Raw genomic sequence first — 46,443 nt, forward strand, 5'->3', positions numbered from 1 at the left:
GCTGTCTTCACACCCAGCTCGCGGATCCGCTCCGCACCACTTGTCCTCTTGAGAGCCATCAGGGCTTCGGCTGGGATATCAATCTGCTTGAGCAGTTCTCCCGCTGTAGCCCAATCACCTCTCCCCTGCGCCATGATCAGATCGTGCATAAGGCGGCTTGTCGCGTCGGCGTTTTCGTAGTCCTCTTTTGTCATGTAGGAATCCGGCGTCCAGGCCATGTCGTCTCTCCTATTCCAGAGGCGGCGTTTCACGTTGCAGATATGTGGAGTCTGACACCGTTGCGAACCCCGGGCAAGGGCCGGACGGGCTTCCGGGGGCGTTTCGACCTGTCTTGCCATGCGTTGACATGCGTGGACCAATAGCTTTGTTGTGGCTTGTATCGCGAGTCCACGCGGCGAACACATGTTTTTCAAACAATGTGGCAGAACGCAGATAATCCGCCTTGTTTTGGTGTGTCTTCAGTGCCCATGGCTTCAAGAGCTCAGTGGAAAGAGACGGATCGTGAGCTTCTCCAGTAGGCTGTGGCCCCAATCTCGGACATCGCTGTGAAGTTGGCTACGGCTTCTGTGTCCACAATGGCGGCGCAGTGGCAAGTGGGCGCCTCTGTCCTCGGCTATTGGGTGTGCTCGCGCCGCAGCATTCGAAGTCTCATTGGGAGCTCTTTCTATCCACATTTCGCCGGCCCTACGAAGGCTTCGGGGTCAAGGCGCGAGCGCTGCGCAACAGTTTTGCGATCGCGCGCGCATTCTCAGCTGACCCGTCCCAAACATCATCAATTGCTTTCTCGATTGCTAATTTCCCATCGGGGTCCTCGAATCGTTCGGCATAAACTGGAATATTTGCATAGCCTAGTATCTCTAAAACCTGAGGTGTTGTCCGCTTGAAGTGCCCATTGCAGATGCGGTTAATCCAACTCTGACTCACCAGTTTTCTATCTTTTTTTTCGTTATTTATAGCATCGGCTAGCTCCTGTTGCGTCATGCCGCGATCAGTAAGCCATTGCCGCAGGTCTTTGCCAATATCGAATGAAGTGCGCCTTGCCATATGCGAAGAATATCCGCATAATCGAATAAATGGCAATACCATAAAAGATGGGAGCACGAACGTGGAAATGTTGCGCGAGAAGCTGGAGGCCGATGTCGGCACGTTAACCGGAAGGCTCTGTTCCAGTCATACGTTGCTGGCTAAGAACTGGTTCGCTCGCCATGAATTCCTTGGCCCGTCATCGACAAACCAGGACACTCACAATTTGCCATTCCAGCGGTGGTATCGCTTCAAGGAAGCGTTTTCTCCCCGCGCAGTTGTCGATGCCATCAGCAAGCTTGAAATCCCGCCCACGACCTGCATCGACCCTTTTGGCGGCAGTGGAACGACCGCGCTGACCGCGCAGTTTCTGGGCATTCGCCCTACTACCGTAGAGGTGAATCCGTTCCTTGCTGATCTGATTGAGGCCAAACTGGCTTCCTATGAGATAGAGCCCCTGCTCGTTTCTTTTCGACAGGTTGTCGACCACGCGACCGCCAATAAAACAGACCCCGCGCGGGAACTGTCCGAGGGCCCCAAAACGCTTGTGGCGCCAGGGGTTGGTGGGCGATGGATCTACTCTCTGGAGGTTGCAGAGCGTATTTTGGCCTACCGAAAAGCGATCGAGGCGCTCGACAATCCGGCTCACGCACGATTGTTGCGTGTTTTGCTTGGCTCCGCACTGATACCCTTGAGCAACGTTATTATCAGTGGCAAAGGGCGGCGTTACAGATCCGGCTGGCAGAGCAGAACCGTCCGATCAACTGCCGTTCATCAGATGTTTGAGGTCGCTTTCCTGAATGCCATTGAAGACATTGTCCGTTTCGGACGACGTCCCTGCCCGGAATACACGCTGCTTCGCGGCGACTCTCGTATCGCACTGACTCAAGCACCGCCAGCGGACTTCTCGCTTTTCTCTCCGCCATATCCGAATTCATTTGATTACACTGATGTCTATAACATCGAGCTCTGGATGTTGGGCTATCTGAAGACGCCGGAAGACAATCGAAAACTGCGCGAGGCAACGTTGCGTTCTCATGTTCAGATCAAGCGTTCCTTCGAAGCGTCTTCGTCGTCGCCTACGCTTGATTTGACCATGCTGGCTCTTGATTCGCGGCGTTCCAATATGTGGAATAGAAGCATTCCGGAGATGATCCGCGCGTATTTCGATGATCTGGTGGCCATTTTGGCTGAGCTTCACCGTATCATTGTGCCGGGGGGTTCAGTGATGATGGTGGTGGGCGACAGCCAGTACGCCGGCGTTGTTGTTGATGTCGGGACTATCTTGGTGGAACTGGGGCGCGAGCTTGGGTTCGAGCTCTTCAACCTGTCCGCCATGCGTTCAATGCGATCAAGCGCCCAGCAGGGAGGCGCTTACGATCTTGGCGAGACTTTGATCCACATGGTCAGAAACTAAAAGCGTCTTATGGTCATTCGACGGCGCCGGATAACGTTCGTCCGGCCGCAGTCGCAGCGGCCTCAGCATCTCGATGGTCTTTTGTCGATGAGTACATATAATATCTTCGGAGCAGGACATCATATTGGGCGGCCAAGGCAACAACGTGGGGCTGATCTTCATCCTCATCACGCGCATCGAAGCAGCAGAGATAGGCCAGCTTTCCCCCCACATTTTTTCGGTACTGAGCTGCTTGGAGAACACCGTCACTCGCTTGCGAAATCGTCTTATTTTTAGAGACTTTTTCTAATTCGTAGCGTGATCGCAGGACCTTGCATTCCAATACGCAAGCTCCCAATCCGTTACACATCGCGTGTTTCAAAATCTTTATATCGATTCGACCGTGAGAATTATGGTCTTCAATAACGACATTATCTTCTCCAACAATGCCTTGCAAGTGTATTCCAAGCAAAGAGCTAATCCTGGGTTCTGCATTATCACACGTGATCCGGTCTTTTGGGCTTCCTTTCCACGGTTTTATTGCTCCTGATGGAGTCTGAGTGTATTTGCAGTGAAAATTCCATAAATGTTTGTCCAGTGAGCCAGAATTGAGTTTTATGGGTCTCTCAAGACTGATTTTCTCTTGTATTACGCCGCCGTAGACCCCTGATTTGCATAGACATATATCAGCACTATCGCTGAGAAACACGCAGTGCACCGAATCCTCAAACCCAAGCTTGGAAAGCGTGTCGGCTATTTCATTTTTGCTGGTGCAGTGAACTTTCGGTACCAATGCCGCGACAGAAAGATCAAAGCTAGCAATCAATATTCGGCCGTTAACTTTGACGTCGAGGTCCGGCGTGTAATGCCAAAGATATTCTGCTGACTGTCTCTCTACGTCCTGCTTGATTGCACGAGACAGAATTATGGCGCACGGAGCTGCGTCGACCGTGCATCCTCCCTTGCTGGTTAGCCAATCGCGGAAGAAAGTTCTTGATTTACTAAAGAACGTGGCTTCGAGGCCTCCGTTCGAAGCCGGGAATGATGGTCCGGTTTTCCCGTCTTTCAATGACGCGAGGGCCTGTTCATCAAGCAGACCCGATATCGAATCATGGTTCTCAGGCACCGGCTCGTTCCCGTCGAATGTCCCAAACCCTGTCAAGGTAGCGTAGATAGACATGGACCGTCTGACGTCGGCTTGCGGTTTCTTCATTGCCGACCTGTCGGGCGATTTCGTCCGCCGCAAGCACAGTCAGATTATGCGAGGCGGTGTGAAAATCGATGGGGCTCTCATCGTCCGCGCGGTCATAGCTGACGTCCATGAGGACCATGTCGTCCTGCTCTTCCTTGACGGCCTCATCCTTAATGACGCTGGCGAAGGCGCGAACCACTTCTCTAAGAAAAATGGCTTTTTTTTCCATCTCCGAAAGCTCCAACGCCCTGTCGACAGCCTTCATGCCGACCGGGGTTAGGTTATAGTCTGCTTCGAACCACCACCCAAGGCCGTCTCTTTGAGTCTTGAAGTTGGATGCTGCCGCCAGGCCTTGTGCGCAGAGGCGATCCATGTCCCATTGGACCTCGGAAAAAAAAGGTCCCCGTTTATACTTGAGGAGATATCCGTCGGGCGTAAGCAGGTCATAGACCGGCGCCATGGCGTTCGCGAGGTACACCAGCCGGTGCAGTCGCTGGGCGGACAATGGTGCAATACCGATGCGTTCAGACGCATCCAGCAGCATCAGTAACCACATTCTTGCTGCGAGAACGCCGGTACGCTGACTCATGGTCTGCGCGCCTCAACACCGGTGCCGCTGGTAGCCGGCGCAACATGCGAGCCTATCGGCCCCGATGGGCGATGGGCTGGGTCGAGATCACGATACACAGCCTCGCGCAGCTTCTCCTCGTAGTATCCCCTGTGTTTGCGCAGTGCGGCATTTGGCAGGGACAGTGCAAGCAAGTTGATTACATGTGCGTTTCGCTCCTCGACGGGCACGGGAGGTGCGTCACTTCGCTCCTCCTCCAATTCCGTTCCTAATAGAAGCTCGTCGTCAGCACTAACCGGCTGTTGCTGTGGAACAGAGTCGGCGCCAAACAAAGCGGGGATCATGTTCTCGTTATTGAGGTTGGTGCTGGCGATGAAGACATTACCAAGGTCGCCGCCGTGTGCTGCGAATCCTCGAAACAAGTCGCCGGCCTTGGTAACAAAAAGGCTGTCAAGGCTGGCTTCAGGCGTTTCCATAACCAGCATGGTGGGGCTATGGTCCTCGGATGCGGTTTCCATCAGGGCCATTCGGAACGCGAGGTCGATAAATTCCCGTTGAGATTCCGACACAGACGTTGCGTCTTCGCGTGGGCTGGTATTGCCACTGAACACCGCTGAAGTCATCGTGACTTCGAGGATCGGAAAATCGAAGGTTTCTCCTTCCTGACCTATTTTACGACTGTCCTTGCTCTCTCTAAGCAGGCATATCTCGGCAAGTAGATACTTGGCTATACGCGCAAATGACGCCTTCACTATGCCAAGTTTTTCTGAAAGTCGTTGCTGTTGCCCATCCTTAAGGGTGCGGTATTTTTCCTCTGCACTGGTGCGTAAAGCAAAAAGAGAAGAAAGTCTCGCCTGGCCTTCTTCAACATACTTGCGTTTGAGGGCGATTGTTTCGCTGTCGTCCGTAGCCAACACGTCGGCTAAATCAGGTGCGACCTGACGTTGAAGAGTCTCGAGCTTCCTTTGTAGCTTCAGCAGTTCATTGTACGATTCTTGTTGATCAGCAATTTGATTGCGCAGAGCTTGGTCTGCGGCTTCCAGTTCCTGATCGAGTTGACGTAATTTGTGCCGGATGCCATCCATTTTTTCTGACGCGCGGTCGAGGCGTTTCTGACTGAAGACCGCACGGCTAACTACATTTTCCTGCTGTGAGGGGAGGCTCTCGCAGACCGGGCATTGGTGCCTTGCCGCAAATTTCTTTAGCCTGTCATTGGCCGAAGCTGATTTGTTGCCGCAGACAAGGCAGCCATTACCTGCGGCAAGATTCAAGAATACGTGCTCAGCTGTTGAAGCAAGGTCTGGGAAGACGTCCTGATAGAAGAGTTCCTGTTCCGCTTCGAACGCGCGTCTTGCCTCTTCAAGGTCCAGTCGATACTTCTCGCGTTCGAGTTTTTTGCGTTCGTACTCAGACTGTGCGATCTCAATCGCACCTCCAGATTCCGCAGTTTTCTCCTGTGCCGCTGAAATAGCACGTCGTAAGCCTCTGATCTCGGCGGCGGCGCCGGACTGTTCGGCAGCGTCGTAAAAGGCGAGCTCATCCGCCGCCTTGCGGATCGGGCCGCGTTCGTTCCGGTACTGACTATCGAGTTTTTGCACTTCGTCATATGCCTCGGCGGCAGCTCGGGCAGCCTGGCGGTCGTAGAAGAGTAGACGAAACATGTCGAACTGCGATCGCCTGTCCCAGATCAGTTCCGGCCGGTCCTCAAGAAAGAAGATCAGAAAACGCAAGATCGCGAAGAAATCGAAGTAACTAGCTGTGCCCGACAGTTCAACTGCCAATTTCTCGTAATGTTCCTGCGTAACCTCTGCCTCAGGCACCCCATCCAATGCCAGGAACTGAACCTCTAGCGTGGCAAGTGATCGCCTCACGGTCAGAATCCGCGAGCCAAACGCAATTTCAGCAGTCACGTATGCGTTTCGCGCCCCGTCACTCACGCGGGCGCGAAAATATGCCTTGTTCCGCCAGTCGACCAGCTTGTGCTGCGTTGAGGCAAGTCCCCTGTCCTCCTTGTTCATGTCCTTCGGTCCGAGCAGGACACGATATATGATATTCAGAAGAGTAGTCTTGCCAAGGCCGTTGATGCCCGCAATGACGTGTACGCCTTTTGTAAAGACGTGATCAATGCCTTTGGAATTCTGTGGTTGATAGAGCTCATAGCCGTCGACGGTTAGATGTCGAAGGACTGGAAATACAATGGACACGTAAGTACCCCGCTCAACGTCAGCAAAGGGTTTCGCCGATAATCTTAAAAGTGAGAATGCCAACAAAAAAATGCCGTTGCAAGAAAGCTCTTCATTGGCTTGAGCCGCGCGCCATTTTAGGGGTGAGTGTTCTCTAAAACAAATATGTCGTCCCCGTCACTTGGCCAACCATGTTTCCAAAAGACGTCCGAATCGGAATCCAGAACTGATAGCTCAGACTGCGGTGAGAGGTGGGCGGTGTTCATTTCGTATGTCAGGGAGTTCAAGCTGTTACGAACAGGGCGGAGAGGTGGGCGGGCGCCTACCCGGCTCTTATGAGCTTGATGTCGTATTCCGCCTCTGAGGAAAAAAACAGCGGTGGCTGTCCTAGGTACCGCTCCAAGAGATCATCGCGGCAAGCGATGCAGCGGCCTCTTCGGAAGAGGGCTTCCCTAGCAGAGCTCATTGACGGTCCGGTTGTGACTGGGCTGGCCGCAACAGCACTCGTTCGTTCGTAAAAAGCTTCCAGAAGGACGCGCAGTTTTCTTGCGCGGATGGGGCCTGTCACGCTGACAGGGTCTTGCGTCCGGATAACCTCGTGACAGACGAAAAAGCCAGGTTCCGGTTTACCGGGCCTGCGACGTGCAGTCATCCTGATCATCCTGGCAGAGGACGGTCGCGTGCGCTCGCAAGGCCGGTGGGATGCAGACTTCTGCCCATTTGGGATCAAAGGGAGGAACGTGGAAACGCTGTTCGGCCACGCATAGGCACTGTAGAAGCGTCGCAAGTGTTACCCCGAACCTTTGTCCCGTTCGGTGATCCTCGAACTCGAATAGTGTAGCAAAATCCGGTTTAACGTGTGTCTGGTGGGGCAACACAGGCCTTGTATCCTTTCTTTGCAGCAATAACAGCTGCCCGTTGCAGCAGGTCTTCATCGCGTCGGGCCCGATCCGGGGGCGTGTTGACGAGCCGTTCAAAACGCGTCGGATCAAAAGTGATCCGCTTTTCGTAAATGATCGGAGCCTTAACGGGCTCGTCGGTTGTCGTCATGTCCCGGACTAGGAGACAAAGGCTTTCCACGAGAGTTTCGTCGCTGAGCATTTTGATTTTATGGTCCAGACACTGCATCTCGAGAAAAAACCACCCTTGACCCTTTCCCAACTGGCCCTCGGCCGAGAGCTCCGCGTTGGGGACTTTCGTTCTGATTGCATGGGCCAGATCGTCATTCTGTCCCACGTATTGTCCGAAGAGTGTCGTCGCGGGAGCGAAGTAAGCAATCATCCAGGGAAGGTTGCGAAGGTGGGAGGCGGTATAGAGCCAGGCTTTCTCGTCAAACCACTGCTCCAGCATCTTTTCGGCGATTTTTTTTGAGAATGAAAAACCGAAATCCTCCCGCAGGATGAGGATGATGCGATCAAACTCATTAATCGCCATGGTGATCAGGTTTTCAGAAACAGGCCCTGGTTTCCGCCTCGCGCTTCTTTTGGGTGAGGTGTTTTTTAGCGTCCAGGGACAGTGTTCGAGATCCGTCAGGTTAAAAGGAAATCCGTCAATCTGGCTTCCTGTGTGCCTTCCATAAGGACGGGGACTGTTCTCATTGCGATTATAGAGTGCAGCGTTTTGAATCGGATTGTCACAATAAGGGCAAACGGCAAAATGCCGGGCCTCTTCCCGCAATCGCCCTTTTTGAAGCCACGGCCAACGTCGTCCCAGGACGCGTTCCACATTATCCGGCGTAATCTCATAAACGGGGCTCGGACCGGCCTTGGTTTTAAAGTGAACAACCATCGTATTCAGACACCCTTGACCACCAGCTTGACGACAGAGGCGGTAGGATTGACCGTTCTCCGGCAAACTTCAAGGCTTCCATGAGTGTGCCGTAGGTGAGGTGTTCTATCTCTCCCTCTTCTGTTTCCAGCACAAATACCAGAGAGCAGGCCCCCGGCTCACCTTCATGTTCGATCACTCCGACCAGACGGGCGATGGACAACTCTTCCTCGTGGCGTGATGTGGTGTTTTTTTCATCGGGTTATCTCCTGTCTGGCTTCGGGGCACCAGTGGCGCTTGCGGGTCTGCCAGGCAGATCGGCCGGGCTCCCAGGGCAGGGCGAGCCCCTCCGCCAGAAGGGTCTCCGCGACGTTTTTTCCGTCGATCATCAGATCAATCAGGGGGCGGCCGTACTTGCCCTCCCGGCCGGACCAGACGATCTCGATATGCCCGGCCCGGCGCACCAGGGAGATGAGCCGCCGCTGTGCTGCCTGGCCCTGAAGGCGTTCCCGGGCGCAGCGCGCGCCTTTGATCTCGGGCGTGTCAATCGACAGGGTCCGCAGGCGCCGGCCGTCCAGGGAGATGGTGTCGCCATCGATGACCCAGATCCGGTCTCGGGAGACCTCGACGCGCACGGGCTCGGAGGCCGGAGCCGAAGCCCGCGACGGGCTTGCGGACAGGGCTCCACAAAGGATGGAGACGGCCAGCAGGCAGGCACGTGAGGCAGGGTGCTTCATGACAGGATCCTTTTCGTCCGGTGTGCCCCGTGCTGGCGGGGCGGTCGCAGGGCGCCGCCCGGGCCAGCGACCCGGACGGCGGTGGAGGGTGTCAGAGCGTCATGCCCAGTTCATTCGTGCGGCCCGGAGCGCGGTGCCGGTCCGGCGCGTTCTCCCGGGCCTTCCGAAGGGCCTTTTCCGGCTTGAGCTCACGAGTTCCCGTTGCCGTCCGGCTTTGCTCCTGGGGCGCATGGGCCTGGGCGCGGGCGTCCTCCCGGGCCTGCTCCACCAGCTGGCGGATCCAGTGCGCGGCCTTGGGGCCCATGGCGCGGGTCATGTCATGTCATTGAAATCCGTCATGCCGGCGGCCTTCTGGGCCTCATTCAGAGGCGGAACGATCACACTCCCGCCAACGGCCCGGGCGGCTTCGGTGGCCCTCTCAACGCCCACGTTGGTATCCGGCGTGTGGTCGTTGTCGGCGGCCAGCACGATGTCTGCCTCCGGCAGAACCCAGCGCACGGTCTCGGCCACGGCTTTCAGGTTGCCCGCGTCAAAGGCGCAAATGCACGGGGAGCCCGTGTTTTCGTGCAGGCTGGCGGCCGTGGCGTACCCCTCCGCGATGATGATTGAGGAAACCGGGCGTTCGCCAAGGTCTTCCAGGGAGGTGGCGCCGCCGGGGGTGTCCAGAAGGTGAAAAAGTCCGGCCTTGCGTCCGCCCGTCAGGAAGCGCTTGGATCCGGTCTCGTTAATGCGCTGAACGTTCCACAGGCGGCCGGTCTCGTCGCGCAAGGGCGTGAAGTTATTTTGAGACGGGCCCCGTCCGTCCGGGGTGGCGGGGGGCTCAGCTATGGTCAGCTTCCGCGCCCGGTTCCCGGCGATCCGAATCACCCGTGACGTTGTCAAACCGGATGTCGAGAGTGTCCGCCTCGAAACAGCCCATGTTCGGCCACGTCCGGATCCACCGGAGCAACCAGACCGGCCGAATACAGGCGGTCCGTCCGTCTGTGTCGAGTCGTCCCGGTGCGACTGTCCGGCCGGGCCTTCGGCCGCATTCCGGTCCACGGAACCAGCGAGGAAAAGGCCCCCTCCATCATGGGGTTCCCGTGGAACGGGCTTTTCAGTCTTGAAGCACTGGCCCTCACGCCCCATGTTCGGTAGTAATGGCTCGCCGGCAGAAGCCTGCATTCCCGCATCGTGTTCCGGAGACCCCTCATGTACAGACTTAGCCTGCCGTTTCAGCCCCCTTCGTCTGACGAAAGCCCGGTCTCGGGGGAGGGCGCGACGGCTCCGGCCACCGACAGTTCTGGAAAAGAGCTTTTCGAGCTGGTCTCCCTGCGTGTTTTGCAGATCAACGGCTGCCCCTGTTTCGAGGAAATGTACGCCGCCGCCTTGCGCTCGGGGGGGATCCCGGCCGCAAAGCTGGACGGTCTGTCGGGCTGGCGCACGAGCGCCCTTTTCAGTGAGCGCGAGCGCGCCGCGTTGCAGTGGGCCGAGTCCCGGATCGAGGCGGCCGGGCCCCTGTCCTCGGATCGGGAGTGCGATCCCGTCCGGGCCCTTTTCAGCGATGATGAGATTTCCGACCTGGGCTTCACCATTGCGCTGATGAGCACCTTCAATCGCCTGGCCATCGGCATGCGCAAGTAGGGGGCACGGCTTCCCCGCCCGCAGCCGGTCCCGCTGTTCGGACACCCCCTCACGGGCGGGCCTGTCCGGGGATTTGGCCGGGGATCTGGCCGACGTGGGCCACACCTTCAAAACCCTCAGGATACTGTTCAGGATACCCGGTTCGCGGTAGGCCCGGCCGGGGTCAGGCCACCGGGGCCGCTGTCTCCCGTCGGCGGGCAGAGGCATTGTCCGTCCCGTCGTCCTCCGGAAGATCCTCCCCCGCCAGACGCTCCGCCTCTTTCAGATCCACCGAGACCAGCGAGGACACGCCCCGCTCCACCATGGTGACGCCGTAAAGCCGGTCCATGCGGGCCATGGTCATGCGGTGGTGGGTGACCACAAGGAACCGGGTCCGGGTGATCTCGGTGAGTTCCTGGAGCATGGTGCACAGGCGGTCCACGTTGGCGTCGTCCAGGGGGGCGTCCACCTCGTCCAGCACGCAGATGGGCGCGGGGTTGGTCAGGAACACCGCAAACAGCAGCGCAAGGGCTGTCAGGGCCTGTTCCCCGCCGGACAGCAGGGACAGGCTCTGGAGCCGCTTGCCCGGAGGGCTGGCCATGATCTCCAGGCCGGCTTCCAGGGGGTCGCTGTCCTCCACCAGGGTCAGGTGGGCCTTGCCGCCGCCGAACAGGCGGGCAAACAGGCGCTGGAAGTGCTCGTCCACCCTGGCGAACGAGTCCAGAAGGCGGGCCCGGCCTTCCTTGTTCAGTTCGGAAATGGCCTGGCGCAGGCGGGCGATGGCCTCCACCAGGTCGGTGCGCTCGTGGTCCAGGGTGTCCACCTGGGAGGTCAGCTCCCCGGCCTCCTGGTCCGCGCAGAGGTTCACCGGGCCGAGGGCATCGCGTTCCCGCCCCAGGGACAGGAGCTCACGCTCCGCCACCTCGAGGGCCGGCAGGTCCGCATCCGGGGGCAGGTCCGTCTTGCGGACCAGCTCCTCGGGGGAGCACTGCCGTTTCTCGGCAATCTGGCGGGCCGCCTCCTGGCAGGCGCTCCGGCCCTGCTCGACAGCGGATTCCGCGCGGATCAGCGCCTCCCGGGCCCTGGCCTCGGTCTTCTGGGCCTCTTTCAGCGCCAGCCCCGCCTCCCGGAGCAGGGTTTCCGCCCGGGCAAGCTCATCGTCCAGGCTTTTGCGCTCGGCCTCCAGGGCGGCGATATCGTCCTGAAGGGTGGCTTTCCGCTCGGCCAGCACATCGGGCTGACCGTCCAGGGTCGCGAGCGTCGTGCGGGCCTGCTGCTGGCGGGTTTCAAAGTCGGTGGCCTGCCGGGTGGCCTGATCGTGACGCTCCTGCCACGAGGCCCGCTCTCCCGCCAGCCCCGACAGGCGCCGGCGGCGCCCGTGGTCCGCCTGCCGGGCGCGGTCCAGCTCGCTTTGCACCGAACGCTGGGTCTCTCGCAGCGCGTCCAGGGCGGCCTTGCGGGCGGTCTGCTCGGTCACGAGCGCGGTGTCATCCCCGCGGGCGGCCAGGGCCTGTTCCAGGCGGGCGCACTCGGCCTCGGCCGGGGCCAGGTCCGCCGCCAGGTGGGCCAGGGTGTCCTCCAGGCTGTTCAGGCGCGCCCCGGCTTCGGAGGCCCGGCGCTCCAGCGACGCGGCCCGGTCCCGGGCCTGCTGGCACTCCCGGTCCGCCTGCCGCAGGGCCTCGCGGCAGGTGCGTTCCCGGGCGGTTGCGGTCTCCAGCCGGGCGGCGGCCTCCCGGGCGCTGGCGGCAAGGGCATCGCGCTCCTGGCGGGCGCTGTCGAGCCGCGTCTCCAGGGCCTCAAGCCGGTTGCGGGTTTCCAGCCGCGCGGCGGCGGCCCGGGCGCTGTCGCGCGCTCCCGGGCGGCGGACCAGGCCGTCCCAGCGCCACAGGCCCCCCTCCGGATCCACAAGCTGCTGCCCCGGCATCAGGTGCCACTGGCGGGCGGCGGCGTCTTCCGCGCTGTCGGCGATCCCGGTGGCGCCCAGGATCCGGGACAGGGCCGCGGGGGCGTCCACCTGTCCGGCCAGGGGGCGGGTTCCCTCCGGAAGCGCCGGGAGTGCGGGCGAGCGGGTCTTTCCGTCGGCTCCGTCACCGCTACTGTCACCGCTCCCCTTACTGGCACTGTCACTCTCGTCCCCACCGTCGCTCCCGCCCGCGGGCGCGCCTGATCCGTCCAGGTCGCGCCAGCACACCGCGGCGCCGTCGGTCAGCGAGGCGTGAAGATCATCCCCCAGGGCCCCGGCCAGAGCCTTTTCCACACCGGCGACGGGGCGGAGCTGGTCCACAAGGGGCGGCGCATCGGCGGTGCCGCGGGTCTGTGCGGGGCGCAGCAGGGCCTGAAGGCCCCGGGCCTCGGCGTCCAGCTGGCCGAACGTGCTCTCGGCGTCCTGAAGGGCGCTGCGGGCCTGCGCTTCAGTGGTGCGCGCGGTCCCAAGAGCGCTTTCCGCCTCTTCAAGGGCCGAGCGGGCGGCATCGGCGGCCGCGTCGGCCTGCGCGGTCGCCTGGCGGGCGGCCTCCAGGTCGGCCGTGGGGACGGTGGCGGCCTCCAGGGTGTCGCGCTCGCGCCGGGCGTCCCCGAGCCGGGAGCGCAGGCGCTCCGCCTGGCTGCGGGCCTGGGCCAGAAGACGCTTCTCCGCGTCGTCCCGGGCCCGATGCTCGGCCAGGGCGCGGGTGGCGGCGCTCAGGTGCTCTTCCAGGGTGGCGGCGTCCCGGGTGAGCTCGCCCAGGCGCTGTTCCAGACGGGGCACCGTGTCCCGGGACTCGTCCAGGGCGGCGCGGAGCCTTTGCTCCTCTGCGTCCAGGTCGGCCAGGGCCTTGCGGGCATCCGCCAGCCGCTCCCTTTCGCGTCGGGCGTCGTTTTCGGCCTGGGCCAGGCGGGAGAGGTTCTCACGGCGGCTTTGCTGGATGGCCCGGTCCTCGGCCTCCAGCTGTTCCCGCGCGAGGGAGAGGCGCTGGATGCGCGCCGAGAGCTCGCCGTGGGCGACCCGCAGGGGCGGGAAGGTCTCGGACAGCTCGTTCTGGCGGTGCCCCGCGGCGGTGGCGGCGGCGCTGGCGGTGGCGGCCTCGCGCTCCCGCTCGGCGTAGACCCGCCGTGCGGTGTCCAGGGCCTGCAGCCCCTCCACCCAGCGCAGGCGCAGGACAATGGATTCGGTTTCGTGCAGTTTTTCCGACAGGGTCCGGTAGCGGGCCGCCTGCCGCGCCTGGCGGGCCAGGCTGTTGAGCTGGTTGCGCAGGGTGCCAACCACGTCATCCAGACGCTCCAGGTTGGCCTCGGCGGCGGCAAGGCGGGACTGGGCCTCCTGGCGCCGGGTGTGGAGACCGGCGATCCCCGCGGCTTCCTCCAGCAGGGCCCGGCGCTGGATGGGCTTCGCGCCGATGAGGGCGGCCACCCGGCCCTGTGAGACAATGGCCGCCGAGCGGGCGCCCGAGGACATGTCGGCAAACAGAAGCTGCACGTCCCGGGCGCGGACCTCCTTGCCGTTGACCCGGTAGACCGAGCCCTCGCCCCGGCGGATGCGCCGCGTGACTTCCAGTTCCTCGGCGGTGTTGAACAGGGGCGGGGCGGTGTGCTCCCGGTTGTCCAGAAGCAAGGTGACCTCGGCCAGGTTCCGGGCGGGGCGGGCGCTGGTCCCGCCGAAAATCACGTCATCCATCTCGCCGCCGCGCAGCTGGCGGGCGGAGGTCTCGCCCATGACCCAGCGCAGGGCCTCGACCACGTTGGACTTGCCGCACCCGTTCGGGCCGACAATACCCGTCAGTCCGTCGCTGATCTGGAGATCAGCTGCCTCGACGAAGGACTTGAAGCCCACAAGCCGGAGACGGACGACGTGAAGCATGGGCCCCCGCTATTTTTTCTTCAGCAGCGGGTCCAGAGCCTTCTTGAACTTGTCGAAGCTCTGGAAGCCGATGAGCGGCTTGTCGATGCCGGAGATCACGAAGCTGGGCGTGGAGTTGATGCCAAGGCGGGTGGCCTCCTGCTCTCCGGCGCGGATGGAGTCCAGGACCGCGGGGTTGCCGACGCACGCGTCCACGGCCTCGGGGCTCATGCCCGCAAGGGCCACCAGACCCTTCAGGGCGCCCAGGGGATTTGTCGCGCCGTACCAGGTGGCAGCGTTTTCCATCAGGGAGTTGCGCAGGGCGTAGTCCATGTCCGCCGGAGCGCAGCGCAGGACCATGGCGCCGACCATCGCCCAGGGGTTGCCCAGGGAGTGGTCCCGGAACACCCAGCGCACCAGGCCGGTGTCGATGTACGCCTTGCGGATTTCCGGCAGGACGTCCTTGTGGAAGGTGGCGCAGTGGTTGCACAGGATGGAGGAGTACTCGACCACCGTGACGGGCGCGTCCGCCCGTCCGATCACATGCTCGGGGAACTTCGCGCTGTCGGCGGCCGAGGGCGCCTCCGCCCGGGCGGGGCCGGACAGAAGTCCGAACCCAACCGCGGACAGGACGCACAGAATGAGAAGCGAAAGACGAATTTTCACGGTTACGTCTCCGGAACAGGTACGGTACTGGGGTACTGGATACTGGAAAATGGGGGATTCGGGAAGGGGGGACGGATCAGGAACCCGATCCGTCCGGAGTGTGGGAGGCGGCGGCTCCGGCCGGGTCGATGTCCGCAGGCCGGGTGTGGGGGCGCCCCACCGTGGCCGGAACAAACGTGCCCCCGTTCTTTTCGGACACCGCGCGCTCGAAGAACGACAGGTAGGCCTGGACGATCTTCTCCTCGGTGTACGAGGCCTGGAACGTGTTCCAGCCGCCGGTGGCGATTTTCTCCAGGAGGGCCGGGTCCGCGAGGACACGGCGGATTTCCGCGGTCAGGGCGGGGGCGTCGTCCACCGGGACAAGCAGGCCGTTTTCCCCGTGGGTGATCAGGGCCGACGGGCCCTGGGCGCGGGTGGAGATCAGCGCCTGCCCGTGGGACCAGGCCTCCAGCATCACGTTGCCCAGGGGCTCGTGGCGGGAGGGGAACACCACCAGGTTCGCTGCCGCATAAAGGGCCGCCGTGTCGTCACGCCAGCCCAGGAAGCGGATCCGGGGCTTGATGCCCAGCTCGAAGGCCAGTTGTTCCAGGGCCTGGCGCTCGGGGCCTTCCCCGGCCAGCCACAGGTAGACCTCCGGAACCCGGGCGATGGCCTTCAGCAGGACGTCAAAGCCCTTGTTCTCGTGCAGGCGCCCCAGCGAGAAGATCACGGGGACATGCTCGGGGGTGTAGAGGCTCTTGCGCGCGACCGGAGGCATGCGGGTCTGCGGGGCGAAGTTCGGAAGGTGGACCGCCCGATCCGCCGGGAACCCGCTGTTGATCATGTGGGTGCGGATGGCGTCCGTGTTGCAGATCACATAGTCACAGTTCTGGTAGTAGCGCGGGTCGTAGAATCCCCCCAGGCGCCCGCACAGGGCGTAGCTTCCGGGCGGGGTGAAGCGGGTGGCGCGGTTCATCCAGGTCAGGGCCAGATGGGGCTTGAAGCGCGCGATTTCCTTGCGCAGCCGGATGGGGGTCTGGAAGTCCAGCCGCCCGCCGAAGGGCAGGGTGACCGGGGCCAGACCGGCGTCCACGAGCCGGCGGATCCGCTCGGGTGCCGGGCGGGTCACGATGTGCTGTTGAAGCCCGGCCCGGTGCAGGGCGATGCAAAGACGCTCGAAAAACAGTTCCGCGCCACCGTGTTCGGCTCCGGCCATGACTTGAAGGACGCGCATGCTCATCGGGTGCTCCAGAGAGTTTGTAGACAAACCGGAGGGAGAGTAGCCCAATCCGGTCCAGGTTGTCGTGAAGAAAAATCAAGGTTTCCGGCACGAGGTCCGGTTGTGCCGGTCTAGGCCAGGGCCTCGAACAGCTCGGCCACCTGATCCCAGCGGGGGTACTTCCGGGAAACCCGGGTTCCCTCGTGGAGGGAGCGCCAGAAGCTGTCCTCTTTCAGGATCGCAACGCCCACGTTGCACAGGGCGTCGAAGTCGGGCACCAGCATGCCGGTCTCGCCGTTGGTCAGGCGCTCGCCCGCCGCGCCCCGGGTGAGGGCAACGCCCGGAACGCCGCAGGCCTGGGTTTCGGCCAGGCTCCAGCAGACCAGATCCCTGGGGTGCCCCGGGTACAGGTGCACCCGCGCGTCCCGGAAGGCCTCGGCCATGCGGGTGGCGGGGCGGGGCTCCTTGACCGAGACCCCCGCATCCCCCAGCTCCAGCACTTTTTCCGCGAGGGTGGCAATCTCGGCGTCCACGCTCGCGCCGTGAAGGGCGCCGTGCAGGAGGGCCGAGTAGATGTGCAGGCGGGCCTCCGGAAGCTCCCGGTGAACTTGGGTGCGCCACAGGTCCAGAAGCGGGGCCAGGCCCTGGGACGGGTGGGTGGTGGTGATGGCCACCGGCGGGGGCGCGTCCTCGGAGCTGGAGCGCGGATGAAACGCCAGGTCCACGCCCGGGGCAATCACCGTCACGTCCTCGAGGGGGCAGGCATAGCGGGCCACCTCTCCCGGAAGCACGACCCGGGGGCGGTAGCGGTCCAGGGCCTCCCGGCAGGGGGGCGCGTTCAGATAGCCGCCCGGCCCAAGGGCATACAGAACCCGGGTGCCCGCCTCCCGCACCACCCCCAGAAGCTGCGGGTTGCGAAAGGCGATGACCAGGCGGGCCTGCTCCACCAGGGGCGCGGCGCCGGTGCGCGGACCGCCCTCGGCCCAGTCCTCTGCCAGGGGCTCCCAGCGGACGCCCCGGGTCGTGACCGCAAGCGGTGTCCGCGTGAGGGCCACAACCGTGCAGCCCCTCAGCGCCATGGCCTCGGCGAGACAGACGAAGGCCCGCGCGGCCCCGTCAAGGGCCCGCGTCCGCATGGTGTTGGAATCGATTGCGAGGGTCTCGTCGACCAGAACGACCGTCATGGGCGCACCTGTTTCCAAAAGCCTCAGCGGCGGCTGTCAAGCCGGTGAAACACCGGAGGCGTGTGGGCGCTGCACGTGTCCTGGCCCTCGACCGGGTTCACAAAGGGGTAGCAGCGGAAGGTCAGGTCGGACCCGGAGACCGTGATCCGGTCGTCGGCCTCGAACCCGGCGGGGGCAAAGAGGAAGTCCCGGCACTGGAGCCCCAGAAGGGAGCGGGTGCTGCCCGACTGCCAGGACGGTGCGTTGCAGGCCAGGGCAAACAGGTTGGCAAACAGCACGCCGTCGGCGGATTGGGGCGTCAGGTCCGTGGTCTCGATCGCATAGCGGACCGAGAGCGTGGCCCGGCCCCCCGTCGCGGCGGGGGTGGGCGAGGGGGAGGACGAGGGCGAGGCGACAACCGCGGCGCTGCGAAGCCGGGCAAGGGAGGTGATGGTTCCCAGAACCTGGTCCTGCTCGTAGCTCATCAAGGTGGCCTGCGTGTTCATCGTGTCGCCGGTGAACCACACCCGGACTTTGGCGCAGTAGGCGGGCAGGAAGTCGATGGCCAGACAGTCTGTCTCCCAGGTTCCGGACAGGACCGGCGGGGCCTGCACCGTCGTCTGGGCGCGGGATGCGACCGGCAGCAGCAGGACGGTGAGCAGAAGAAGAAGGGCAGGCAGGAGTCTCGCGGGACGTCCGGAAATCATGGGCAGCCTCTCGGGGAACCGGTGCGGGCAACAAAAACGGAAAATGCGCCGTCTGGCGGCGCGTTTTCTGTGTGCACATGCCCGGGGCTTCAGGCGTGCGGGGATACGGGACGCATCCCCGGCGGGGCCTGTCCCCCCGGTCGTCTGGACGGCGTCGGCCCGCCGGTGTCGGGGAGGCGTGTCCACCCCGTGCCCGGCGCCGGCCCGGGAGAGACTACTCTGCCCGAACCGCAACCACCTTCTGGTACAGGCCGCCGAAGCAGGTTTCCTTGGTCCAGGTGAAGCCCTCGTCCCGGGTGGCGAAGCTGCGGATGTCGCGCTTCCACAGGGCATCGGCGTAGGGCTCCAGGAACCGGTTGACCGCCATCATGATGGGGCGCAGCGGGTGGAGCGTGGCCGGACGGTGATAGTCCACAAACACCACCTTGCCGCCCGGACGGACCCCGGCCAGCAGCGCGTTGATGATGCGGGTTTTCCAGTCGTCCGGAACCTCGTGCAGCAGGAAGAAGCAGCAGATGCCGTCGAACTCGCGGCCCACGGGCTGGGAGGCGTCCGCCACCTTCAAGGTGACGTGCTTGCAGTCGGCGACCTTGACCCGGGTGTGCTCGACCTGGACGGGCTGGATGTCACGCACCTCGAGCGAGCCCTCGGGCCCGACCACATTGGCAAGGCGGCGGGAGAACGGTCCGTAGACGCTGGCCGGCTGCATGATGTCCTGACCGGGGGCGAACTCGCAGAACGCCCAGTCCATCAGGTAGCGGCCGTTGCCCCACAGGATGGACTCGACCACAATCCCCCGGTCCAGGAACCGGATATTCTGCGGCCGAACGTATGCCCATGTGTAGGTGTCCACAAGATAATCCGGGATGGCCGGGTTTCCGGCGACGGCCTCGGGGGTGGCGTCCTTTGCCGACGCGGTGGACATGGGAGTGATGTACGATTCGTCGATCGCAACACCTGCTGCGGTCATGGTTATGCTGGACTTGTTCATGCGAACACTCTCCATGGGGTTCGGGCACGGAGCAGGCAGTACCTCCCTGACCGTGGGACAGGGCTGGCCGTCGAGGGTCACGGCCGGAACGGGCCCGCGCGAAAAAGCGTAGGGGGCGGGGCTGCGCGACGTGGGCAACGGGCGCCGGGCGGGCAGCAAGGCGTCATAAAGGAACCTGGCGCGCCGCCGATGTCAAGCGGGACGCACCCGGGGCGCGGATAATCCCGAATTCTCCCGGTATACAGCATGCGCCCTTCGGCAGAAGGCGTCCACCATGGTTTTGGCCGCATCCCGCGACAGGCGTGACACCACCAGATCCAGAGCCGGAGAGGCCATCTGCAGGTCCATGGACAGGGACACCCGGCAGCCCTGCTCGAGCTCCTCGAAGCCCCAGAACAGCTCCAGGTGTTTCAGGCCGCCGCCTTTCGCGGCGACGTGGATTCGGTTCGGACGCTCCATGGTGGTCCGGGACAGAAAACGCAGGCGCACCGGCCCCAGGCCCATGGTCTGGATCGTCTGGTAGACACCGTCCTCCTGCCCGATGATCTTCGAATCGACCCACCAGGGCACGAACGCCGGGTAGGATTCGACGTCGGCGACCAGGTCGAACATCCGTTCGGCCGGGTAGGGGGAGACGCACTGGGCGTGGTAGCGGGCCATGGCTCAGGTGCCGACCATGGCGGCCAGTTCGTCCACCGCCTTCTGGATCCCATCCGCAATGTCGGACAGGGGCGCCGGGGCCATGTAGCACGGGGTGCTGACGATCCGGTTTTCCCGGTCCAGGATGGCGTCCCGCGCGCTGGCGGGGCGGTGTCCCGCCCCCATGGCCTCCAGGGCCTCCTCGACGGTTGCGTCCGCACCCACCGTCACGGTCACGTTCCCCAGAACCCGGGCGACCACCACCGGGGCGATGCACCACACACCGATGGGGTGGCGCGCCGCGTGGGCCGCGCGCAGGGCTTTCTCCACGTCCCGGTTGACCGAGCACGAGGCGCCGTCGAACGCGAACGAGCACAGGTTCTTGGCGGCTCCAAACCCGCCGGGGATAATCAGGATATCCGATTCGTCCGTGCTGTACTCGGACAGGGGCCGGATCTTGCCCCGGGCGATGCGCGCCGATTCCGTCAGCACGTTGCGGGTCTCGCCCGGCGAGGGCTGGTTCCGGTAATGGTCAATCACATGGTGCTGGGGGATGTCCGGAGCAAAGCACTGCACGTCCCCTCCCCTGCGGCTGATGGCCAGAAGGGTCAGGACGCTTTCCTGGATCTCCGCGCCGTCGAACACGCCGCAGCCCGACAGGACAACGGCAAAACGGAGGCGTTTGGTCATCGGACACCTCATGGAGTGTCGGGGTTGAACCGGGAATGGTTGAGGTCATTGACGTTATTATGGAATATTTGAGCCCCAAATGCTCTGTCCGTCAACCCCGCGGAGGATGAACCTGTGTACAATGTGCCCGCATCTCTGGAAAACGCCCCTGCGCTTCGCGCCCTATGGACCCGGACGGGGCGGATGACCGCCCTGGGCAACGCCCTTGCCTTTTTGCACTGGGACCAGGCGACCCTGATGCCCTCGGGGGCGGCCGGAACCCGGGCCCTCGAGAGTGCGGCCCTGGAGGGGCTGGCCCACGAGATGCTCACCGCGACCGAGACCGGAGACCTGCTGGAGGCCGCCGAGGCCGAGGCCCGGACCCTGGACGCGGACCCCCGGGAGGTGGCCCTGGTGCAGGCCAACCTGCGTGAGGTGCGCCGGCAGTACACCCGGGCCACGATCCTGGACCGGGACCTGGTGGAGGCCCTGGCCGTCGCGGCCTCGACCTGCGAGACCGCCTGGCGCGCCGCCCGGGAGGAGCGCTCGTTTGCGGTGGTGCGCGAGCCGTTCGAGACCCTGCTTGCCCGGGTGCGGGAGTCCGCCGGGGCGCAGGCGTCGGTTCTGGGGTGCAGCCCCTGGGAGGCACTTCTGGACGCCTTCGAGCCCGGGGCCACGGAAGCGGGCATCGACCGGGTGTTCTCGGAGCTGGAGGGCTTCCTTCCGGACTTCATCTCCGAGGTGATCGAGCAGCGCACGGGCAATCCGGATCCGGGGCTGCCCGAAGGCCCCTTCCCGGAGGCCATCCAGGAGCGTCTGGCCCACGACCTGATGGAGCGCCTGGGCTTCGACTTCCGCCACGGGCGCCTGGACCGCACCATCCATCCGTTTTGCGGCGGGACGCCCCGGGATGTGCGCATCGCGACCCGCTACAACGAGGCCGACTTCACCAGCGGCCTGTTCGGTGTCCTGCACGAGACCGGGCATGCCCTCTATGAGCAGGGGCTGCCCGAGGCCCTGGTGTTCCAGCCGGTGGGACAGTCCCGGTCCATGAGCATTCACGAAAGCCAGTCCCTGCTCTACGAGATGCAGCTGGGGCACTCCCGGGCGTTTCTGGCGGCGTTCCTGCCCGGCTGGCGCGAGGCCTTCGGGGGCTCCGGGCCCGCGTGGGAGCCCGAGACCTTCGGCCGGGCCCTCAACGCCGTGCGTCGCAGCTTCATCCGCGTGGAGGCGGACGAGGTCACCTACCCCGTCCACGTGCTTGTCCGCACCCGGCTGGAGCGGGCCATGATCGCGGGGGATCTTCGGCCCGCGGATCTCCCGGGCGCGTGGAACGACGACATGGAGCGCCTTCTGGGCATCCGGCCGTCCAACGACCTGGAGGGCTGCCTTCAGGATATCCACTGGTACGATGGCCTGTGGGGCTACTTCCCCACCTATACCTTGGGTGCCATGACCGCGGCCCAGGTGTTCGATGCGGCCCTGAAGGGGGATCCGGCCATCGGGGACGGGCTGGACAGGGGCGACTTCCGCCCGCTTCTTGCGTGGCTGCGCACGGCCATCCACGAGAAGGGCTCGAGCCTGAGCGTCGAGGAGCTCTTGCGGGAGGCCACGGGCCGGCCCCTGGATCCGGCCGTTTTCCGGGCCCATCTGCGGAGCCGCTATCTGGACGGGGACCGCTGAGAGCGCCCTGCCGTGTCCGGTGACCGCCCGGGGCCCGGCAACAGGGCCAGGGCGGCCACGACCGGCTGGCGGTGTTCCGCCCGGGGCCGCCCGGTGCGGTCCGGGCGAATTGGGAGGGACGGGGAACCCCGGGCAACGGTCCGGGGCCCGGAGTGTCGGGCTTTAGGCTTTGGGGTTGGGGCTTCGGGCTCTGTGCTTCGGGCCGCTCCGCCCCGGTCAGGGAGCGAAGGGGCGCACCCGCACGCTCTCGCCGTTCGACAGGCGGTTCAGCCCCCGCAGCGACCGATACAAGATCAGAAGCGAGAACACAAAGAACGCCACCGCGCTGGCCATGATGAAACGGCGCGAGCCCTCGTGGTTGAGGTACGCGGACGTGTCCATCAGGGTCATGGGAAGCTCCATCGCCTCCTTCGGGAAATCCGGAGGCCAGAAGATATAGGCCAGGGCCATGACAGCGATCATGTCCAGGGCATGCATGGCGATGCTGATCTGGTAGGAGAAATGCCCGCGCAGCACACCCCGGGTCCGGCCGCGCCTGAGCAGGGCCAGAACTCCCGCGATGAACACGGGGAGAAAGCCCAGGAACGGACCCGACAGAAGCAGCACGTATCCGGAAAACAGGGGCGCCCGGTCCGTTGAGGGGTCGGGCAGCGGCTCTGCGGCGTCCGGCGTTCCGGCGGGGGGAAGTCCCCTGTCAAGTCGCGGCAGGACGGCCGAGATCCGGAACAGCACCCAGATGTACCAGCCCACCTGAAGGGCGATGGCAAGCTCCATCATACCGCCGTTCTGGGCGAGGATGCCCAGGGTGATCCACAGCAGGCCCCACAGGAACAGCCGCACCTGATAATTGTTGTGGGCCCGGGCCACCGGGTCCGTGCGGTCCGAGGTGGCCGCCGCCAGTATCACTCCCAGAAGGGCCGCAGGCTGCACGCCGATGCCCAGGACATAAAGCACGTAGACCAGGCGGGCCCGTGTGCGGTCGTTCTTTGCTTTGGGATGCGAAGGTGCGGGGTCAGTCATGGAGCTCCCTTCCCGGGGTGACGGTACGAAAGGGGCACTATCGCCTTCCCGTCTGCGGGGTGCAACCGGAAACGCGGGTTTCGGGGCCCCGGCGCCCGGGCCTGCGCGGACCCGCCCGGCACACGGGGCGTGGGGTGAGGGGGTAAGGGGGTGGACGCTCCGTTTCCCTTTCGTCGGGTCGGTGGCGTGTTCCCGGGTCTCATGACGTGCCGGGGGACAGTCCCGGTACGGTGCACCATGCGGGGGAGGTCCGTGCCGGGGTGCTGGGGGCACCGGGGGGAGGCCGGCGGCTGGGATCCTCCGCCGGGAGCGTGTGGCGCGGGCCCCTTCCGGTGGGCGCCCGTCCGGCGGCGACCCGCCCCGGTTCGGGACCGGGAGCCATGCCGCCAGAGGCGCGCGGAGTCCAGGCCGCCAGGGGCGGACCGGGGGCGCCCTACAGATCCCTCAGGGTGTCCTGAAGCCGGGCAATGGTGTCGAGCGCGGGCTGGAACTGGTAGCGGGCCAGCTGCTGCGAGAGCTCGGACAGGTCTTCCGTGCAGACGTCCGGCCACTGCTGTCCCTGGACGGTCTCCATCATGCGCTTGCAGGGAAGCGGCTTGCGGCCCCTCACATGCTCAAGAAGGGTTTCCAGGAAACTCCGGGCCTGGTCCGGGGAGACGGGCTCCCGGGCGGGGTCTTCCAGTGGCTCCGGCTCGTCCGGGCTGTCCATATCAAGGTGCCCCAGAGAGTCCAGAAGCTGGACGAGCGCCGCCTGGAGCTCGACCACGGACCCGTTGCAGTCCTCCAGCGCGGTGCCCGCGCGCAGCCGGTCCTCGAGGGTGCCGGCCAGCCCCTGGGCGAATTCCGCTCCCAGGCTTCCCAGGGTGCCGCGCAGGATGTGGGCGATGCGCGTGACCTCGTCCGCGTTCCCCTCGGTATGGGCGCGGGTCAGGCCGGTGCGCATGCGGGGCAGCTCCTGGCGCATCTTGCGAAGAAGGCGCTGGTAGAGCTCCTGGTTCCCGGCGACCCGCAGAAGGCCGGTTTCCACGTTGATGCCGTGCAGGTCTTTCTGGAGGCTTCGGGCGGTTTCCGACAGGATTTCCTGCTGGCGCTCCGCATCGAAGCACCAGGCCTCGAGGCAGGCGAAGAACTCGGGCGGGTTGATGGGCTTGGTGATGTGGGCGTTCATGCCCGCCTCGAGGGACCGCTCCCGGTCGCCGGTCATGGCGTGGGCGGTCATGGCGATAATGGGCAGATCCTTCAGGTTCAGCTGGGACCGGATGTGGCGGGTGGCGGAGATGCCGTCCATCTCGGGCATCTGGATGTCCATGAGCACCAGGTCGAAATTCTGGTTTTTCTCGAGGATCTCCACGGCCTCCCGGCCGTTGCCGGCGATGACGAACTCGATACCGGTCTGGCGCAGGAACTCGGTGGCGACGAACTGGTTGAGCTCGTTGTCCTCCACCAGCAGAACCTTCCGGCCGGCGAGTTTTTTCCTCTGCTCCTCCAGGGACCAGCCCTCGGCCTCGCTTTTCCTGATGACGTGGGATTTCTCGCCGAACGCCTCCATGATGGCCTCGAACAGGGTCGAGAGGGTCACGGGCTTGACCAGGGTCTGCTCCACCCTTTGCTCGGAGGCAAGGCGCTGGAGCTCGGTGCGGTCATAGGCGGTGCTCATGACGATCACCGGCAGGGAGGAGTCGTCCAGAAGTCTCCGGATCCGGCGCACGGTCTCGACCCCGTCCATGTCGGGCATTTTCCAGTCCATGATGAGCAGGTCGTAGGCGTTCTTGCCCTTGCTCTCCTCGAGGATGGCCAGGGCCTCGCTTCCGGAGCGGGCCGTGTCCACAATCTTGGAGCCGAGGGCATACATCAGCTCGGACAGGATCGAGAGGGCGGCCGGGGAGTCGTCCACCACCAGCACCCGCAGATCCCGGAAGGACTCCGGCCAGCGCCCGTCCCGGACGGGGGGCGTCTGGCGGCGGAACTTCACGGTGAAGTGAAACTCCGACCCCTTGCCCGGCGTGCTGTTGCACCAGATCTTGCCGCCCATCAGCTCGACGAACTTCTTGCACAGGGCCAGCCCCAGACCGGTTCCGCCGTAGCGCCGGGTCGTGGAGGCATCGGCCTGGGTGAAGGGCGTGAACAGGCGGGAGCGGGCCTCCTCGTTGATGCCAATCCCCGTGTCCGAGACGCAGAAGTGCAGGACGCACTCGTCGTCGGTCTTGTCCTCCAGCTCGACGGACAGGATGATCTCGCCCTCTTCCGTGAACTTGATGGCGTTGGTCATCAGGTTGGTCAGGATCTGGGACAGGCGCAGGGGATCGCCCACGTAGGCTTTCGGGATCCGGGGCGCGATGGCCAGAAGGATCTCGAGCTTTTTCTTGTGGGCCCGCTCCGCAACGATGTCGGACACGCCGCGGATGACGTCCTCGAGGAAGAAGTCGGTTTCCTCGATGTCCATCTTGCCCGCCTCGACCTTGGAGAAGTCGAGAATGTCGTTGATGACCCGCAGCAGGGCATTGGCCGCGAAGTCCACCTTTTCCAGGCGCTCGCGCTGGGCATGGGTCAGGTCGGTCTGCAAGATGATGTGCACCATGCCCATGATGGCGTTCATGGGGGTGCGGATCTCGTGACTCATGTTGGCGAGAAACTCGCTCTTGGTGCGGTTGGCGCGCTCGGCCTGTTCGGCCAGCTTGTTGGCGACCTCCACCGAGAGGGCCAGCTGCTTGTTGGCCTTTTCCAGGGCGACCATGGTGTTGCGCAGCTTCTCGTCGGTTTCCCGGGCCTGGGTGATGTCGAGGCTGTTGCCGTGGATCTCGGACAGGCGCCCGCTCTCGTCGTACAGGTACTTGAACGAGGACCGGATCCACTTGGCGGTTCCGTCCTTGCAGATGATGGTCTGCTCGAAGTCCTTGACCAGGGAGCTCTCGCCGTCGCGCTGCTCGAAGGGGATCTCCACCGGGTTCTTCTCGGTGTAGAGGAAGTCCCACTTCTTGCCGATCAGCTCCACCGGGTTGTAGCCGGTCAGCTCCCGGCAGCGGTCGGACAGATAGGTGTAGCGCAGCTGGGCGTCGGTGGCCCAGAGCAGCTCTCCGGTGGCCTCCTCGACGCTGCGGAAGCGGTTCTGGGACTCGTGCAGGGCGTCGTTGATGCGGCGGTTGTAGATGGCGGTGCCGATCAGGGTGCCCGCCGCCCGGAGAATGTTCTCCTCGGGCACGGTCCAGGTGCGCTCGGAGTGGCAGTCGTCAAACCCGATGAACCCCCACAGGGTGCCGTGGAAGAAGATCGGCGCCACCATGATGGAGATGATCCCCTGCGGCGAGAGCTGGTCCTGCTCGGCCTGGGGCATGTTGCGCACCAGGCTGTTGACGCAGCGGCCGCTCAGGAAGGTGCCGATCCAGGTGGGGATGGCGTCGGTCACCGGGCGGTTGGTGCAGATGTCCGTATCCTGCTGGGGCTCGGCGCCCATGGACCACTCGAACAGCTGGGTGGTGTAGAGCTCGGGGTCGTTCTCGTCGAAGGGGCTGCGGTGGATCGACCAGACGTAGACCCGGTCCGCGCCGCTGGCGATGCCCAGGATCTCGAGCACCTTGAGCACCGAGGTCTCGAAGTCCCCCGCGTCGGACAGAAGAAGCTGGGCCGCCCGGCTGGTGCTTTGCAGCAGGTCGTCGCGCTTCTGGAGGGTCTCCTCCATGGCGGCGGTGCCCCCTTGCGGGTGGAGCGTGAACAGGAAGGCCCGGGTCTCGTTGTTGCTCATGAACAAAGGCGAGGCCGTCACGTGGAAGGCCGGCGTGTTGGCGCTGTTCTGGGGGGCCTCGCTCTGCTCGACCTCCTTTCCGGTCTCCAGGGTCCGGGTCAGCAGGTCCTGGAAGATGCCCGTGACCTCCGGGTCCAGAACCTCGCGGAAGTGGCGGCCCAGAAGGGTCTCGTCGGTCTGTCCCAGAAAGCTGCGGAAGGCTGGATTCGTGGCCAGCAGGTGGCCGTTCTCGCCGATGCAGCACACCCGGTAGTCCACGGCCCCGATCAGCTGGCGGAACAGGGCGTCGGAGCCCTGCCCGCCGGTTTCCGGGAGGGTTTCGGGGGTGCGCAGGCCGAACAGGGCCACGTCCTCGTCCCGGGAGGCGTAGAAGAGCATGCCGTCAAACCACAGGCCGCTGCCGTTCAGCTCGACCGGCAGCACCCCGTTCGCGCCCCCGTTTTCCCCGTCGTGCGGCCTTCCCGCGCCGTGGGTGCGGGCGGCGACCTCCAGAAACGCGCGCAGGGCGTCGCGGGTCGCGGGCGCAAAAAGGGCGTCAGCGCTCAGAGCGGCCTCGTCCTCCGTCCCGGTCAGGTCGGCGAACGGCGTATTCCAGACTTTCAGTTGCGTCACCCCCCAGTCGGTCGCAAAGACCGGCACGGTGTAGAACTCCAGGGAGCGGTTCAGCAGGGAGAAAGACATTGCGGGCACCTTCTGGTTCAGCCGTCTTCGAGGATCGTGTCCCAGTCAATGGGGGCGCTGGCCGACAGGGTCTGGCCGAAACTGGATCCGGGACCATACGTTGAGGCGATCTTCCGGAACACATTCTGATGTTCCGCGAAGGCCGCCGCGACGTCGGGATCGAAATGCTTGCCGCTTTGGGAGATGATGTACTCCGCGGCCTCCTCATGGCTCATGGCGGGTTTGTAGACCCGCGCCGAGATCATGGCGTCATAGACATCGGCGATGGCCATCAGGCGGGCGGGGATGGGGATTTCGTCCCCCCTCAGGCCCCTGGGATAGCCGGTGCCGTCCCACTTCTCGTGGTGGCTGTAGGCGATGTCGTCCACGATCGAGAGGAACTGCTTCTTCTCGAGGCGGCTGAGTGCCTTGGAGAAAATCGCGTGGCTGAAAATCGTGTGCAGCTTGATGGTCTCGAACTCCTCGGCCGTCAGGTGCCCGGGCTTGAGGAGGATCTCGTCCGGCACGCCCACCTTGCCGATGTCGTGCAAGATGGCCGCGCGACCGATCAGTTCGGGGGGCGAGTGGGCGAAGAAGTGCTGGAACCGGGGGTGGTCCATCAGCTTCAGGGAGAGAAACTCGACGTAGAGCCGGGCCCGCAGGACGTGGTCGCCGGTGTCGGTGTCGCGGGTCTCGGCCAGCCCGGCCATGGATTCAATGATCACCGCCTGGGTTTCCGAGAGCTCCCGGGTGCGGTGGAGGATCTCCATTTCCAGCATGCGGTTTTGCAGGGCCAGCTCGCGCCGGGCCATCAGAAGCGACAGGTGCACATGGACCCGGGCCTTGACCTCGATGATCGAGAAGGGCTTGACCATGTAGTCCACCGCGCCTTCCTCGAAGCCGCGGGCCTTGTCCTGGGGGCTGGTCATGGCCGTGAGGAAAATGACGGGGATGCCCTCCGTCTCGGGGTTTTCCTTGAGAATGTGGCAGACCTCGTAGCCGTCCATCCCGGGCATCATCACGTCCAGCAAAATCAGGTCCGGCGGCGACTGTCTCACGATTTCCAGCGCCGAGGGCCCGTCCATGGCGACGGTGATGTCATACTCCTGGCCAAGGGCCTCGACGAGAACGTCGATGTTGGCCTCGGTGTCGTCGACCAGAAGAATTGTGCAGGATGACAGGTCCGTCAATGTGGCCATCTCTCACAGGGGCCGTCTCTCAGGCCGGGAAGTGGGTCGGGTAGGCAATTATTGACCTATTTGAATGTGAATTGGAAGGCGTCAGAAGTGCAAGTCCGGTTTTTTGCGGTGGAGAACTGTGGTTTTTTCGCATCGGAGCGTCCGCTGCGGCGGCTCCGGAGCCCGGGGCGACGGGGCGGCTGATCCCTGGCCCGGACACAGAGTCGGTTGCCATGCGGTTGCCATTTCCCTCTCAGGACACTAAAAACGTGTTAAATACCATTGAATCAATCACGTTTCCATCGGTTTGTCGAGAATGGACGGCAAACGCCTGGATTTTATGCCATGATCCTGTGTTTTTCCGAAGGTTGTGATCGTGGATCCGCACACGCGGTCTTTTTTGCCGTGTTCGCCCCGACTCCGCAGACTTTGGCAAACATGATAATGAGTATCAAGATCAAAATAAAGGTCGGGCGAGGGCGTGTAAAACAAAAGGTGATATCTGGAGCGGATTGACATTAACCGACAAGAAAGCTATGCATTACGGTAAAAAGAGTGAAGGCGCAGGGTGACCAGCGGTGCGGTCAGTATTCGTTATTTCCCTGTGCTTTTTTCGTTTCCACCGACAACCGCAAGAGGCCGATTTCATGAAAACCTACCCAAGGCCGATGTCTCCCCATCTTCAGGTTTACAAGCTCCACACCAAGGTCACGTCGCTGCCGTCGATCACGTTCCGTGTTTTCGGCGCGGTGCTGATGACCGTGGGAACCTTCTGTTTCCTTCTCTGGCTCGGCTCGGCCGCCTGGGGACCGGAAGCCTATGACGCGATTGCCGCGTTTTTTGGCTCCTGGTTTGGCGTTGCGATGCTTGTCGGGGGTACGGTTGTTCTTGTGTTCCATCTGGTGAATGGAATCCGCCACCTTCTGTGGGATATGGGCGTGGGCTTCGAGATGTCCGTGCTCCGCAAGACCGCCTGGGCGGCTCTTTTTGTTACCGCTGTTCTGTGTGTGCTGGCCTGGTACCTTGGCTTCGCGCAGTTTAACGCCGTTTCCTGACTGGGGAGGAATATATGCAATCCTTTCGTTCGCCTCTGGGGCGCGCCCGTGGCCTCGGCCCGTCCAGAGAGGCCGCCACCGGTCACTGGTTCTCGGAGCGTCTGCCGGCTCTTGGCCTGATTCCGCTCATGCTCTGGTTCATTTTCTGTGCCGTGATCCCAAACATCGGAGCCTCCCACGCCGAGTTCGCCGACTTCCTGACCAACCCGCTGAACGCCACGCTGATGATCCTGGTGGTGCTCCTGGGCTTCTACCATGGCCTTCAGGGGCTTCTGGTGATTGTCGGCGACTACATCGGGACCGTTGTTGTCCGGAACTTCATCGTTTTCTTCCTCAAGCTGTATGCGATCTTCGGGGCGGCTCTCGCTTCTATCGCGGTATTGAAACTGAGCATCGGAGGCTGATCCCCAATGGCTGCGTTTGAAATCATTGACCACGAGTACGATGCCGTTGTCGTCGGTGCGGGCGGTGCCGGGCTCCGTGCGACCTTCGGCATGGTGCAGGCGGGTCTGCGCACGGCGTGTGTGACGAAAGTCTTCCCGACGCGCTCCCACACGGTCGCGGCCCAGGGCGGTATCGGTGCGGCTCTTGGCAACATGGCCGAGGACTCCTGGCAGTGGCACATGTATGACACGGTCAAGGGCTCGGACTGGCTGGGTGACCAGGACGCCATCGAGTACATGTGTCGCGAGGCCATCCCCGCGGTTTACGAGCTGGAGCACCAGGGTGTGCCCTTCTCCCGCACCAAGGACGGCAAGATCTACCAGCGCCCCTTCGGCGGCCACATGCGGAATTTCGGTGAGGCCCCTGTCCAGCGCGCCTGCGCGGCGGCGGACCGTACCGGACACGCGATCCTTCACACCCTCTATTCCCAGTCTCTGCGTTACAAGGCGGAGTTCTTTGTGGAGTACGTTGCCATCGACCTGATTATCGAGGACGGGGAATGCAGGGGGGTCGTGGCCTGGTGTCTTGAGGACGGAAAGATCCACCGCTTCAAGGCCCACAACACGGTTCTGGCCACCGGCGGCTACGGTCGCGCGTACTTCTCGTGCACCTCGGCCCACACCTGCACCGGCGACGGCAACGGCATGGTGACCCGCGCGGGTCTGGCGCTCCAGGACATGGAGTTCGTGCAGTTCCACCCCACCGGCATCTACGGTTCCGGCTGTCTGATCACCGAGGGCGCCCGCGGCGAGGGCGGTTACCTGACCAACTCCCAGGGCGAGCGCTTCATGGAGCGGTATGCTCCGAACGCGAAGGACCTGGCGTCCCGCGACGTGGTCTCCCGCGCCATGACCATCGAGATCCGCGAGGGTCGCGGTGTCGGTCCCGGCAAGGATCACATTCACCTCCACCTCGAGCACCTGGGCGCCGATGTGCTGCACGCACAGCTGCCGGGTATTACGGAAACGGCGAAGATCTTCTCGGGCGTTGACGCCACGAAGGATCCGATTCCGGTCCTGCCCACCGTCCACTACAACATGGGCGGCATTCCCACGAACTACCGCGCCGAGGTTCTGGCGCCGACGAAGGACGATCCGGACCGGGTGTTCCCGGGCCTGATGGCCGTTGGCGAATGCGGCTGCGTGTCCGTCCACGGCGCGAACCGCCTTGGCACGAACTCGCTTCTGGATATCGTGGTCTTCGGCCGCGCCGCGGCGATCCGTGCGACCGAGCTGGTCAAGCCCGGCACCAAGCACCGCCCGCTGCGCAAGGACGCGGACGAGATGGCGCTTTCGCGTCTGGAGCGTCTGCGCACGGCCAACGGTTCCCGCCTGACCTCCGAGATCCGCATGGACCTCCAGAAGGCCATGCAGAGGGACGCCGCGGTCTTCCGCACGGAGGAAAGCCTGCAGGAAGGCTGCAAGGCCGTCACTGCCATCGCCGGGCAGATGAAGGACATCAAGCTCGTGGACCGCTCCCTGGTCTACAACACGGACCTCGCCGAGGCTCTGGAGCTCGAGAACCTCATGGCCTGCGCGCTGACCACCATCCACGGTGCCGAGGCCCGCAAGGAGAGCCGTGGCGCCCACGCCCGCGAGGACTTCCCCAAGCGCGACGACGCGAACTGGATGAAGCACACCCTGGCGAAGGTGGACGAGAACAACAAGGTGACCCTGGACTACCGTCCGGTGCATACGTACACGCTGACCGACGAGGTGTCCTACATTGAACCCCAGGAACGCGTGTACTGACCCCCGGGTCCGTACAGGACGGAGAAGTGAGACATGGCTGAATTTTTGTTGAACAAGCATAGCCGGATCAAAAAGGGCAAGGAGTTCCCCGCTCCCTCCGGAGCGAAGAACGTCCGCACCTTCCGGATTTACCGTTGGGATCCGGAGACCGGCGAAAACCCGAGAATGGACGTGTTCCGGCTGGACATGGACGATTGCGGGCCGATGGTTCTGGACGCTCTCAACAAGATCAAGAACGAGATCGACCCGACCCTGACGTTCCGTCGCTCGTGTCGCGAGGGCATTTGCGGCTCCTGCGCCATGAACATCGACAGCTACAACACGCTGGCCTGCCTGAAGCCCATCGCCGACATCAAGGGGGACGTGGTCATCACGCCGCTGCCCCACTGTGAGGTGGTGAAGGATCTGATCCCCGACCTGACGCACATCTATGCGCAGTACGCGGCGATCGAGCCCTGGCTGAAGGCGGACACCCAGCCGCCGCCGAACGGCGAGCGTCTCCAGTCCATCGAGGAGCGCGCGCGCCTGGACGGCCTGTGGGAGTGCATCCTGTGCTTCTGCTGCACGACGGCCTGTCCGTCCTGGTGGTGGCGCAACGACCGCTACCTGGGCCCCGCGGTTCTTCAGCAGGCGGCTCGCTGGGTCTTTGACTCCCGCGACGAGTACACGGATCAGCGCCTGAACGAGCTGAACGACCCGTACCGCCTGTTCCGGTGCCACACCATCATGAACTGCACGGGAACCTGCCCCAAGAACCTGAACCCGGGCAAGGCCATCGCGGACCTCAAGATCGCGATGTACGACCGCTCCGAGTAGGTGACTCTGTGATCGGGTCAAACGGGTGAATACGGAAAGCGGAGTGCCTCGGAAGAGTGCATTCCGCTTTTTCTTTCCCCGGACCCCGGGTCCGCGGGCGTCGGCCGGGCTCTGTCAGACAGGGCGCGGGCGGCTCCCGGGCCGGGGGGGCGGGGGTCGGCCCGGGCCGTCCTGTCCGGTGCCCAGCGATAGAAAGGACCACTCCCATGAGCAAAGGCCTTCTTCTTGTCGATCTCCAGAACGACTACTTCCCCGGTGGCCGGATGGAGCTGAACAACGCGGACGCCGCGCTTGACTGCGCCGTCGAGGTTCTGGACCGGTTCCGCAAGGCGGGAAAACCGGTGTTTCATGTGCAGCACGTGTTCCACTCGCCGGATGCGGCGTTCTTCCGTCCGGGAACTCCCGGCGCGGACATCCATCCGCGGATCGCGCCGTCTGTGGGCGAGTCCCTGTTCGTCAAGCACGCGCCCTCCGCGTTTTCCTGTACCGGGCTTACAGCAACCCTTCGGAAAGAAGGTGTTACGGAGCTTGTGGTTTGCGGAATGATGACACACATGTGCATCGACACGACCGTCCGGGCCGCTCTGGACCACGAGTTGCCGGTGACCCTGGTCCCCGACGCCTGTGCGACCCGGGATCTGGTGTTCCGGGGGGAGGTCATTCCGGCGGAGGTGGTTCAGAAGGCCTACCTGGCCGCGCTGGACGGCTGGTTTGCGACGCTGGTCCCGGCCCGGGATGTGGAGCCCTAGGGCAGGGGAGGTTTCGGGCGCGCCCCATCCGGGGGGCCGGTTCCAGGGGGCGTCCCCGTCCCGCCGGACCGGACCGGAGAAAAGGACAGTGGTCCCGGAGCCGGTTTCGGGGTATTCCGGGGCGGTGAACAGGACCGGTGCCGGTGCCTCCGGCGGGCGCAGCGATGCAGCCCCGGGGCGCGGGCCCGAAAGGACCGAAAACAGGCGTTCCGTTCCAGGGAGCGCATGAAAACAACGCTTTTGCGATAACGAGGAGAGAGACAATGGCCCTGAGTGGACACGATACGATGAAAACCCGCCGGACCCTGAAGGTCGGCTCGCGAGAGTACGACTACTTTTCTCTGGAGGCGGCGGGGCTTTCGGGTATCGAGCGCCTGCCCAACTCCCTGAAAGTCCTTCTTGAGAACCTTCTGCGCTACGAGGACGGCCGGTCCGTGACCACGGACGACGTCAAGGCTGTGGCCGCGTGGCTTGAGAACCGCCGCTCGGACCGCGAGATTGCCTACCGTCCCGCGCGGGTGCTGATGCAGGACTTCACGGGTGTGCCGGCCGTCGTCGATCTCGCCGCCATGCGCGAGGCGGTCACGAAGCTGGGCGGAGACCCGGAGTCCATCAACCCGCTCTCGCCGGTGGACCTGGTCATTGACCACTCGGTCATGATCGACCACTTCGGCACCCAAGATGCGCTCGGCAAGAACATCGCGGTCGAGTTCCAGCGCAACGGCGAGCGCTATGCGTTCCTGCGCTGGGGCCAGAAGGCGTTCGACAACTTCCGTGTTGTCCCCCCGGGCGTGGGCATCTGCCACCAGGTGAACCTTGAGTACCTGGCCCGGGTGATCTGGTCCGCCGAGGAGAACGGTCGCACCCTGGCGTTCCCCGACACTCTGGTGGGCACCGACTCCCACACCACCATGGTCAACGGCCTGGGCGTCCTGGGCTGGGGCGTGGGCGGCATCGAGGCCGAGGCCGCCATGCTCGGCCAGCCTGTTTCCATGCTGATCCCCGAGGTGGTGGGCTTCCGTCTCACCGGCACCCTGCCCGAGGGCACCACGGCCACGGACCTGGTCCTGACCGTCACCCAGATGCTGCGCAAGAAGGGCGTGGTCGGCAAGTTCGTCGAGTTCTACGGCGAGGGCCTGAACCACCTGCCCCTGACCGACCGGGCCACCATCAGCAACATGGCGCCCGAGTACGGCGCGACCTGCGGCTTCTTCCCGGTGGACGCCGAGACCCTGCGCTACATGCGCTTCACGGGCCGGGACGAGGAGACCGTGGCCCTGGTGGAGGCCTACGCCCGTGCCCAGGGCATGTGGCATGATGAAAACTCGCCCGAGCCGGTCTTCACCGATACCCTGTCCCTCGACATGGGCACGGTCCAGCCGTCCCTCGCGGGTCCGTCCCGTCCGCAGGACCGGGTGACCCTGGCCGCCGTGTCGGGCGCGTTCGGGGAGTCCCTGAGCAAGTTTGTGCCGGACCGCACCCAGGTGACCTCGGTTCCCGTCAAGGGCGGCGCGTACCGTCTCGAGGACGGCGCCGTGGTGATCGCCGCGATCACGTCGTGCACCAACACCTCCAACCCCTCGGTGATGATGGCGGCGGGCCTGGTGGCCAAGAAGGCTGTCGAGAAGGGCCTGACCTCCAAGCCCTGGGTCAAGACCTCCCTCGCGCCCGGATCCCAGGTCGTGGCCGCCTACCTCGAGGAGGCCGGCCTCCAGACCTATCTGGACACCCTCGGGTTTGACATTGCCGGGTTCGGCTGCACCACCTGTATCGGCAACTCGGGCCCCCTGATTGACGAGGTGGCGGCGGCCATCGACGAGGGTGGTCTTGTGGCCGCCTCGGTGATTTCGGGCAACCGGAACTTCGAGGGCCGCATTCACGCCCAGGTCCGCGCCAGCTACCTGGCCAGCCCGCCGCTGGTGGTGGCCTACGCCCTTGCCGGGTCCATGAACATTGACCTGACCACCCAGCCCCTGGGCCAGGACAAGGACGGCAACGACGTCTACCTGAAGGACATCTGGCCCACCGCCCGGGAGGTCTCGGACGCCATTGCCAGCTTCGTCACCCCGCAGATGTTCCGCGAGCGCTACGGCGCGGTCTTCACCGGCTCGCAGGAGTGGCAGGACATCACCGTGGTCGAGGGCGAGACCTACGCCTGGGATCCCGAGTCCACCTACGTTCGCAACCCGCCGTACTTCGACGGCATGGGTCTCGAGCCCGCGCCGGTTCAGGACATCGTCGGTGCGCGGCCGCTGGCCATTCTCGGGGACTCCATCACCACGGACCACATCTCCCCGGCCGGATCCATCAAGGCCGACAGCCCCGCCGGGCGCTACCTGACCGAGCACGGCGTCAGCCGGGCCGACTTCAACTCCTACGGCTCGCGCCGTGGCAACCACGAGGTCATGATGCGGGGCACGTTCGCCAACATCCGCATCCGCAACAAGATGACCCCGGGTGTGGAGGGCGGCGTGACCTGTCACCAGCCCTCGGGCGAGGTGATGGCCATCTACGATGCGGCCATGGCCTACAAGAAGGACGGCGTGCCTCTGGTGGTCATCGGCGGCAAGGAGTACGGCTCCGGGTCGTCCCGTGACTGGGCGGCGAAGGGGACCAACCTTCTGGGCGTCCGCGCGGTGATCGTCGAGAGCTTCGAGCGTATTCACCGCTCGAACCTGGTGGGCATGGGGATCCTTCCGCTCCAGTTCCAGGACGGCGTCTCCGCCGAGTCCCTGGGCCTGACCGGAACCGAGACCTTCGATATCCGGGGCCTCGAGTCCCTGAAGCCGCGCCAGATGCTGGAGGTGGTCGTTCACGGCGCCGACGGCTCGACCCGCAGCTTCGAGGCGGTCTGCCGGATCGATACCCTCGACGAGATCGACTACTACCGCAACGGCGGCATCCTGCAGACCGTCCTTCGCAACATCGCGAAGGGCTGAGCCCTGTCCGGTCCGGGCACACAGTCCGGGCGCCAGGATCCAAAGTACGATAGAGTGCGGGGGGAGAGCATGGTTCTCCCCCTTTTTTCTGGACGCACCCTGATGTTCTGGAGTTTTGCATGTCGTCCTCCATCCTTCTGAAAAATGGCACCGCTGTTCTGCCCGGGCGCACCGTCCAGGCCGACATCCTTCTGAAAGACGGGAAGATTGCCGGGATCGGTCCGGTGGACCCCGCCGCGGCGGCCGAGATCGTTGACTGCTCGGGGCTGCATATCCTTCCCGGCGTGATCGATACCCAGGTGCACTTCCGCGAGCCCGGCCCCACCCACAAGGAGGATCTGGAGACCGGCTCCCGCGGGGCGGTTCTGGGGGGCGTGACGGCGGTGTTCGAGATGCCCAACACCAGCCCCAACACCGACACCCCCGAGCGGCTTGCGGACAAGCTCGACCGGGCCTCGGGGCGGATGTGGTGCAACCACGCCTTTTTCCTGGGCGCCACGGCCGAGAACGCCGGGCAGCTCGGGGTGTGGGAGCGCCTGCCGGGCTGCGCGGGCGTCAAGGTGTTCATGGGGTCCAGCACCGGCTCCCTGCTGGTGGATGACGACGCGGCGCTTCAGCGCATCCTGGCCGGCGGCATCCGTCGCGTGGCCGTGCACTGCGAGGACGAGGGCCGCCTGCGGGAGCGTCACAGCCTGGTGGCCGGTGGCGCCGACGTGTCCCTGCACCCCGAGTGGCGCGATGCCGAGGCCGCGCTTCGGGCCACCACCCGTCTGCTGGGTCTGGCCCGGATGACCGGGCGCCGGGTGCATGTGCTCCATGTGACGACGGCCGATGAGATGGATATCCTGGTGGACTACCGGGATCTGGCCACGGTGGAGGTCACGCCCCAGCACCTGACGCTGGCCGCTCCCGAGGCCTACGAGACCTTGGGCACGCTCGCCCAGATGAACCCGCCGATCCGGGATGCCCGGCACCGCGAGGCCCTGTGGCGCGCCCTGGACTCCGGGCTTGTGGACGTGATCGGGTCGGACCACGCCCCCCACACCCTGGAGGAAAAGGCCAGGCCCTACCCCGAGAGCCCCTCGGGCATGACCGGGGTGCAGACGCTGGTGCCGGTCATGCTGGACCACGTCAACGCCGGGCGCCTGACGCTGGAGCGGTTTGTGGACCTGACCTCTGCCGGTCCGGCCCGCATCTACGAGATCGCGGGCAAGGGCCGGATCGCCGTCGGCTACGACGCGGACCTGACCATCGTGGACATGAAGGCCCGGCGCACCATCACCAACGACTGGATCGCCTCCCGCTGCGGCTGGACCCCGTTCGACGGCGTCTCGGTTCAGGGCTGGCCCATGCTGACCCTTGTGGGGGGGCGGATTGTGATGCGGGAGGACACCTTGCTGGGCGCACCCGGCGGCCACCCCGTTCGCTTTCACCCGCTGCCCGTCGGGATGGGCCTCTCCCCCTGAGTGGGCAGGGTTCGGGTCGTCCGGGCTCACCCCGGTTTGGGGGCGGTGTCCCCCGGTTGCCTCACGAAAAAAAGCCCCGGCGGATGTGTCGGGGCTTTTTGATGTCGGGGCTGCCGCCACCGGCGAGTCCGGGGGAGCGGTTCGGAAAATGGACCCGGGGACGGATCCGGATGAGGGATCGGAGCCCGGCTGCGGGCTGTCCCGGTTCGGCTTCGGATGAGGGATCGGAGCCCGGTCCCCCTTACATGTAGCAGTCGTAGGCCCGCAGGGGTCTGCCGCGGGACAGTTCCTCCAGCACCGCAACACCCTCCCGGTAGATGGTCACGCGCAGGTGCTGGTTTTCGTAGACCAGCGATGATTCCGACGTGTCCCGGGTCAGGACCATGGGCTCGTCGCCGTCGAACTTCACGGTGGCGGTTCGGGAGGGCACGCCCTCCGCCGTTTCCGAGAGCCGCAGCTGGAACGCATAGTCGCTGTCGTTGCACATATAGTAGCCGACCCGGCTTGCCGCGCTGGCGGGCGACGCCAGGGCCGTGAGGGCGGCAGCGCAGAGCCCGCAGACCGCGCCGGCCGCCACGAGGGTGCGGACACCAGCCCGGCCCCCGGGGCGACCCGGGGCCCGTTTCCAAGCCCGGATCCCGTTTCGATGCGTTCCGGTCGGAGGCATCCCGTCGCGTTTCAGCCGCGCGCTCATGCCTGTTCCCCCGCAACCATCATCCGCTCGATCCGCACCGTGGGGGCGTCCGTTCCGTAGTGGAACGCCAGGTCGCTCGCGGGGGTCAGGGCTGCGAACATGTCCCGCAGGTTCCCGGCGACCGTGATCTCGTGAACCGGCGTGGTCAGCACGCCGTTTTCAATCCGGAAGCCCGACGCGCCCCGGGAGTAGTCCCCCGTCAGGCTGTTCACGCCCTGGCCCGCCAGGGACGTCACATAAAGGCCATCCCTGATGTCGGCGATCAGCTCTTCGGGTGAGAGGGGCCCAGGTGCCAGCCACACGTTCGACGGAGCCGGATGCGGCGCCGATCCGGTCGACCGGCTCGCGTGCCCCGTGGGCTCCATGCCCAGGGCGCGGGCGCTGCGCAGGTCCAGAAGCCAGGTGGTGAGCACGCCGTTCTCCACCAGGGTGCGGCTCCGGGTGGGCAGCCCCTCGGCATCACAGGGGCGTGACAGCAGGCCGCGCCGGCGCAGCGGATCCTCGACGATGGACACGCCGCTTCCGAACACGGCTGTTCCCAGGGCGTCCTTCAGGAACGAGGTTCCCCGGACGATCGACGACCCGTTGATCGCGCTGAGGAAGTGCCCCAGAAGCGAGCGCGCGGTCCGGGGATCGAAGACCACGGTGCGTTCGCCGGTGGTCATGCGGCGGGCCCCCAGCTTGCGTACGGCGCCCTCGCCCGCCTCGCGCCCCAGGTCCGCCGGGGCGACAAGGTCTTCCGGGTGGACGGTGGAGCGGGTGGCGTAGTCAAATTCCATGCCTGTGGTGCTGTCTCCGGCGATGACCGCGACCCCCATGCCGATACGGGTCATGGGATAGGCCTGGGCGAACCCGTTCGACGCCACCAGGGACACCATGCTGCGGGAGAACGAGGCCTCGGCTCCCTCGGAGTTGGTGACCCCCTCCACCGAGCGGGCGGCATTTTCCAGATCCAGGGCGAGGGCGCGCAGGGTCTCCTGGTCCACATCGCCGGAAGCGGCTCCGTCGATATCCGGCAGGCTGCGGGCAATCTGCCCGGGCTCGGCAAGGCCGATCAGCGGATCCTCGGGGACGGCGCGGGCCATGGCAAGCGCCCGGTCCACAAGCTCGGACAGGGCGGGGCCGGAGCGGTCCGCCGACGAGACCAGCGCCTGCCGGGTGCCCACAAGCACGCGCAGCCCGATATCGCCGCCCTCCGCCTGCTCCAGTTTCTCGAGCGCGCCCTTGCGGACCGCGAGCGACAGGGATGTCCCGTCGATGAGAACGGCGTCCGCGGCATCGGCGCCCGCGCGGACCGCCCTGTGCACGAGATCATCCAGGAGGCCAAGAGCCTGTTCCTGCGTCGCTTTGCTATCACTCACCTGTCCACACTCCGGTTCTGTTCTGCTGTCTTTCTCTGGTATCGCGTTGTTCGCCCGGGCGCAAGGTCGGGACTGGGATGGGCACGCGTGCCCCTTGCCCGGGCCGTTCCATTTGTTCTCAATACAGCCTCTTTTGTTCTTGACGGTAGAACTGAAATGGAACACTCTGGAACAGGGATCGGGCGGGGCCATGTGGCCGCCGGGTCCGGGAAAGCGCTGGTCGCCAGGTGTCCGGTTGCGCCGGTGGTCCCGACTGTGAGATAAAAAGGGGCAAACGTCATGAATCAGGCGGTATTGAAGCTGGTGGACAAGGATACCATGGACAAAAAGAAAGCGCTTGAGGCCGCCGTATCGCAAATCGAGCGGTCGTTCGGAAAAGGCTCGATCATGCATCTGGGCAAACAGGACCAGATGGTGGAGATCGATGCCATCAGCACGGGGTCTCTTGCCCTTGATATTGCCCTTGGGGTCGGCGGGCTTCCCCGCGGCCGGATCGTGGAGATCTTCGGGCCCGAGAGCTCGGGAAAGACTACCCTCGCGATGCACGTCATTGCCGAGGCCCAGAAAAAGGGCGGAAACTGCGCCTTCGTGGACGCCGAGCACGCCTTCGATCCGGTGTACGGCCGCAAGCTGGGCATGGACCTCGATTCGCTGCTGATCAGCCAGCCCGACACCGGTGAGCAGGCGCTGGAAATCGCCGACACCCTGGTGCGCTCGGGGGCGATTGACGTGCTGGTGATTGACTCCGTCGCCGCGCTCGTGCCCAAGGCCGAGCTCGAGGGCGACATGGGCGATGCCCACGTGGGGCTTCAGGCCCGGCTTATGAGCCAGGCCCTGCGCAAGCTGACGGGAACGGTCTCCCGCTCCCACACGCTGATCATCTTCATCAACCAGATCCGCATGAAAATCGGCGTGATGTTCGGAAACCCCGAAACCACGACCGGCGGAAACGCGCTGAAGTTCTATTCCTCCGTCCGGCTGGACATCCGCCGGATCGGGTCCGTCAAGGACAAGGAGGAGATCGTCGGCAACCAGACCCGCATCAAGGTGGTCAAGAACAAGGTCGCCCCGCCGTTCAAGACCGTGGAGTTCGACATTCTCTACGGCGAGGGAATCTCCAAGCTCGGTGAGGTCATCGATCTGGGTGTGAAGGCCAACATTATCGAGAAGTCCGGTGCCTGGTATTCCTACAACTCCACCCGGATCGGGCAGGGCCGCGAAAACGCCAAGAGCTACCTCAAGGCCAATCCCGCCATGGCCGAGGAAATCGAGAACGCCATCCGGGCCAACGCCGGCCTGATTGCGGATGCGATGATCTCGGGTCCGGAGTCGGAGGATGACGCCGGCAAGGACGGTGATCCGGTCTGATCACCGGATCCGCATTGGGTTCCGGGGACGGAGTTCCCGGAGCCCGAACGCCCGCTTTCAGGGATGAGGGCCGCAGACTGGGGGTGCCCGGTACGGGATGCACGGTGAGCCGGTGTCCCGGAGTTCGAACGTCCGCTTTCAGGAATGCAGGCCGCGAATGGGGGATGCCCGATGCGGGATTCATGGTCCGCCGGTGTTCTCCGGTATGGGATGCACGGTGCGGAACGCACGGGGAACCGGTGTCCCGGCGCCCGAACGCCCTCTTTCATGGATGCTGGCCGCAGACTGGTGATGCCCGGTACGGGACGCACGGTGAGCCGGGGTCCGGTACGGAAGGCACGGTGCGGAACGCACGGGGCCGGTGTCGTGGAGCCCCTGACTGGTGAGCGGGATGTCCGCTAAGGTATGCGTGGCGAGCTGGCATCTCTGATCGGTGAGAAGGCCGGCTCTCTCTCTCTCTCTCTCTCTCTCTCTCTCTCTCTCTCTCCGGTGGGCCCCAACGAACAATCCGGTCGCTCCCCACCGGGCTTGAGGGGGGCGTTGTGGCCCGAGTTGCGGGTCCCGGCGGGCGACTGCATCTCTCGCGGACACGCCAGCGCATGGCACGGGTCACCCGCCCGGGCTGGAGGGGCGTCCCGGTTTCTGGTCGGGACGTCGGGGGCGTCGGTCTCGGGCAGGCCGTCCACCCCCATCATCCGCGATGGTATCCGGAGCGTGGCCCCCCCGCCAGCCGGCCTCCTGCGGTCCGCCCACAGGGTTCGGGCTCGTGCATCATGACAAAGCCGAATTCGGTGAACAGCTTCCTGCGGTCCGCCCACAGGTCTCGGGCTCGTGCATCCCACGCGCACCCGCCCCGGGCGCGGGGTTTTCAACGAACGGGTTTGCCTCTCGTCCGATGCCCCGGCTGCCTTTCGTTTCCGTGACGTCCCCTGGCCCTCACGCGGTTTTGGGACATCCGTTCGGGAGCGAGGTGGCGGGGGCCCAGAGGCTGCCAATGCGTCCGGGCCTGTCGTTTCCGGTTCTGTGTTCCCGCCTCCCGGTCCGTCTGGATACCGCGGCAGGGTCTCGCCTCCCGGTGAGCGCCTGTCCTCCAGCCGGCCCTGTTGGGTCAGCCCCCGCGCGCTGGCGCCGCGTCCCGGCCTCCCGGGCTCTGCGCCTCCGGTTGCCCCTCCCGCTCGCCTGTCGGGCGCCCGCACTCAGGCGTGTGGGGCGTCCAGATCCCGGGCGAGGGACTCGATCTCGCGCAGCAGAAGCGCCATATCGCTGTCGCGGTTCATCCGATGGCCGGCGTCCTTGACCAGGGTCACGACCACATCCGGGCTCCGAACAGTGGACTGGATCTTCAGGGCGACCTGCCAGGGAACGGTCTCGTCCTCCAGCCCGTGAAGCAGGCGCACGGGAACGTTGATCTCCGCTGGTGTCCGGGTCAGAACGGCGTGGGCATTGCCGTCCTCGAGAAAGGCGCGCCGCAGCATCAGGGGCGGGAAGTCCGGATCGCCGGACGAGGGGCCCGTGTAGTTCCCCTCCGCATCAAGGAAGGGGGCGTGCAGCGGATTGTCCCGGGTCATGGCGGTTGTAAAGTCCGGGGCGGCAGCGATTCCCACAAGGGCGCCAACCTGTTCGGGGGCCATCAGCGCCGTCAGCATCATGATCCAGCCCCCCATGGAGGAGCCGACGACGATGTTGTTCCCGCTCGTCAGGGTGCGCAGGACGAACACGGTGTCCCGGGCCCACTGGCCGATGGATCCCTCGGAGAACAGCCCGGAGGACTGGCCGTGTCCCTGCTGGTCGAACATCACGCAGGCGCGCCCGGTGCGCCGGGCCCAGTCCTCCAGGGCGCGGGCCTTTCCGCCGCCCATATCGGACTGGAGGCCGTGCAGGTAGACCACCGCCGGTGATTTTCCGGGGGTCAGCCGACAGGCGAGGCTTGCACCTTCGGGCGTGGTCAGTATCCTGTGCGGCGTTGGTCTGCTGTCATCAGTCATGGAATTCCGTCTCCCGTGCGGTGCGGCCAGGGCGGTGACCCGATTTCCGAACCTTTTTTGAACAAGGCATCCGCTGTGTCCGCTGATTCCTTTTTGCATGATCGCGGGCGTTCTTTCGAGACGCCCACCGTTCTTCAGGTCCTGCCCGCGCTCCAGACCGGTGGCGTCGAGCGCGGCACCGTTGATGTGGCGGCCGCGCTTGTCCAGCAGGGCTGGACGTCGATCGTGGCGTCCTCCGGCGGTCACCGTGTGCGTGACATCGAGCGGGCCGGGGCGCTTCATATTACCCTGCCACTTGAGTCCAAGAACCCGGTCACGATAGCCCGAAACGTGGCCCGGCTGAAGCGCGTCATTCAGGAGCACAACGTCTCCCTGGTGCACGCCCGCTCCCGCGCCCCCGCCTGGAGCGCGTGGCGCGCGACCAAAGCCCTTGGAATTCCGTTTGTGACCACGTTCCACGGGACATACACCCTGGGCCCCCTCGAGGCGAAGAAGGCCTACAACCGGGTCATGACCCGCGGTGATCGGGTCATCGCAATTTCCCGATTTATCGCGAGTCACATCCGTGACGTGTACGGCATCGACGAATCAATTCTTCGTGTGATCCACCGCGGCGTCGACACGGATGTCTTTTCCCCGGGTGCGGTCTCCCAGGAGCGGATGATCCAGCTGGCCCGCCAGTGGCGCATCGAGGACGGGGTTCCCGTGATCATGCTGCCCGGTCGCCTGACCGCCTGGAAGGGGCACCGGGTGATGATCGACGCTCTCGCGCTTCTGAACCGGCCTGATGTGCGGGCGATCTTTGTCGGCTCCGACCAGGGGCGGACGGCCTACACTGAGTCCCTTCAGGCTCGGGCCCGCCGGCTTGGCGTCGAGGACCAGATCCTGTTTGCCGGGGACTGCCGGGATATGGCGGCGGCCTATATGCTGGCGGACGTGGTGGCGTCCACCTCCACCCGGCCGGAGGCGTTCGGGCGCGTCGTGGCCGAGGCGCAGGCGATGGGCCGCCCGGTCATTGCTCCGGACCACGGCGCCGCGCCCGAGGTGATCAAGGCCGGGGCGACCGGCTGGCTGACGCCTCCGGGCGATCCGCACGCCCTTGCGGAGGCTCTGCGTCTGGCGCTGGACATGGACGAGGGCACACGAAACGCGGTCGCGCGGGAGGCGGTGGCCCACATCCGTGCGAACTTCTCGCGCAAGATGATGCTGGACAACACGCTTCATGTGTATCGGGAGCTTCTGATGGGCATGCCGCCGCTTCCGACGGCCCTGTCGTTTGGCGGAGGCCTCCGGTGACCGACCGGGCGCGGTCCGCGGGGGCGCCCGCATCCGGCCGGCGGGTTCTTGTGATCCGCCTGTCCTCCCTGGGCGACATGGTCATGAGCATGCCCGCCTTCCAGACCATCCGGCGCCATCACGCGGGCGATCACATCACCTTGCTGACGACCCGTCCCTATGCCGAGTTCATGGCCTCAAGCCCCTGGTTCGACGCGGTCCAGGTGGATGTGCGTCCCCGGTGGTCCCGCCCCATGGGGTGGGTCCGCCTTGCGCGGCAGCTGCGGCAGGGCCGGTACGATTGTGTCTACGACCTTCAGAATTCGGACCGCACGGGTCTCTACCTCCGTTTGCTCGACGCCCGGCCGGGGCGGGTGATCTCGTCCACCTCCCGCGCCGCCAACCGGCGCTGGAGCCATCCGGACCGCTTCTCCCTCAGCATTGCCGAGCGGCAGAACAGCCAGTTAGCCCTCGCGGGGGTGATCACACCGGCCGCGGCGCCGCTTCCCGACGTATCCTGGGTCGCCGGCGATCTCCCCGAGGCCGTGTCGTCCCGTCTGGCGGACGCCTCGGACTTGGCCTTGCTGGTGCCGGGAGCGTCGTCCCACCGGTCGGTCAAGCGTTGGTCTGCCCCGGATTTCGGGCACCTGGCTGCGGCTCTCCTCGAGAACGGCCTGCGCCCCGTCGTTCTGGGCACGGCGATCGAGGCCGAGGCGGCGGCCTGCATCCGGTCCCTGTGTCCGGGTGCTGTGGACCTCACGGGACAGACCGGCTTTGCGGATCTGGTCCGGCTCGGGCGCAGGGCCCGGCTTGCGGTCGGTGGCGATACCGGCCCCCTTCACCTGATTGCCGCCTCGGGCGCGCCGTCGGTCGCGCTGATTTCCGGCCAGACGAATCCCTCCTGCCTTCCCCGCGGTCCCCGGGTGGTCATTCTGAAGCGTGAGGATCTTTCAACCCTGAGCCTCGAGGACGTTCGCGCCGAGTCTCTGGCGCTGGCCCTGTCCCCCCGAAGCTGAAAGGCGCCCCTTCGTTGCATTTTTGCTGTATCGCCCGTTCTGGTATACAGTAGCCGCGGGTATAATGCCTGTGGGTCGCATGGGGGCTGACTGGGGGGACGCATGACTCCATATGGAAGACTTCAGCGGAACTGGACACCGCGGTTTGGCCGGACGGCTCGTCTCGCGTTTTTGGGCGTGCTCGGCGCCGGTTGGGCCGCGGCCCTGCCGGGGGGCGCCAGTCCGGCCTCATCGGGGGAGCCCGCCGGGCGCCCCGCTGCGGATGCGGCTGCGGTGCCGGCGGAGGACGATCTCTCAGTGGGAGTCGCCGAGGCTCTGCGCCGATGCCTGGCCCGAACCGGGCGCACAGCGGATTCCATCGGCGAGATGTCTGTTGACCCGAAAACCGGGGAGGTGCGGTATCGCTGCGATGTGAGCCGCGCTCAGGGGAGGCAGGCTCAACGGCCCCCTGTCCCGTCCGCCCCTTTGGTTCCGGTGAACGCATCCGGCGAGGACGTTTCGGAGGTTTCCGAGGATTCGGTCGGGTCCGCAGCAGGAGCCGCGCCGGCGCCCGACGCTGAGCCGGCGCCCGACACGGTGATGGACCCCGCGCTTCGCTCGGCCTGGCTCGCGTATTGCCTGTCTGCGGGCCCGGATGCGCAGCGCTATCCCTTCTGCCGGGAGGCACGGGCGGAGGGCCTGATTCCCTCGCTGCCCAATGTGTCCCCCGATCCGGTTCCGTCCGGTCCGGAGGACATTGGCCGCTAGCCGGCCTCTCTCCTGTGTGTGCTGTGTTCGGCGTCCGGTTCGGCTGGGGGGGGGTGGCGGTCGGGGCGCCTGGTCCGGTATCTCCCATTTTCCCGTTGGGCCCGACCTCCGGTGACGGGGCGTCTGCGGGAACAGGCCCTTGCATCTTTTCCGGTGCTGTCTGTGCGCGTCGGGGGTGGGGC

The 46,443-nt window shown here is 64.9% G+C and carries 37 protein-coding genes (1 of these 37 cut by a window edge); 14 read left to right on the forward strand and 23 right to left on the reverse strand.

What is annotated here, in order from left to right:
* Positions 1-218, reverse strand: partial view of a hypothetical protein gene (locus tag IHV25_RS07045; RefSeq protein ID WP_192534410.1) — the 5' portion only. 43 nt of this gene lie to the left of the window's left edge; the window shows 218 of its 261 coding nt (coding positions 1-218); the start codon lies at positions 216-218; the stop codon falls past the left edge of the window.
* 466 nt (positions 219-684) lie between these two features.
* Complete coding sequence (locus IHV25_RS07050; RefSeq protein WP_192534411.1) at positions 685-1,044, reverse strand: helix-turn-helix transcriptional regulator; 360 nt, start codon at positions 1,042-1,044, stop codon at positions 685-687.
* 61 nt (positions 1,045-1,105) lie between these two features.
* On the opposite strand from IHV25_RS07050, the gene IHV25_RS07055 reads away from it, so the two are divergent.
* Entirely contained in the window at positions 1,106-2,440 is a 1,335-nt protein-coding gene (locus IHV25_RS07055; RefSeq protein WP_192534412.1) for a DNA methylase N-4/N-6, read from the forward strand.
* Positions 2,441-2,453: 13 nt separating this feature from the next.
* Here IHV25_RS07055 and IHV25_RS07060 read toward each other — a convergent pair whose 3' ends face one another.
* The 7 genes from IHV25_RS07060 to IHV25_RS07090 form a co-directional block, all read right to left on the reverse strand.
* Positions 2,454-3,545 carry a hypothetical protein gene (locus IHV25_RS07060; protein ID WP_192534413.1) on the reverse strand — a complete coding sequence of 364 codons (1,092 nt, stop codon included), beginning with the start codon at positions 3,543-3,545 and terminating at the stop codon, positions 2,454-2,456.
* Positions 3,538-4,200, reverse strand: coding sequence for a hypothetical protein (locus IHV25_RS07065; RefSeq protein ID WP_192534414.1), 663 nt, complete (start codon positions 4,198-4,200; stop codon positions 3,538-3,540). Before IHV25_RS07065 ends, IHV25_RS07060 begins: the two co-directional genes overlap by 8 nt.
* Positions 4,197-6,383, reverse strand: a complete 2,187-nt coding sequence (locus IHV25_RS07070; protein ID WP_192534415.1) for an AAA family ATPase — start codon at positions 6,381-6,383, stop codon at positions 4,197-4,199. Before IHV25_RS07070 ends, IHV25_RS07065 begins: the two co-directional genes overlap by 4 nt.
* Positions 6,384-7,214: 831 nt before the next feature.
* Positions 7,215-8,150 carry a hypothetical protein gene (locus IHV25_RS07075; RefSeq protein ID WP_192534416.1) on the reverse strand — a complete coding sequence of 312 codons (936 nt, stop codon included), beginning with the start codon at positions 8,148-8,150 and terminating at the stop codon, positions 7,215-7,217.
* A gap of 233 nt (positions 8,151-8,383) precedes the next feature.
* Complete coding sequence (locus IHV25_RS07080) at positions 8,384-8,866, reverse strand: thermonuclease family protein (RefSeq protein WP_192534417.1); 483 nt, start codon at positions 8,864-8,866, stop codon at positions 8,384-8,386.
* A gap of 91 nt (positions 8,867-8,957) precedes the next feature.
* The gene (locus IHV25_RS07085) at positions 8,958-9,182 is read right to left on the reverse strand and encodes a hypothetical protein (RefSeq protein ID WP_192534418.1); all 225 of its coding nucleotides are present in this window, start codon (positions 9,180-9,182) and stop codon (positions 8,958-8,960) included.
* Positions 9,179-9,634, reverse strand: a complete 456-nt coding sequence (locus IHV25_RS07090) for a toprim domain-containing protein (RefSeq protein WP_192534419.1) — start codon at positions 9,632-9,634, stop codon at positions 9,179-9,181. Before IHV25_RS07090 ends, IHV25_RS07085 begins: the two co-directional genes overlap by 4 nt.
* 423 nt (positions 9,635-10,057) lie before the next feature.
* On the opposite strand from IHV25_RS07090, the gene IHV25_RS07095 reads away from it, so the two are divergent.
* The gene (locus IHV25_RS07095) at positions 10,058-10,489 is read left to right on the forward strand and encodes a carboxymuconolactone decarboxylase family protein (RefSeq protein WP_192534420.1); all 432 of its coding nucleotides are present in this window, start codon (positions 10,058-10,060) and stop codon (positions 10,487-10,489) included.
* Between the two features lie 163 nt (positions 10,490-10,652).
* On the opposite strand, the gene smc is transcribed toward IHV25_RS07095, so the two are convergent.
* From smc to elbB, 8 genes are all read right to left on the reverse strand, one after another.
* Entirely contained in the window at positions 10,653-14,303 is a 3,651-nt protein-coding gene (gene smc / locus IHV25_RS07100; protein ID WP_192534421.1) for a chromosome segregation protein SMC, read from the reverse strand.
* Positions 14,304-14,312: 9 nt separating this feature from the next.
* Positions 14,313-14,948, reverse strand: coding sequence for a thioredoxin domain-containing protein (locus tag IHV25_RS07105; protein ID WP_192534422.1), 636 nt, complete (start codon positions 14,946-14,948; stop codon positions 14,313-14,315).
* A 76-nt stretch (positions 14,949-15,024) separates the two neighbouring features.
* Positions 15,025-16,167 (reverse strand): glycosyltransferase, encoded by a 1,143-nt coding sequence (locus IHV25_RS07110; protein WP_192534423.1) that lies wholly within the window; start codon positions 16,165-16,167, stop codon positions 15,025-15,027.
* A 110-nt stretch (positions 16,168-16,277) separates the two neighbouring features.
* Complete coding sequence (locus IHV25_RS07115; RefSeq protein WP_192534424.1) at positions 16,278-17,330, reverse strand: glycosyltransferase; 1,053 nt, start codon at positions 17,328-17,330, stop codon at positions 16,278-16,280.
* 23 nt (positions 17,331-17,353) lie between these two features.
* Positions 17,354-18,016 carry a hypothetical protein gene (locus IHV25_RS07120; protein WP_192534425.1) on the reverse strand — a complete coding sequence of 221 codons (663 nt, stop codon included), beginning with the start codon at positions 18,014-18,016 and terminating at the stop codon, positions 17,354-17,356.
* Positions 18,017-18,230: 214 nt separating this feature from the next.
* A complete protein-coding gene (gene rquA, locus IHV25_RS07125) occupies positions 18,231-19,007 on the reverse strand; it encodes a rhodoquinone biosynthesis methyltransferase RquA (protein WP_197974984.1) in 777 nt (258 codons plus the stop codon).
* A 192-nt stretch (positions 19,008-19,199) separates the two neighbouring features.
* Complete coding sequence (locus tag IHV25_RS07130; RefSeq protein WP_192534426.1) at positions 19,200-19,667, reverse strand: type II toxin-antitoxin system RatA family toxin; 468 nt, start codon at positions 19,665-19,667, stop codon at positions 19,200-19,202.
* A gap of 3 nt (positions 19,668-19,670) precedes the next feature.
* Positions 19,671-20,336: an isoprenoid biosynthesis glyoxalase ElbB gene (gene elbB, locus IHV25_RS07135; RefSeq protein WP_192534427.1), complete on the reverse strand. Its 666-nt coding sequence runs from the start codon at positions 20,334-20,336 to the stop codon at positions 19,671-19,673.
* Between the two features lie 183 nt (positions 20,337-20,519).
* On the opposite strand from elbB, the gene IHV25_RS07140 reads away from it, so the two are divergent.
* Positions 20,520-21,998: a carboxypeptidase M32 gene (locus IHV25_RS07140; RefSeq protein WP_192534428.1), complete on the forward strand. Its 1,479-nt coding sequence runs from the start codon at positions 20,520-20,522 to the stop codon at positions 21,996-21,998.
* Between the two features lie 216 nt (positions 21,999-22,214).
* On the opposite strand, the gene IHV25_RS07145 is transcribed toward IHV25_RS07140, so the two are convergent.
* The 3 genes from IHV25_RS07145 to IHV25_RS07155 form a co-directional block, all read right to left on the reverse strand.
* On the reverse strand, positions 22,215-23,018 hold the full coding sequence (locus IHV25_RS07145) for a hypothetical protein (protein WP_192534429.1): 804 nt from the start codon (positions 23,016-23,018) through the stop codon (positions 22,215-22,217).
* A gap of 433 nt (positions 23,019-23,451) precedes the next feature.
* Entirely contained in the window at positions 23,452-27,438 is a 3,987-nt protein-coding gene (locus IHV25_RS07150; protein WP_192534430.1) for a response regulator, read from the reverse strand.
* A 17-nt stretch (positions 27,439-27,455) separates the two neighbouring features.
* Complete coding sequence (locus tag IHV25_RS07155) at positions 27,456-28,616, reverse strand: response regulator (RefSeq protein ID WP_197974985.1); 1,161 nt, start codon at positions 28,614-28,616, stop codon at positions 27,456-27,458.
* A gap of 626 nt (positions 28,617-29,242) precedes the next feature.
* Here IHV25_RS07155 and sdhC point away from each other — a divergent pair.
* The 7 genes from sdhC (at position 29,243) to IHV25_RS07190 (ending at position 37,815) form a co-directional block, all read left to right on the forward strand.
* Positions 29,243-29,650 (forward strand): succinate dehydrogenase, cytochrome b556 subunit, encoded by a 408-nt coding sequence (gene sdhC, locus IHV25_RS07160; protein ID WP_192534431.1) that lies wholly within the window; start codon positions 29,243-29,245, stop codon positions 29,648-29,650.
* 14 nt (positions 29,651-29,664) lie between these two features.
* Positions 29,665-30,054, forward strand: a complete 390-nt coding sequence (gene sdhD, locus IHV25_RS07165) for a succinate dehydrogenase, hydrophobic membrane anchor protein (RefSeq protein WP_192534432.1) — start codon at positions 29,665-29,667, stop codon at positions 30,052-30,054.
* Between the two features lie 6 nt (positions 30,055-30,060).
* Positions 30,061-31,845, forward strand: a complete 1,785-nt coding sequence (gene sdhA / locus IHV25_RS07170) for a succinate dehydrogenase flavoprotein subunit (RefSeq protein ID WP_192534433.1) — start codon at positions 30,061-30,063, stop codon at positions 31,843-31,845.
* A 33-nt stretch (positions 31,846-31,878) separates the two neighbouring features.
* Entirely contained in the window at positions 31,879-32,661 is a 783-nt protein-coding gene (locus tag IHV25_RS07175) for a succinate dehydrogenase iron-sulfur subunit (RefSeq protein ID WP_192534434.1), read from the forward strand.
* A 206-nt stretch (positions 32,662-32,867) separates the two neighbouring features.
* A complete protein-coding gene (locus IHV25_RS07180) occupies positions 32,868-33,410 on the forward strand; it encodes a cysteine hydrolase family protein (RefSeq protein WP_192534435.1) in 543 nt (180 codons plus the stop codon).
* A gap of 263 nt (positions 33,411-33,673) precedes the next feature.
* On the forward strand, positions 33,674-36,349 hold the full coding sequence (gene acnA / locus IHV25_RS07185; RefSeq protein ID WP_192534436.1) for an aconitate hydratase AcnA: 2,676 nt from the start codon (positions 33,674-33,676) through the stop codon (positions 36,347-36,349).
* A 119-nt stretch (positions 36,350-36,468) separates the two neighbouring features.
* Positions 36,469-37,815 carry a dihydroorotase gene (locus IHV25_RS07190; protein WP_192534437.1) on the forward strand — a complete coding sequence of 449 codons (1,347 nt, stop codon included), beginning with the start codon at positions 36,469-36,471 and terminating at the stop codon, positions 37,813-37,815.
* 241 nt (positions 37,816-38,056) lie between these two features.
* On the opposite strand, the gene IHV25_RS07195 is transcribed toward IHV25_RS07190, so the two are convergent.
* Positions 38,057-38,392 (reverse strand): hypothetical protein, encoded by a 336-nt coding sequence (locus IHV25_RS07195; RefSeq protein ID WP_192534438.1) that lies wholly within the window; start codon positions 38,390-38,392, stop codon positions 38,057-38,059.
* 113 nt (positions 38,393-38,505) lie between these two features.
* Positions 38,506-39,870 carry a TldD/PmbA family protein gene (locus IHV25_RS07200; RefSeq protein WP_338048603.1) on the reverse strand — a complete coding sequence of 455 codons (1,365 nt, stop codon included), beginning with the start codon at positions 39,868-39,870 and terminating at the stop codon, positions 38,506-38,508.
* A gap of 279 nt (positions 39,871-40,149) precedes the next feature.
* Here IHV25_RS07200 and recA point away from each other — a divergent pair, with 279 nt between their 5' ends.
* Positions 40,150-41,238: a recombinase RecA gene (recA, locus tag IHV25_RS07205; protein WP_192534440.1), complete on the forward strand. Its 1,089-nt coding sequence runs from the start codon at positions 40,150-40,152 to the stop codon at positions 41,236-41,238.
* Between the two features lie 1,196 nt (positions 41,239-42,434).
* Here recA and IHV25_RS07210 read toward each other — a convergent pair.
* Positions 42,435-43,223, reverse strand: coding sequence for an alpha/beta fold hydrolase (locus IHV25_RS07210; protein ID WP_192534441.1), 789 nt, complete (start codon positions 43,221-43,223; stop codon positions 42,435-42,437).
* Between the two features lie 75 nt (positions 43,224-43,298).
* On the opposite strand from IHV25_RS07210, the gene IHV25_RS07215 reads away from it, so the two are divergent.
* From IHV25_RS07215 to IHV25_RS07225, 3 genes are all read left to right on the forward strand, one after another.
* A complete protein-coding gene (locus IHV25_RS07215) occupies positions 43,299-44,519 on the forward strand; it encodes a glycosyltransferase (RefSeq protein ID WP_192534442.1) in 1,221 nt (406 codons plus the stop codon).
* Positions 44,516-45,514, forward strand: a complete 999-nt coding sequence (locus IHV25_RS07220; protein ID WP_192534443.1) for a glycosyltransferase family 9 protein — start codon at positions 44,516-44,518, stop codon at positions 45,512-45,514. Before IHV25_RS07215 ends, IHV25_RS07220 begins: the two co-directional genes overlap by 4 nt.
* Positions 45,515-46,093: 579 nt before the next feature.
* Complete coding sequence (locus IHV25_RS07225; RefSeq protein WP_192534444.1) at positions 46,094-46,261, forward strand: hypothetical protein; 168 nt, start codon at positions 46,094-46,096, stop codon at positions 46,259-46,261.
* Positions 46,262-46,443 lie beyond the last annotated feature (182 nt).

The sequence above is a fragment of the Phaeovibrio sulfidiphilus genome (genome assembly GCF_014861485.1).
GTDB lineage: Bacteria > Pseudomonadota > Alphaproteobacteria > Rhodospirillales > Rhodospirillaceae > Phaeovibrio > Phaeovibrio sulfidiphilus.

Bases quoted from the DNA above. Each gene is read 5' to 3' on its own strand.
- IHV25_RS07050 (WP_192534411.1), bottom strand. From the start codon at position 1,044: ATGGCAAGGCGCACTTCATTCGATATTGGCAAAGACCTGCGGCAATGG.
- IHV25_RS07065 (WP_192534414.1), bottom strand. From the start codon at position 4,200: ATGAGTCAGCGTACCGGCGTTCTCGCAGCAAGAATGTGGTTACTGATG.
- IHV25_RS07075 (WP_192534416.1), bottom strand. From the start codon at position 8,150: ATGGTTGTTCACTTTAAAACCAAGGCCGGTCCGAGCCCCGTTTATGAG.
- IHV25_RS07080 (WP_192534417.1), bottom strand. From the start codon at position 8,866: ATGAAGCACCCTGCCTCACGTGCCTGCCTGCTGGCCGTCTCCATCCTT.
- IHV25_RS07085 (WP_192534418.1), bottom strand. From the start codon at position 9,182: ATGACCCGCGCCATGGGCCCCAAGGCCGCGCACTGGATCCGCCAGCTG.
- IHV25_RS07095 (WP_192534420.1), top strand. From the start codon at position 10,058: ATGTACAGACTTAGCCTGCCGTTTCAGCCCCCTTCGTCTGACGAAAGC.
- smc (WP_192534421.1), bottom strand. From the start codon at position 14,303: ATGCTTCACGTCGTCCGTCTCCGGCTTGTGGGCTTCAAGTCCTTCGTC.
- IHV25_RS07110 (WP_192534423.1), bottom strand. From the start codon at position 16,167: ATGAGCATGCGCGTCCTTCAAGTCATGGCCGGAGCCGAACACGGTGGC.
- IHV25_RS07115 (WP_192534424.1), bottom strand. From the start codon at position 17,330: ATGACGGTCGTTCTGGTCGACGAGACCCTCGCAATCGATTCCAACACC.
- IHV25_RS07120 (WP_192534425.1), bottom strand. From the start codon at position 18,016: ATGATTTCCGGACGTCCCGCGAGACTCCTGCCTGCCCTTCTTCTTCTG.
- rquA (WP_197974984.1), bottom strand. From the start codon at position 19,007: ATGAACAAGTCCAGCATAACCATGACCGCAGCAGGTGTTGCGATCGAC.
- IHV25_RS07130 (WP_192534426.1), bottom strand. From the start codon at position 19,667: ATGGCCCGCTACCACGCCCAGTGCGTCTCCCCCTACCCGGCCGAACGG.
- elbB (WP_192534427.1), bottom strand. From the start codon at position 20,336: ATGACCAAACGCCTCCGTTTTGCCGTTGTCCTGTCGGGCTGCGGCGTG.
- IHV25_RS07140 (WP_192534428.1), top strand. From the start codon at position 20,520: ATGACCGCCCTGGGCAACGCCCTTGCCTTTTTGCACTGGGACCAGGCG.
- IHV25_RS07145 (WP_192534429.1), bottom strand. From the start codon at position 23,018: ATGACTGACCCCGCACCTTCGCATCCCAAAGCAAAGAACGACCGCACA.
- IHV25_RS07150 (WP_192534430.1), bottom strand. From the start codon at position 27,438: ATGTCTTTCTCCCTGCTGAACCGCTCCCTGGAGTTCTACACCGTGCCG.
- IHV25_RS07155 (WP_197974985.1), bottom strand. From the start codon at position 28,616: ATGGCCACATTGACGGACCTGTCATCCTGCACAATTCTTCTGGTCGAC.
- sdhC (WP_192534431.1), top strand. From the start codon at position 29,243: ATGAAAACCTACCCAAGGCCGATGTCTCCCCATCTTCAGGTTTACAAG.
- sdhD (WP_192534432.1), top strand. From the start codon at position 29,665: ATGCAATCCTTTCGTTCGCCTCTGGGGCGCGCCCGTGGCCTCGGCCCG.
- sdhA (WP_192534433.1), top strand. From the start codon at position 30,061: ATGGCTGCGTTTGAAATCATTGACCACGAGTACGATGCCGTTGTCGTC.
- IHV25_RS07175 (WP_192534434.1), top strand. From the start codon at position 31,879: ATGGCTGAATTTTTGTTGAACAAGCATAGCCGGATCAAAAAGGGCAAG.
- IHV25_RS07180 (WP_192534435.1), top strand. From the start codon at position 32,868: ATGAGCAAAGGCCTTCTTCTTGTCGATCTCCAGAACGACTACTTCCCC.
- acnA (WP_192534436.1), top strand. From the start codon at position 33,674: ATGGCCCTGAGTGGACACGATACGATGAAAACCCGCCGGACCCTGAAG.
- IHV25_RS07190 (WP_192534437.1), top strand. From the start codon at position 36,469: ATGTCGTCCTCCATCCTTCTGAAAAATGGCACCGCTGTTCTGCCCGGG.
- recA (WP_192534440.1), top strand. From the start codon at position 40,150: ATGAATCAGGCGGTATTGAAGCTGGTGGACAAGGATACCATGGACAAA.
- IHV25_RS07210 (WP_192534441.1), bottom strand. From the start codon at position 43,223: ATGACTGATGACAGCAGACCAACGCCGCACAGGATACTGACCACGCCC.
- IHV25_RS07225 (WP_192534444.1), top strand. From the start codon at position 46,094: ATGGACCCCGCGCTTCGCTCGGCCTGGCTCGCGTATTGCCTGTCTGCG.